Origin of the sequence: Aggregatibacter kilianii, from assembly GCF_003130255.1 — a bacterium.
In the GTDB taxonomy this organism is placed as follows: Bacteria; Pseudomonadota; Gammaproteobacteria; order Enterobacterales; family Pasteurellaceae; genus Aggregatibacter; species Aggregatibacter kilianii.
Genome location: NZ_NRCN01000001.1, coordinates 1 through 57,671, shown reverse-complemented (window position 1 = coordinate 57,671; position 57,671 = coordinate 1). Strand labels below are relative to the sequence as shown.

The following is a 57,671-nucleotide window of genomic DNA, read 5'->3' as shown; positions in this document are numbered from 1 at the left end:
TGATTTAATCATCGCTACTTTCGGACATTTTGAAATGTTGGAATTATTGGCAAATCCGGTGATTTGTAGTGTGCAGGATTACGACAAAGTATCCCTATCATTGTTGAATTTGGCTTTTGATGCCATATCGAAAAAACATAAAAACACGGTGAACACGACACCGTTAATGCGTAAGACGGTTAAGTATCACTGTTCACGTTAGGAATAGTAACCGGTGGGGGAAGCGGCTCCGGTTCCCCCAAAAAGTGCGGTTCTCTTTCCACCATTAAATCCCACACCGCCTGCAAACGGGCAAAAAACTCTCTCACCCGAACAAAAGAATATACTTGCGGATAATCCGCCACAAAACAAATGGCATCAATATTATGGAACTTAGCAATAAACAACGCGCGTTCGCAATGGAATTTTTGTGAAATAATCGTCAAGGAATGGGCTTTAAACACTTGGTCGGCGCGAATGACCGAATCCAATGTGCGGAATCCGGCAAAATCCAAATAAATAAATTCTTGCGGCACCCCCATTTTTTTCAGATCTTTCAGCATGGTGCGAGGCTCATTATATTGAAGGGTGCGGTTATCGCCACTTAATAATAGATAATCCACTTTTTTCGCTTCAAATAAGCGCTGTGCAGCAAGCAGACGATTGTAATAAAACAAATTCAGCGTGTTATTGGCAAAATATTTTGATGTGCCAAGCACTAAGCCATAAGGGCGATTCGGTATTTTTTCAATATCGTAATAAATATCCTTACGAACATAATAACCGATGGTTTGATCCACAATAATCAATAAAAAAGCAAAAAAAGCCACAAATATCGCCAAATAACGGATTGCCCGTTTAATTTGCAATAGGGTGAAGGCACTTTGTAACTTTTCTTTTAAATTCAATTTCATTGATCTTTCTTATGAGAAACGACTGCTGTCAAAATAATGAAAAAAGGATTGAAATTCAAGTGTAATTTATTGATTTATAGACTTCAAAACTTCCAGATGTTTAGACGTCTAAATTTTCTTGACAAGCTATAACTCAAGATGTAGTTTATGCGCTTATTATCTATAACAAAATTGCCGGCAATGACAATAAAAACCACCACTCTTTTTACCTATCAACCATTAGATCTCATCTTAGGCGGTCAGCTTGATCACATTGATGTGGCGTACCAAACCTATGGTGAGCTCAATGAGGATAAAAGCAATGTGGTATTAATTTGTCATGCGTTAACCGGCGACGCTGAGCCTTATTTTGATAAGGAAGAAAACCAAGTTGGTTGGTGGCAAAATTTTATGGGCGATGGCTTGGCGTTGGACACTTCCCGTTATTTTTTTATTTGCTCCAATGTTCTCGGCGGTTGCAAAGGCACAACAGGTCCGTCCTCTATTAACCCGAAAACCAACCGTCCTTATGGCAGTCAATTTCCGTCCGTGATCGTGCAAGATTTGGTGAAAGTACAAAAAGCACTGCTTGATACCTTGGGCATCACTCATTTACACGCCGTTATCGGCGGTTCTTTCGGTGGAATGCAAGCAACGCAGTGGGCAATCGATTATCCTGATTTTGTCTCTAACGTGGTCAATCTTTGCTCATCGCTTTCCTTCAGTGCGGAAGCTATCGGTTTTAACCATGTTATGCGTCAAGCCATTATTAACGATCCGAATTTCAACAACGGCGATTACTACAATGGCCCTCGGCCCGATAAAGGTCTGTCTATTGCTCGAATGCTCGGTATGCTCACCTATCGCACCGACATACAATTAACCAAAGCTTTTGGACGCGCTACCAAAGCAGAAGGTGATTTGCAGGCGGATTATTTCCAAGTGGAGTCTTATTTAAGTTATCAAGGCCAAAAATTCCTCGCCCGTTTTGATGCCAACAGCTATTTACACTTGTTACGCGCCTTGGATTTATACGATCCAAGCATCGGTTATGCCGATTTGAAAACCGCCCTTTCCCGCATTAAAGCCGGTTACACGTTAGTGGCGGTAGAAAATGATCAACTGTTTAAAGTGCCGGAATTGCGTAAAAGCAAGCAATTATTGGAACAAAGCGGCGTGCGATTGACTTATCATGAATTTGCCTCAGATTACGGGCACGATGCATTTTTAGTGGACTATGCTTTTTTTGAAAAGAAAATTCGAGATGGGTTGGCAGGCATACCGGCAGATTCGGAAGAAAATTAAACCGCACTTTGATGCCAAATTTATTCATTTCAACTCAAAGTGCGGTTTGTTTTTTTAGCGTTTTTAAACTTAAAAAATTGATGAAGCAAGGACAAGAATTAAGCCTAAAGAAAGCACAACCATCATCATTGCATAACCGAAAGTACCCATTTTTTTACCTCATCTGTTATTAATTTTGCGTTAATCGTGGCGCATTTTAACAAAAAATTTACGCAAAAAGCCAACCAAATCTAAAAAAGTGTGACAATCCCCAAAATTTCTGCTTTCCGCCCTTAACCAAAGCGGATTCCCTCTTTATAATAGCTAAAATTTTTTACGGAGAAAATCATGGCAACCATTAAAGACGTCGCTAAAATGGCCGGTGTATCGACCACCACAGTGTCACACGTCATCAACAAAACCCGCTTTGTGGCACAAGAAACCGAAAAGTTGGTATTGCAAGCAATTGAAGCACTCAACTATTCCCCGAGTGCGGTGGCGCGTAGCTTAAAAGTCAATACCACCAAATCTATCGGCATGATTGTCACCACCAGTGAAGCACCTTATTTTGCTGAAATTATTCATGCCGTGGAAGAACATTGCTACCGCCAAGGCTATTCACTCTTTCTCTGTAACACGCAAAACAATGCGGAAAAAATCAAAAACCATTTGGAAATGTTGGCCAAAAAACGGGTGGACGGTATTTTGGTGATGTGTTCCGAATACTTGCCGGACTCCTTAAACGTATTAACTAGCTTTGAAAGCATTCCAATGGTGGTAATGGATTGGGGCCCGAACGCCCATACGGACATTATTCAAGACAATGGTTTTAATGGCGGTTATTTAGCCACTAAACATCTTATTGAAAACGGTCATAAACACATCGGCATTATCTCCGGCGAGCTTACTAAAACCCCTGCAAAAACTCGCTATGAAGGCTTTCTACACGCCATTGAAGAAGCCGGCTTAACGGTTAATCCGGATTGGGTGATGGAAGGCTTTTTTGAACCGGAAGACGGCTATGAATGCATGAACAAAATTTTACGCCAAACAGAATTACCTACCGCCGTATTTTGTTGCAACGACGTTATGGCATTGGGGGCGATTTCCGCTATTGGCGAGAAAGGCTTGCGCGTGCCGGATGATATTTCCATCATCGGCTATGACAATATTCACGCCTCCCGCTTCTATTCACCACCGCTTACCACTATTCACCAGTCCAAATCCCGTTTGGGCGTGCAGGCGGTCAATTTGTTATTCGAACGTATTAACCACAAATCCGATCAACGGGAAACGATCGAAATTCATCCTGAATTAGTGATTCGTAAATCGGTAAAAAAATGCTAAATCCAAATAAAATCCATAGTCATGGGTAATTCCATCACCCATGGCTGTGGATAAACACTCTCCACCGAGAAATAAAGATTACCTAACCTATATTTTAATATTCTTTAAACATTCCTATAACATTCAAAAACTTTTTCAAAAATCACCGCACTTTATTAGAAATAATCTACTTAATCCTGTATTTATTTAAACTAATAAATTAATTACGATTGATCTTTAATCTATTTTTTGTTTATATCCTTTATGTTTTAAGTATTTTTGTTTTTAATTTAGTGAGGTAACTATGATTCAGCAATACGCACAAATGCGACAGAACATCAGTATGTTGGGGCATTTTCTAGGTGAGACCATTTGCGATGCGCAAGGCGATGCTATTTTGCAACTCATTGAAAATATTCGGGTGTTATCAAAAAATTCACGTAATGGTGATGACCAAGCGCGTCAACAGTTGCTACAAACGCTTTCGACTATCTCCGATGACAATATCATTCCCGTCGCTCGCGCTTTCAGCCAGTTCCTCAACTTAACCAATATTGCCGAGCAATATCAAACCATTTCCCGTCATCATCATGATGAAGTATCTTCCAATCGTTCTATTGAAGCCTTATTTAAACGTCTGCAAGGTCAAAACCTAGCACCAGAAGATATCATCAAAACCGTAGAAAAACTGTTGATTGAATTGGTGCTAACCGCCCATCCAACAGAAGTAACCCGCCGTTCGTTGGTACATAAAAATGTGGAAATCAACAAATGTTTGAGCCAGTTGGAGCATTCCGATTTAACCGAAAAAGAACGCAAAGCCATTGAACGTCGCTTGTTGCAACTCATCGCCGAGGCGTGGCACACCAATGAGATTCGCACCAAACGTCCGACGCCGTTTGAAGAAGCTAAATGGGGCTTTGCCGTGATCGAAAACAGCTTGTGGCAAGCGGTGCCGGAATTTTTACGTCAGTTCAATGAAAGTGCGGTTAAATATTTAGGCATTTCGTTACCGGTAGAACTGGCTCCGGTTCAGTTTTCCTCTTGGATGGGCGGCGATCGCGATGGTAATCCGTTTGTCACCGCCAACGTCACCCGCCAAGTGTTACAACTTGCCCGCTGGAAAGCCGCCGATTTATTCTTAAAAGATATTCAACTGTTGGTAGATGAGCTTTCCATGCAACAATGCACTGAAGCCTTCCGTGCCAAATACGGCGATCATCCGGAGCCTTACCGCGTGGTTGCCAAAACTTTACGCACCAAACTTTCCGCCACTCTCACCTACTACGATGATTTATTGGCAAACCGTCCCCCACGTGCCACCAAAGAGGACATTATCACCACGAACGAACAGCTGTGGGAACCGCTGTATGATTGCTATCAATCGCTTATGGCATGCGGTATGCGGATAATCGCCAACGGATTGCTATTGGATTATTTGCGTCGCATTCGTTGCTTTGGCGTTACCCTTTCGCGGCTTGATATTCGTCAGGAAAGCACCCGCCACACCGAAGCATTGGCGGAAATTACCCGTTGCATCGGCTTGGGCGATTATGCCCAATGGAGCGAAGCAGATAAACAAGCCTTTTTAATTCGAGAACTCAGTTCACGCCGACCGCTGATTCCGTTGGATTGGACGTCATCAGCAGAAACACAAGAAATTTTAGATACTTGCAAAGTGATCGCAGAGCAGCCTCAAGGCGTGATTTCCTGTTACATCATTTCTATGGCACGCACCACGTCCGATGTACTTGCAGTACATTTGTTATTAAAAGAATGCGGTGTGCCTTACCATTTACCGGTAGTACCGTTGTTTGAAACCTTGGATGACTTAGATGCCAGCGAACAGGTCATGACCGAATTATTTAATATCGGTTGGTATCGTGGTGTCATTAACAACAAACAAATGGTGATGATTGGTTATTCCGATTCTGCCAAAGACGCCGGCATGATGGCTGCCTCTTGGGCGCAATATCGGGCGCAAGAAGCCTTGGTGAAATTATGTGAACAACAACACATTGAACTCACTTTATTCCATGGACGCGGTGGCACAACCGGACGTGGCGGTGCGCCGGCACACGCGGCCTTGCTTTCCCAACCGCCACGCTCACTGAAAAACGGTTTGCGGGTAACGGAGCAAGGAGAAATGATTCGCTTCAAACTCGGCTTACCGGCTGTTGCCGTAGAAAGTTTGGATTTATACGCCAGCGCTGTATTGGAAGCCAACTTATTGCCTCCGCCGGAACCGAAAACGGAATGGCGGGAGATTATGGACGAGCTGTCTGATTCTTCTTGCGCTATTTATCGAAATATTGTCCGAGGTGATAAAGATTTTGTACCGTATTTTCGCTCTGCCACCCCGGAACAGGAACTGGCAAAATTGCCTCTCGGTTCCCGTCCGGCAAAACGCAATCCTCATGGCGGGGTTGAAAGCCTGCGTGCCATTCCATGGATTTTCGCGTGGATGCAAAATCGCCTTATGCTACCAAGTTGGCTCGGCGCCGGTGCCTCCGTGCAAGAAGCCATTAAACAAGGCAAACTGGCATTAATTGAAGAAATGTGCCAACACTGGCCGTTCTTCTCCACTCGGATTGGTATGCTGGAAATGGTGTTTAGTAAAACGGATATGTGGCTGTCGGAACATTACGATCAGCATTTGGTGAAACCGGAACTATGGTATTTGGGCGAATCCTTACGGAAACAGCTACAAGACGACATTAAAACCATTTTGTCGCTTTCCCATAAAGATCAGCTGATGTCTAATCTGCCTTGGATCGCCGAATCCATTGCTTTGCGTAATGTTTACACCGATCCGCTGAATTTATTGCAAGTGGAACTACTACGTCGCCTACGCGCCCAACCAAACAACCCGAATCCGGATGTGGAACAGGCGCTGATGATTACCATCACCGGTATCGCGGCAGGAATGCGCAATACCGGCTAGGCAGAAAAGAAAGTGCGGTCATAAAAAACGTTATTTTTTCCGACCGCACTTTTCTCCGATTATGCTATGATGTGCGCCAAATTTAACTTACGGAATAAACACATGAGCGAACTCACCAAACTGGATCCCGATACGGCGATTGACATTGCTTACGATATTTTTCTTGAAATGGCACCGGAAAATCTCGACCCGGCCGATATTTTGTTATTCAACCTGCAATTTGAAGAGCGCGGTGCCGTGGAATTTGTAGAAACCGCCAACAACTGGGAAGAAGAAATCGGCGTGTTAATCGATCCGGAAGAATATGCGGAAGTGTGGATTGGCTTGGTAAACGAACAAGATGAAATGGACGAGGTGTTCGCCAAATTCCTCATTTCCCACCGCGAAGAAGATCGCCAGTATCACATCATTTGGAAAAATAATTAATATAATCTAAAGGTACACCAATGAAATTTACTAAATTAATAATAAAAAATTATAAAGGAATCCAAAACATAACATTAAATATGCTTCCTTCTGGATGTGATATATTCACATTAATAGGTTTAAATGAGAGTGGAAAAACATCTATTTTGGAAGCAATTAGCCAATTTAACCCAGCATTAACAGAAGATAGTCAAGAACTAAAACAACTTTATTCAACATCTATTGAAAAAATAGATCCAGTAAAACTTATACCTAAACATTCTAAATCTAATTTTAACGATAATATTGTAATCAAGGCTACACTAAGTTTAACTAATACAGATAAAGAAGAAATAATAAAACATATTACAGAGGATAGTAATAACCCATATATTATAGAGCATCTAAATAATGAGATAACTATTTCTCAAACTTTTAAGTTTGAAAACTCAGATTATATAAAACGACATAATTATATAACCTTTGATTTTTATATAAAAAAGAAAAAAGGAAAATCTTCATTTAAGAAAATAAATCTATTTAGTGAAGATATACCTAGGGAATTTCATAATATAATATACAATAAGATTAAATCTCTCATACCAAGCATTTATTACTTTCCAACTTTTATATTTAATCAACCTGAAAAAATAAAAATTTCAGGAAACAATCAAAGTTCTATTGATAAAATATATACTCGAATCTTGGAAAATATTGCTCATTCAACAGAAAGTAAGCTTGATCTACATAAACATATAATAGAAAGAGCATTAACTGATAACGATAATGCTAGAGATGCATTACAATCATCGTTAGACCAAATGTCTGCGTTAATAACGGAAAAAGTATTTGGCTTATGGCATAATATATTACAAGGTGATTTTAATGGAAAGGAAATATCATTAATCTGTACAAAAGATGATTTCGATGATGTGTATATTCAATTTCAAATAAAGCAAGGAATATCTAGATATAATTTTATGGAGCGTTCTCTTGGATTTAGGTGGTTCTTTTCATTTCTATTATTTACTTTATTTAATCAAAAAGAAAAAGGGAAAAATATTCTATTCCTGCTTGATGAACCAGCATCTAATCTTCACGCAAAAGCACAAGAAGAATTATTAAAAAGCTTTGCACAAGTAACAAGCAATGGTAATCAAATAATTTACTCTACACATAGTCATTATTTAATTAATCCAATCTGGTTAGATCAAGCTTATATAGTTTCTAATAAAGCAACAGATTATGATCATGTAGATGATCGAAATTTACATGGTAACGAAAACACTTTAATTTCAATTGATACTTATCGAAATTATGTTACATCAAATCCAACAAAAACAACATACTTTCAACCAATATTAGATAAATTACATGTAACTCCAAGCATGCTAGATTGCATAAAACCATCCGTACTAGTTGAAGGAAAAAGCGATTATTTAATTCTAGAATATGCAAGATCAGTTTTATTAAATAAAACTGTTGATATTGGCATATTACCTCTTGGAGGAGCAACAAAATGCGAAGCTCTTATTAGTATTTTAAAAGGATGGGGAGTTCCATTTTGTATAATTTTTGACGATGATAAAGTTGGTAAGAGTATGTCTAGAAAAATTCAAGAAGATTACATTTTAGATAATAATATAGTTTTCACGTTAAAAAATTTTGATGAAACGTTATCAGGTAAAGAAATTTCAAGTATATTATCTGAAGAAGACAAAGTAATTATAAAAGACTATTTTCAGAAAACATCTCTTTCACCTAAAAATGAAAAATCTTCAATCCAATTATTTTTCAGTGAACATCTAGCAAAAAAAGAACACATTAAACTTTCTGATAACTTTATGAAAAAAATAAAACATATTAATGATAAAATTGAAGAATTCTTTAAAAAATAAAGCATTATAATTAAATAATGTGTAGCTTAACACTCTATATTTATAACTGGAACCTCCTTTTCAACTAAAATAAAATAAACTGAAAAATTACAACACCAACCGCTTATTATGAAATGGCTGCAATGTGCAACGATGGCCCACACTGAGAATAATCATGTTTGGGAAGCGGCTGCGGATGATTTTATACAGCAATTCTTCCGTCGGTTCGTCCAGTGCTGATGTGGTTTCGTCTAAAAAAATCACATCGGGTTGCATCAGAAGAATGCGAATAAACGCCACCCGTTGTAGCTCACCCGGTGAAAGAATAGCTTGCCAATCGTTGGATTCGTTAAGAGACGGAATGTATTTGCTCAAACGACACTGCTCCATTGCCAACTCCAATTCACCACGTTTAGGCTCAATATTCGGATAGCAAATCGCTTCGCGTAACGTGCCTTGCGGCATATACGGGCGTTGTGGCAGAAACAGACTATTGCTACATGGACGCTCTACCCGACCTTCCGTATCAAACGGATAAATCCCCGCAATGGCTTTGAGTAACGAGGTTTTTCCTGCGCCTGACGGGCCTTGAATTAACAAAGCATCGCCATTTTGCAAATCCACGTTCAAATCCTTCAATAAGACTTTTCCGTTGCCGTCTTTAATCCCGAAATGATGCAATGACACCCGATGGGAACATTCCACCGGTTGATGAATCTCTGTGCCGTCCAATTCGTCTAATTTGGTAAAAAAACCATACAAACGATTGAGACGCGCTTGATACAACGTGAATTCTTCATAGAACAAGCGGAAGAAAGACAACGCCCGCATAAGACGATTGAAGGCTTGCACCGTTTGGTGCATATCGCCTAATTTCACCTGTCCGGCAAAGAAACGCGGCGCTTGCAACATGAGTGGTAGAATCATGGCAATTTGCGTCACGCCGGTATTAAACCCGTCCAACCCCAACATACGGCGCACAATTACCCAACGGTTGTGAATGATAGCGTGAAATTTCGCTTGTAAATTTGACCGCTCTTTTGTTTCACCACCGTAAAACGCAATACTTTCTGCGTTATCACGCACGCGAATCAAGGAATAACGATAATCCCCGTTCAATCGTTCTTTATCAAAATTCAATTTAATCAGTGGGTGCCCAATCCAAACGGAAAGTGCGGTGGCGACGATGATAAAAATATAAATAAAGAACACCACGCCTTTCGGAATCGGCACGCCGAGCAACACCAATATCCCTGACAAGCCCCACAGAATAATCGTAAATTCAATGGTGGACATCACGGAATTAATCAAGCCTTGCAACATGGTAACCGTGCCGCTAATAAATTCGCGGGCATCTTGTTCGATACGTTGATCGATGTTATCCGGCAATTCTTTTTCGTATTTCAGACGATAATAATTTTTATGGCGCAACCAACGCACCAGCATTTCATTATTGAGTTTTTCTAACCAACGAATTTCAAAAAGCTGTCGTACGAAATAATTGATAATGGAATGGATAATTTTGAACATCACCAACAAGGCATTCAGCCCGGCAAAAAACCAAAAGGCATCGGCTTTTTGTTCTTGTAACGAGGTATAAAGTCCGTTATAGAAAAAAGAATTCAGCACGCTGATTCGCACTTCCAGCAAAATCAAGGTCAGTAACAATAAAAGCAAACCGATAATTTTGTATGCCGATGAGGTTTGCACACAAGGTTGTGTAATCAGCCAAAAGCGTTGCCCGAAGTCTGTTCGTTTAAGCGCCAATGCCAATACCGCCAACACCGTCGATACGCCCAAAAGTGCGGTCAAAATCCAAGATAAACTATTATTAACTTCTGTTTGCCAATCCATTTGAATATCCAAAAAGAAAGGGCGTTAAACGCCCTTTAGGGATGAATGTATTTAATTAGAATTCCACTTTGGTATTAAAGATAAACTCACGTCCATAACCTAACGCCACCGGAATCAGCGTGTTTGTTGCATTGCCTGAAGTGGATGGGAAGTAGGTTTTATCCGTTAAGTTTTTACCGTTAAGTTGGAATGACACTTTCTTGCCGGAGATTTTGGTATCGTAGGCAATGAAGGCGTCATACACCACGGCGTGTGGCAACTTATAAGAGAGGGTATAAGTATTGTTATACGCATACCAAGATCCTAAATAACGGGCGCCACCGCCAACACGGATATTGCCGAAATCAAATTCGCCCACATTATGAGCTAAGAATAAAGAGGCTTGATGCTTCGGTACGCCGGAAAGCTGTTGATTCACCGCATCAGGGTATCTTTCATTTTCTAAGGATTTTACTTTGGTGTAAGTATAGTTCGCCGCCACGCTCAACTGATCGGTAAGCTGACCGTTTAAGTCAAATTCCACACCGCGGGAACGTTGTTTGCCGACGATATTTAATTCGGCATTAGCGCCGCTACCCACCGCTTCTGCCACATTACGTTTATTGATGTTAAATAACGAAACCGTTGCATTAAAACCGGCATTTTCATACTTTGCACCAATTTCAACGGATTTGCCTTGTTCAGGTTTCAAATCGCCGTTCACAGGGGTTGCAACGCTCATTTGCGGACGGAATGATTCCGAGTAATTGGCAAAGGTGGCAATATTCGGCGTAAATTTATATACCGCGCCTAATTGATAAAGCAATTTGCCATCGTGCTGATCCGTATTACCGGTCTTCGTTACGTTTTGCCCTTTTGACACATCACAATTTGCTGCATTTAAGCAATGGCGGCCGGCAAATTGGTCAAAATACTCATAACGCAAACCGCCGGTGACAATGAAGCTGTCAGTGAAATAAGCGGTATCTTGAACATAAACACCGACAGTTTTTAAATAGTTATATTGGTAAGCATTGCCGTTGCCGTTTTTCTTCTGCGCAACAGGATTGGTGTAGTTTGGATGATCAATATTAATATCGGAATTCATGATGCCTTGGTTATAAATTGGGCCAAGATCACGAACATTACGCATCACATCCACACCAGCGACAAAACGGTTACCAATCTCACCAATACCGAATTCACCCACGATATTTAGTGTTCCGCTATGCACGCGTTGATCGCCTTGTTGTTGCTCAATGGCACGGCGGGCTTTGCGTGTATTGACATTAATATTCGAAATACGCGCTTGATTATAGAAATATTCATAACGGGCATAGTTATAACCGGCGTTTAATTTCCAGTTATCGTTAAGTTTATACTCAACTTTAAAATCAATGTTATCGGTTTTTGCCGTGGTTTCATTATTCGGTTCGTCTAAACGACGGGAGACCGGAATATTCGGCAGAGAATTTGTCGCCGTTAATAAATTCGTCCCACGATCAAACGGCTCAAGAATATCTTTATGTTCATACGCCACTAAGACTTTGGTGGTGTCATTTTCCCAAGAAAGAGAAGGCGCGTAAGTGGTGTTTTTAATTTTGCCGAAGTTACGCCAGTAATTCTTTTCTTGTTTGTCATAAATAAAACGATAAGCAAAACCATTGCCTAAGCCACCGGTGAAATCCACTTGTGTTCCCCACAAACTATGATTTCCCAATGTGCCACCCACTACATATTTCGGGGTTTGTTGCGGTTTTTTGGTAATGATATTGACGACACCACCCGGATCTTGAATGCCATAAAGCACAGAGGCAGGGCCTTTTAAGACTTCAACGGTTTCCGTGGTGGCGCTAAAGTTCTTGGCAGGTCCGGCTTGCAAGCCGTTACGCATAATTGAGTTATCACGATTGCCGCCGAAACCGCGTTTTTGAATAGAATCAAACATTCCGCCTAAGGTATTGGCTTGACTAACGCCACTCACATTGTAAAGCGCATCAATTAAGGATGCTGGTTTGCGATCTTTTAATAATTGGGTGGAAAGAATATTCACCGTGTTCGGTGTATCCAGCACAGGCACCTCGGCTTTTGATACCACAGACGTCCCGGCGGTTTGATAACCATTTTGCTTAATGCCGGTATCTTCAACAGTGATTTGTTCAAGATTTTCCGCTTTTTCTTCCGCATAAGCAGACATGGATACCGCCGTTAAAAGTGCGGTGGAAATCACGCTTAATTTAAATTTCATAAAGATTCCCTTTTCGAGTCAAAAAAACGGCGACAGTATAGCTGAAAAGTTTTAGCTGAAAAAGAGAATTATTCTTTTTTAAGAACAATAAAAAACATCTTGAAAAACGACCGCACTTTAGATGAAAAAAAGCCTGTTACAAAGGTAACAGGCTGATGTTTATTTTAATTTTTCCAACTGTGCCAACAGGACATCGCCTGTCTGCCCTTGGGTTTTGCGGAGACGATAAATTAATAAGGCGGCTGCTAAGGTTAAACTCACGACAAAGGCAGTCCAAAAACCTTTGGCAGCAATGCCACCCGGCACGATAAAATCGGTGCGGGCTAACGCGTAACCGAGTGGCATACCCACTACCCAATAGCAAAACAAGGTGATGTATAAAATGGCTTTGGTGTCTTTATAACCACGTAGCACGCCACCAATAATCACTTGAACCGTATCGGAAAATTGATATAAAGCTGCCAGTAATAACAGCGATCCCGCCATCGCAATCACTTCCGTATCTTTCACAAAGATCGCGGCAATCTGTTCCCGCAAAATTACCGTTAAAAATGCAGTAATTATGGTGATGGTTAAACCGACTGCCAGAGCGGAATAAGACACCAGTTTCGCTCCGCGCGGGGATTTTTCACCTAAACGTTGACCCACTAAAATGGTTGTCGCCATGCCCAATGACATCGGTAACATAAATACAAAGGCGCTGGTATTCAATGCAATTTGATGGCTGGCCACCACGTCCGCGCCCAAAGGCGATAAGAATAATGATGTCAATGCAAATAAGGCCACTTCACAACACAACGCCACCGCAATAGGAAAGCCGAGTTTCAGCAACTTAATCAACGTGTGCATATTCGGGCGTTCAATAATATTGGCAAAGACCTGTAAATCACGTTGATTTCTCGCCCGCATGCAATAGGTAATCATTAAAAAGCACATCACCCAATTCACAATTGCCGTGGCAATGCCACAACCTACCGCGCCGAATGCCGGTATGCCAAGTTTGCCGTAAATCAAAATATAGTTAAGGGGAATGTTGAGCATTAAACCGAGGAAAGTAATCACCATAGCCGGCTTGGTTTTGGCAATGCCATCGTTTAAACAGCGAAAGTTAATCATCAACAGATAGCCCGGCAAGCCCCAAATCATGGCATGTAAATAGCCGCTTGTGATCTCCGCCAAACGTGGCTCCATATCCATGCGTTGTAGTACAAAGTCGCTATGCTGAATCAGTAAACCTAATGGAATACAACTGAAAATAACAATCCAAATACCTTGTCGTACTTGATGAGCAATACGTTTGCGTTGTCCCGAACCGTTTAAATAAGAGATCGTCGGCGGCAACGCCAACAATAGACCATGACCAAATAAAACCAGCGGCAACCAAATAGATGCCCCCACAGAAATGGCGGCCATGTCAGCCGAGCTAACCCGCCCGGCCATGATGGTATCCACCAAGCCCATGGAATTTTGCGCAATTTGCGCAAGCAAAATCGGAATGGCGATAGCAATTAATTTTTTAGCTTCAATATGATATTCTTTGACGAAGTTTACATTCATAAATAAATAGATTTCGAGGTCATTATGTTTACAGGCATTGTGCAAGGCACCGCACAAATTAAGGTCATTACGGAAGGGGCTAATTTTAGAACACACGTTGTGGAAATGCCACAAGAAATGCTGAAAGGATTACAAATCGGTGCATCTGTTGCACACAACGGCGTGTGTTTAACCGTCACGGAAATCAAAGGCAATTTGGTGAGTTTCGACTTAATGCAAGAAACCTTGAAAATCACAAACTTGGGCGAATTGCAGGTCGGTGATTTCGTGAATATCGAGCGCGCCATGCAAATGGGCTCAGAAATCGGCGGGCATATTTTATCCGGCCATGTGTATTGCACCGCTGACATCGTTGAACGCATTCCTTCCGAAAACAACCTGCAAATTTGGTTCCAACTGCCGAATAAAGACATAATGAAATATGTATTAACCAAAGGCTTTATTGCCGTGGATGGCATTAGTTTAACTATAGGTGAAGTCCGCGAACAAAGCTTCTGCGTCAACCTGATTCCGGAAACCATTCATCGTACGCTAATTGGCAAGAAAGAGGTGGGCGAAAAAGTCAATATTGAAATCGATCCGCAAACGCAAGCCATTGTGGATACGGTGGAACGTTATTTGGCACAGAAAGAAGCCTAAAAGTGCGGTTGTTTTTAGCGGCGTTTTTTCATCAGAATTTATTGGCTAAAACGCCCGTTTTGCTTTAGAATCAGCCATCAATTTTTTCAACGAGATTATTATGTCTATTACATTATCAACCAAACAAAAACAATACTTAAAAGGCCTCGCTCATCATTTAAGCCCTGTAGTCATGTTAGGCGGCAATGGTTTAACGGAAGGCGTGTTGGCGGAAATTGATTTATCCCTGAGCCATCATGAACTGATTAAAGTGAAAATTTCCGGTTCCGATCGTGAAACCAAGCAATTAATTGTCAATGCTATCGTGCGTGAAACCGGTGCCGCGGAAGTACAAACCATCGGTCATGTGTTAGTGTTATATCGTCCAAGCGAAGAAAATAAAATCCAACTTCCGCGTAAATAACCTAAAAAGTAAACATGAAAAAAGGCAGTTTAAAACTGCCTTTTTATTATCCGTTTTAGCGAGTTTAAACATACTCTACTTCGATAATTTCAAATTCCACCACACCACCCGGTGTGGTGATATTCACGACATCATCCTGTTCTTTGCCGATTAAACCGCGCGCAATCGGCGAATTCACCGAAATCAAGCCGTTTTTAATATCCGCTTCATCATCCCCCACAATGCGGTAAGTGACTTCATCATCCGTATTGGTATTGACCAAAGCCACCGTCGCACCAAAAATCACTTTGCCGTTATTCGGGATTTTGGTGACATCAATAATTTGGCAGTTCGCGAGCTTGCCTTCAATTTCTTGAATACGACCTTCACAGAATCCTTGTTGTTCACGGGCGGCGTGATATTCTGCATTTTCTTTTAAGTCGCCGTGTTCACGTGCTTCCGCAATAGCTTTAATAATTTCCGGGCGGCGTTCGTTTTTTAAATATTCTAGCTCTTTGCGTAAAAGTTCCGCTCCACGAACCGTCATTGGAATTTGTTGCATATAGGATTTTCCTTAATTTAGATAAAGAAAAACTGTGGGATCGTCATGATCCCCCAGTATAAATTAACCATGTTGCGAGAAAACTTTACTCTCGTCTGTTCGCGTACTATTATTGTTCGTCTTACAAAAAATAGCAACCACAAGTCTGAATTATGTATAAGTTTTCACCACGTCGAATTCTCTCAAAATCCGTATTTTTCCTCGCGCTAACCGCCTCTGCAAATACCTTCGCCGATGTCAATTTGAATCAACACCTCAGCAATTTGCCCGATGGAGCGAGTCTCGCATTTATCGCTAAAAACCTAAGTCAGGATAAAATTGTCGCCGATTATCAAGGACAAACTTTCATGTTGCCGGCCAGTACACAAAAAGTCTTCACCGCGTTGGCCGCCAAATTGGCACTTGGCGATTCATTTCAATTTCAGACCGCACTTTTAACCAACGGTAAAGTTCAAAATGGACAATTAGACGGCGATTTAATCGTCCGTTTCACCGGCGACCCGGATTTAACTAGCGGTCAACTCTTCAATTTGTTGTCGGAACTGAAAAAGCAAAATATCAATAAAATCAACGGCAATCTAATTTTGGATACCTCCGTCTTCACCAGCCATGATCGCGGATTAGGCTGGATTTGGAACGATTTAACTATGTGTTTTAATTCACCACCGGCGGCAGTGAACATTGATAATAACTGCTTTTATGTGGATATTGACGCCAACCAACCACCCGGCGAGCAGGTGAAATTTAACGTGCCGTCGCAATATCCGATCCAAGTATTCGGACAGGTTTATGTAGCAGATAAAGAAGAAGCGCCTTATTGCCAGTTAGATGCTTTAGTACATGACAACAACCGTTATCAAGTAAAGGGTTGCTTGGCACGCCAAAGTAAACCGTTCGGATTAAGTTTTGCAGTGCAAGACCCCGATGCCTTTGCGGCGGCAATGATTCAACGCCAATTAAAACGCTTAAGTATTGAATTTAACGGAAAGGTTCAACAACCCTATCGTCAGCAGCAAGGCCAAGTATTGGCACAACATTTATCTAAGCCGTTGCCCGAACTCATCAAAAAAATGATGAAAAAATCCGACAACCAAATTGCCGATGCTCTATTTCGCACGATTGCTTATCAGCAATATAAACGCCCGGCTTCCTTCCAACTTGGTACGTTAGCCATGAAAAAAGTATTATCGCAAGTGGGTATTAAATTCGGCAATAGCATTATCGCCGACGGTTCGGGCTTATCCCGTCATAATCTCATCGCGCCACAAACCATGTTGCAGGTGTTGGATTACATCGCCAAAAATGAAGACAAATTGCATTTACTGGATACCTTCCCTATTGCCGGAGTAGACGGCACTTTGAGCGGACGCGGTTCCTTAATCAATCCGCCGTTAATAAAAAATGTGATTGCGAAAACAGGTGCGTTAAAAGGTGTATACAATTTGGCAGGCTACCTCACCAACGCGCGCGGTGAAAAAGTCGCATTCGTTCAATTTATCAATGGCTACTCCACCGGCGATCTTGAAAGCAAAACCAAGCGTGCGCCATTGGTACAATTTGAAAGCGGTGTGTATAACGCCTTATATCAGGATTAATTTCAGCGAATTGGAAAAACAAAAGTGCGGTGGATTTTCGTTGCGTTTTAAAAACGTTTGAAAAATCCACCGCACTTTTCTAATAAATGGTCTGATTATTTATTAATTAAGCTCAAAAATTCTTTGCGTGTTTCACGATCTTCTAAGAATACTCCACCAAAGGCGGATGTCACCGTATAACTGTTGGTGTCTTTAATGCCGCGACATTTCACACAGAAATGGGTGGCCTTCACATACACTGCCACATCTTCCGTTTCCAAAATCGTTTGAAAAGCCAATAAAATTTGCTCTGTTAAGCGTTCTTGCACTTGCGGACGTTGGGCGAAGAATGCCACCACGCGATTAATTTTCGATAACCCGATCACCCAGTTTTTAGGGTAATAAGCCACGGAAACCATGCCGTCGATCGTGACAAAATGGTGCTCGCAGGTGCTGGTTAAGGTAACATCATTGACTAACACCATTTCGCTCACCTTCATACGATTGGCGATATTGGTGATTTTCGGGAAGTTGGCATAATCCAAACCGCTAAAAATTTCATCAACAAACATTTTGGCAAGGCGGGAAGGCGTTTCTTCAATGCTGTCGTCACGTAAATCCAAACCGATTAAACGCAATACTTCGCGCATATGTTGTTCAATGTGTGTGCGACGTTCATCTTTACTTTCATCCAACACAATCATTGGCGTTTCGATTCCTTTCTGACGCAGAGCGTTACGCACTTTCTCCGCTTCAGGTGAAATGTGATTCATTTACTACTCTCAATTGGGGCATTTATCAAAATAATGCGGCATTTTAGCAAACTCCAAGGCAATAATAAAATGAAGATAATCGCTATGTAGCATGAAAACTTTTAGTATAATGACCGCACTTTTTTATTCTTAAAGGATCCAGTATGTTGCCCTTATCTCAAGCTCTTGAACAAATGCTAAATCAGCTCCCATCCCCAACTTCTACGGAAACACTCCCGATTAACGAAGCGGGCCAACGCATTTGCGCAGAAGATCTCGTTTCGCCGATTAACGTTCCTTCTTTCGACAATTCCGCTATGGACGGTTATGCCGTACGATTGGCGGATTTACAACAATCCATGACACTATCCGTTGCCGGCAAAGCCTTTGCCGGTGCGCCTTTTGAGGGAGAATGGACGGCACAAAGTGCGGTCAGAATCATGACCGGCGCAATGATCCCACAAGGGGCTGATGCGGTAGTGATGCAGGAAGAGGTTCAGGTAAACGATGACGGCACGGTGACATTTCACGCATTACCAAAATTAAACCAAAACATTCGTCGCATTGGTGAAGACGTGAAACTGGGCGATGTGGTATTAAAACAAGGTGCCTTACTCAATGCCGTTTCTTTGCCATTGCTTGCCTCTCTCGGCATCGAAAAAGTTAAGGTTTTCCCACGCTTAAAAGTGGCGGTGCTTTCTACCGGCGATGAACTGGTACCGGTAGGACAACCGCTACAAGCCGGTCAAATTTATGACACGAACCGTTTTACCGTAAAACTGTTGTTAGAAAAACTAAACTGCGATGTGTTGGATTTTGGTATTTTGCCGGACAACGAAGCGCAATTTGAAAAAGCCTTTGTAGAAGCACAACAACAAGCGGATTTGGTCATCACCAGTGGTGGCGTGTCTGTGGGGGAAGCGGATTTCACCAAACATATTTTAGAGAAAGTCGGCAAAATCAACTTCTGGAAAATCGCCATTAAACCGGGCAAACCTTTTGCTTTTGGAAAATTAGAAAATGCGTGGTTCTGCGGCTTACCGGGCAATCCGGTGTCGGCCTTGGTGACTTTCTATCAATTAGTGCAACCGGCTATCGCCAAGTTGAGCGGTTACAGCCAATGGAAAGCGCCGATGCGTTTATCTGCCATCGCCTCAACCAACTTGAAAAAAGCCCCGGGACGCTTGGATTTCCAACGGGGTTTCTATCAACTCAACGCGCAAGGGCAAATTGAAGTGCAACCGGTGGGCTTCCAAGGCTCACATTTGTTTAGTTCCTTTGTGAAAAGCAACTGCTTTATTGTGCTGGAACAAGAGCGTGGCAACGTCGCCGCGGGCGAAACCGTCACCATCGAGCCTTTCAACGATTTATTACGCTAATACATTGAGTTTGTTATGGAATTAACTCATCAAGAAGAATTGCGCTACAACCGCCAAATCGTGTTGAAAGACATTGATTTTGACGGACAAGAAACGTTAAAAAGTAGCAAAATGCTGATTGTCGGTCTCGGCGGATTAGGTTGTGCCGCCAGCCAATATTTAGCCGTTGCCGGTGTGGGATATTTAACCTTACTGGATTTCGACACCGTAGATTTATCCAATTTACAACGCCAAGTGTTGCACGACGACAGCCGCCTTGGTATGCCGAAAGTGGAATCGGCGAAGCTTTCCCTGCAACGTTTAAATCCACATATTGAGGTCAATCCAATCCATCAATTATTGGATGAGCAACAACTTCACGACTTGGTTGGTAAATTTGATGTAGTGTTGGATTGTACCGATAACGTCGGCACACGCAATCAATTAGACACGGCCTGCGCCGCCCATAAAATTCCGCTGGTTTCCGGCGCGGCTATTCGTATGGAAGGACAGGTTTCCGTTTTCACTTATGAAGACAACACACCGACCTATCATACCCTTAGCCGTTTATTCGGCGACAATGCTTTAAGCTGTGTAGAAGCCGGCGTGCTGGCGCCCATTGTCGGCTTAGTTGGATCTATTCAAGCTCTAGAAGCCATCAAAGTGCGGTTAAAAATCGGCAAGAATTTATGTGGCAGATTGTTGTTGATTGATGGAATGACCATGTCGGTGAGAGAAGTCAAATTGCCGAATATCAGCATGTAAAACAGTGGCAACACGCAATGGAAAATGCGTGCTGCCATTAACGTTTTTAAATTTTCAATTACACTTTTCTAAAAAACACCTTTAAAATCCACCGCACTTTCCCCTCGCCATCCCAATCAAAAACAATCGCTTAATAAAAACGGGCTGTGTTATCTCAAAAGATGGCTTCTAACCGTAAAAATGCACCGACGTGGTGGCTACGCCCTTGTTTTTTATCATTGTAGTAATTCAGTTCAGGCTGAATAAAAAACCACTGACGTAAAATCGGCTGACGCCAACTAATAAATGGGCCATATTGGTTAATATGAAATTTTTTATTTTCGATATCACCACCAATAAAAATGCCATAATTCAGACGTTTATAGTTGTTGAAGTCGTGCTGACGATAAAAACTGTTACCCCAAGAGTTTCTTTCATCTACATCATGTTCGGACTGCAAATACAGCTGATTAGCGATAAAGGTGTTATCTGAAGTCCGATACTTATTTTCAAAGTTCGTCCGCAAATAATGTTTACTATTGCTACCGTAGCGGTAAATTTGCTCCAATCTGGTAGAGAAACGCTCGGTAATAAACCATTCTTTTCCAACTCTAAAGCGTAAATAAATATCGCTACCGGAACGAATACCTAGATCGATATCAGTATCAATGCCTAACTTTTTAATGTAGTCAGACCAACGTAAGCCAACCGAAGCATTATCTTCCCGAGTTTGACGTCGATCATAATGTTTATTTTTATTCAATGGTTGGCTATAAACCTTACCGATGTGGTTTTTGTCTCGTGATTCATTATCTAAATCTTCATCACCGAAAACCAAGCTCAGCTGTTTTTTCAAGGTCGGTAGGCGAATTTTCCCACGGACACGTGGTTTAACGGAAAAGTGATCGTAATGATTCCACTGGCTATCCAACATGATACGCAAGCCGGCAGTCGCAGGCTGTTCGGGATCAGGCTCCCCCATCCATTCATCTAGCGTATGAGCCCAACTCCGCAGTTTGGTACGTATTTCTTGATGTTGTTCATCTACCCATGTTTTTTCCTGCTCTTCAGCCAAAACACCTAAGGACGGTAGCAAACCGATAAAAACAGATGCTGTCAACAAATGGGATTTTTTCATGTAGAGCTCCTTTACTTATGTTGATGCCGTATTAACCCTATCTTATTAGATTTAACCGCCCTATGATAGCGCTAATCGCAATGCTTTTGATGTCATCGTAGAAAAGTACTACCTTTAAAAGCCCCTTAAACCGATTTACGACAAACTTGCCACAAAAAATTCACAGGTAAATGACTGATAGCGTACAAATGAATGATAGCGCGCGTCTCCCGACGCGGGCTGTTTTAAACGCAACAATTTCTTCCGAAATGATGTGGCAGTTGCACAAAGCTAATGCTTCGACAAGCTCAGCAAGCGTTTTGTACATTTGCTACATAATACCGTTTTTTGTCACCGCACTTTTTCTGTAGCGCTATATTCCAACCACAAAAAAAGCCACCGAATATCGGTGGCAAATTATGAAAAGACCAGTATTTATTTAGATGAAACTTGTTTCAAGAAGGTTTGACGCGGGGACGTTAAGCCGAGTTTTTCCGCTTCATTGACTAAATTCATCGCCTTGTTTACATCATTGGCTTTTAGCGCTTTAGTCACGGCCTGATTGAAATAGGCTTCCGTGTCTTGATCCACAGGCGTATTCACTGCCTTAGGTGCCGCAGCTGCGGTGGATTTCACCGGAGCTGTAGCCTGTCCAACAGGTTGTGAGGCTTTTTCGGATGTAAAGACTTTCGTTGGTATGCCAATAAAACGCGTACCGTTTGAATTTGTCACGTTAATTTGAATTTCGCCGTTCAAGCTGTGTTTAATCTCAATATCATTTAACGCCGGCGGCTGATGGCCTGTGCCTTTAGCATAGCTTTTTGCCGGATGCGGCATCATGGTTGTTTTGGCTAAATCTTGTTGAGTCGTGTAAATCAACAAATAAATATAATCCTGACTGGCTGCCGGTGTGAGATTTAACTCTGCAGAGAAACGATTCGGTGCCATTCCACGTTCTTCATGGAATTTAAAGTCGGAAGAAGGATAAACCGCCGCCACATTAAAATTGCTGTCCAAAACCACCGCACTTGGTACAAATACGCTTTTATTTTCGATAGGACTAATAATTTCCACTTCTAACGTGCCTTGATTTGCAGGAATGCGATATGCAGCAACCGGGCTTTCTACACCGGCAAATGACGCGGTAAAGGCTTGTTTTTGCTGTTCGGATAATGTTGTTTTAACTTTTTCGGAAAATGGCACATCCTGCCATTGAACATGAGAGAGTTGGTTCGGGTTAATATGGATAGGCGTGTCAGCCCAACTTGAAGAACTTACAGCCATATTCGCCAATAAAAGTGCGGTCAAAAATTTCATTGTTTTTTTCATATTAACCTCAGAAAAAATGATTTTATAAAACGGATTAAAAACAGGAAGTTGTGCTATCCGCTATTGGCAGATAGCACATTACAGTGGTGATTACCACCAAGCCTCAAATTGAACACCTGCGATAAATTCGCCGTCTTTCGCTTTGTAACCTAAGTTTGTGCGATTTTCAGTGTTGAATTTATCGTTCCAGTGAGCGTAAGTACCGAATACACGGATTGCCGGACGCGCCCAAATGCTGTTACCGGCTTGCCATTGTTGCGCAAGAGTCACTTTAGTTAAGTCATTTTTCTTGCCTGTAGCTTGGTCTTTCACGCGGTCGTAGCCAAGCTCCATTAAGGTACTCATGGTATTTGTCCATTTATACATTGGACGCACGCCGGCAGAATACCAAGTATTACCTTCTTTGTTATCTAAGTCGGTTTTTTGATAAATCAAGGCATACATCATTTCAACTTTGTCGCTAAATTGAACAACACCTTGATCAATTAAACGAAGCATATGACCTCGGTTATTCACTAAAGAACCTTGTGCATGACCGGAATTCCAACCTTTAGATGCCATAGAGTCTTTAGCATATTGCACGGTAAATTTATTGAAACCGCCGAAGAATTCACCTTGAGTATGTTCAATGGTGAACATGTGACCGTTTTTGGTTGCATTCTCATTCGCAAAACGGGTACCGTCCTTTTTATGCGCATTGGCATAATCAAAGCCGAATTCCAATTTACCATTTTTACTGACTTGTACTTCAGCTAAACGAACATCAAATACATCGTTATAGACATCTTTCTTCTCGCTACGATCACTTACCCAAGTTTTTTTGGCGTGATCATAATAATAAGTAAACGCACCACCCGCTTCCGTATTTCGAGTTGCCGCGACAGAGAGTTTACCAAAACCTAAATCAATGTTTTCAACCCCTGCGCCCGGACCGGAAATATCCCAGTAGTAGAAATCGTTCATGTGGATGTCATGACGTTGATAGTAACGCTTACCTGCCCATAATGTAGCGCCCGGTAAACTGTCGGCAAAGTTTTCAAATTTCACGTTTAATTCACGCACTGCAGGGCTGGTTTCTGTCCAATCGCCTTTATGTAAATTACCACCATAGGCAATTAAGCTATCGAAATAGAAACGTTTGTCACCTTCTTTCCACAATTCTTGACCGAAACCTAATTCTGCATAGGTATCGGATTCGTTACCCAAACGATATTTGGCCGGTGCGCCGTTGGCGGAAAATGCGGTCAATTCCCCACCGCCGGATGTCCAACCAATACCGGAACGTGCATAACCGTGGAAATCCACCGCACTTGCACTTGTTGCAAACAATGCCCCACTAATGGCAACCGTTAAAAGTGTTTTTTGAATTTTCATAAGAGACCTCTCTTCTTAGGTTAAGAAAATTACGTTACTTTGTTTGGGAGCGTATTAAATAGTCCCAAGCGCCTAGTTTAATATTGGCAGAATTTGCTAGTGTGTAATCCTGCCGTTGAACCCCATACCGATACTGTCCTGCGATGTCACTCCATTAAGAAAAACACAGTCACAGCCTTATCACTGAAATGAATCCCTATTGCCATGCGATACCCTTCACTTGCGCGATAAAAAGGCAGCAATTTTTTGCCATTACGCAAACAAGGTGCTGATGTTTTAAGGTAAGCGGGCTTTAATTCCCTCAGGGGTAAATCGGCGTAAATTAACTGAATAAATGACCGCACTTTTTACTCGCACAGGACGTTACAGTTCCTGTTAGTATTGTGCGAGAACGGCCATGCGAGACTTCCTAAACGCCGGTTTCTCTGAATAAGCGTCTGCAAGCCGTGCCGTCTTCTTTAAATAAATGACAGCGTTCAGGCACAATACCGATGTCCATCACATCCCCTTCTTTCACCAACACCACATCATTTTGGCGATAAATTAAAGTTGGTTGTTTGATTTCCGGAATTTCCAAATGGATCTGAGTTTCATTACCCAACAATTCCACGACTTGTACCGTGCCTTTTAGGGTAACTTCCGCGTGGTGGGAAGGAATTAAATGTTCCGGACGAATGCCCAATGAAAGGTTGTCATTGACTTTTACACCTCGGCCATCCACAGGAATCCAGAATTTATGGTGATTCGCATCCGGCAATTCGATTTGTACCCGTTCTTTTTCCACCGCCGTCACTTTCACCGGCAAGAAATTCATTTTTGGTGAACCGATAAAACCGGCGACAAAACGGTTTTTCGGGTAATGATAAAGTTCTAACGGTTTTCCCACTTGGGCAATACCGCCTGCATTTAACACCACGATCTTGTCTGCCAATGTCATGGCTTCAATTTGATCATGGGTAACATAAATCATGGTACGTTTGAGACGCTTGTGTAACTTGGAAATCTCCACCCGCATTTGTACACGCAAGGCGGCATCAAGGTTGGAAAGCGGTTCGTCTAATAAAAATACTTCAGGTTGGGAAACTAAAGTTCGACCAATAGCCACACGTTGGCGTTGTCCGCCTGACAAGGCTTTTGGTTTACGTTCGAGTAAATGGGCGAGTTGTAAAATTTCCGCCACCTGATTTACCCGCTGATCACGTTCAGCTTTGCTTGCGCCGGCCAATTTCAAACCGAAAGACATATTCTCCGCCACATCCAAATGCGGATATAACGCATAAGATTGGAACACCATACCAATACCGCGCTTAGCCGGCGGTACGTCATTCACCAATTTATCACCAATATAAAGTTCGCCGGAAGTAATGTCTTCAAGACCGGCAATCATGCGCAATAAGGTAGATTTACCACAGCCGGAAGGGCCGACAAAAACCACAAACTCCCCTTCTTCAATTTCCAAATTAATGTCTTTAGAAATATGTACATTGCCGTAAGATTTACCGACATTACGTAGCGATACATTTACCATGATAAGAACCTCTTAAATTGTCATTACGTCTGCTCAACGGATGTTGCCGCCTATCATTGCCCAGCCCTTAATTGAAAAAATCCTCCTTTCATTATTTTTTTAGGGATTAGAACAAATAGCCTATTTTTTAATCAAGAATTTTATTCTTCCCGAAAAACCTATTTTTTTTGTGATCCAGATCTCATTTTCACACTTAATTTTTGTGATTCAGATCGCATTTTTACTAAAAATGTTACCTTGATCACAGTGTTGTTCCGAGGGCGTAGGCGGGGGGATGATAACAAAACGCGACTTTTATACATAATTCAGGTTATTAAATGAAAGTGGGTTGTTACCGCAATCACTCATACGGCAAACGGTGAAATCATGCCGAACGCTCCGCAAATGACGGCATTTTGGTATACAGAACATTCTGCTACTCAAATACAGTAACCGATCGCCAAACCGTAAAAACAGGCTCCGGACGAAGCAGTTCAACGTATTCGTTCCTGAATCAGTAAATCACCAACAAGGACTTACAACATGAAAAACAAACTCGTTAAATTTACCTTAACCGCCGTTGCAGGCTTAGTCATGTCTTCCGCTGTCATGGCCAAAATGACCGAAGGAAAACTCGTTATTTGGATCAATGGTGACAAAGGTTATAACGGCTTGGCCGAAGTAGGTAAAAAATTTGAAAAAGAAACCGGCGTGTCCGTGTTAGTCGAGCATCCGGACAGACTGGAAGAAAAATTCACTCAAGTAGCATCCACCGGTGACGGCCCGGACATTATTTTATGGGCGCACGACCGTTTCGGCGGTTATGCTCAAGCCGGTTTATTGGCGGAGCTTTCTCCAAGTAAAGAATTCAAAGATAAATTCGTTGATTTCGCATGGGATGCAGAAAACTACAACGGTAAAATCATCGGCTATCCGGTGGCTATTGAAGCCCTTTCTTTAATCTATAACAAAGACTTACTCCCTACTCCGCCAAAATCTTGGGAAGAAATCGTTGAATTAGATAAAAAATTCAAAGCCGAAAAGAAAAACGCCATCATGTGGAACCTCGCCGAACCTTACTTTACTTGGCCGGTGGTTGCCTCTAACGGCGGTTATGTATTTAAATTTGCTGACGGCAAATACAATACAAACGACATCGGCGTAAACAATGAAGGCTCACAAAAAGGCCTGCAATTTGTCGTTGATATGGTGAAAAATAAAGTGATTAACGCCGATATGGATTACGCCATTGCAGAAGCCTCCTTTAATAAAGGCGAAACTGCGTTAACCATTAATGGTCCGTGGTCTTGGGGCAATATTGAGAAAAGCAAAATCAACTATGGCGTTGCGGTGTTGCCAACCTTAAACGGTAAACCTTCCAAAGCATTCGTCGGGGTGTTAAGTGCGGGAATCAACTCTGCCAGCCCGAATAAAGATTTAGCGGTTGAGTTTATCGAAAATTACCTATTAACCGATGAGGGTTTAGACCAAGTCAATAAAGACAAACCATTGGGCGCGGTAGCATTAAAATCTTACCAAGACAAATTGGCAAAAGATCCACGCATTGCCGCTACGATGGAAAATGCGCAAAACGGTGAAATCATGCCGAATATTCCGCAAATCGTCTCGTTCTGGTATGCCGAAAAAAGTGCTATCAACAATGCGGTAAGCGGTCGTCAAACCGTGAAACAAGCCTTGGATGACGCTCGCGCTCGAATCCAGAAACAGCAATAATCCTATTTATGGGTGGCTCCGGCCACCCTTTATCCCTAAAAGTGCGGTGAAAAAATAAAACGTTTTTTCACGCCGACGGTTAGTTATTATTTTTCGAGGTGTTTTATGCAACCATCCCCGACTCAAGCGAAATCACCATCGCCGCAATGGATGAAATATCTATTGGCAGGTGCCGTGTTACTAATTGATTTATATTTAGTAATGTTAATGTATTCGCAAGGAGAGTATTTATTCGCCATTTTAACCTTAGTAATATTAACCTCCGGCGTGTATATCTTCAGCAATAAAAAAACCTACGCATGGCGCTATGTTTATCCCGGCATTACCGGCATGATCATTTTCATTCTGTTTCCATTGGTGGCGACCATTGCCATTGCGTTCACCAATTACAGTAGCACCAACCAACTTGCCTTTGAGCGGGCGGTTTCCGTATTAACGGAGCAACGTTACTTTTCCGGCGATAAATACGACTTCAAACTTTATCCGCAAGCCGATGGCAACTATAAATTGGCGTTACACAATAAAACGACCAATCAAGATTTCTTATCCGAAGACATTAAATTAAGCGATACACAAATTACCCTCACCGAGCAACCGGCGCCGCAAGGTGAGGCTGCACCGCTTAAAGTGATTACGCAAAATCGTAATACACTGCAAGCCATGCGTGTGACGCTTCCAAGCGGCAATGAATTGACCATGAGTTCACTGCGTCAATTTTCCGAGCAAAAACCACGTTACACGTTCAACAGTGAAACCAACCTCTTAACCAACAACGAAAACGGAAAAATCTACAAAGCCAACAACGATATCGGCTTTTTCCAAGCGGTGAATGAAACCGGTGAATGGTTGGGTGAAACATTGGAACCCGGTTTCACCGTGACTGTCGGTTGGCAAAACTTCATTAAAATCTTCACTGATGCGGGTATTCAAAAACCGTTTGTACAAATCTTCATTTGGACTGTGGTGTTCTCCCTCTTAACCGTTGCCTTCACCGTGATCCTCGGCATGGTGTTAGCCTGCGTAGTGCAATGGGAAGCATTAAGAGGTAAAGGCGTTTATCGTTTATTACTCATTTTACCTTATGCCGTACCGTCCTTTATTTCTATTTTGATTTTCAAAGGGTTGTTCAACCAAAGTTTTGGTGAAATTAATATGATTCTGAATCAATTATTCGGTATCAGCCCGGAATGGTTTAATGATCCGTTCTTAGCCAAAACCATGATTCTCATCGTGAATACTTGGTTGGGCTATCCGTATATGATGATTTTATGTATGGGCTTATTGAAAGCAATCCCGTCAGACTTATATGAAGCCTCTGCGATGGATGGAGCCTCCACATGGCAAAACTTCAGCAAAATCACCTTCCCATTGCTGTTAAAACCGTTAACCCCGTTAATGATTGCGTCCTTTGCCTTTAACTTTAACAACTTCGTATTGATTCAATTATTAACCAACGGCCGCCCGGACATGATCGGCACCACTACACCGGCGGGTTACACCGACTTGTTAGTAAGCTATACCTACCGCATCGCCTTTGAAGGCAGCGGCACACAAGACTTTGGTTTGGCCGCCGCCATTGCCACCATCATTTTCCTCTTGGTCGGCGGATTGGCACTACTCAACATCAAAGCAACCAAAATGAAACTGGATTAATCGGGAGAATAAATTATGGCTATCGTACAATCTAAATCCGTTCGCTACCGTTTATTGGTAACGCATATTCTTCTGATCGCATTCATTTGCTTGATTGTTTTTCCGTTGTTAATGGTTATCGGCATATCCCTGCGTCCGGGTAACTTGGCATTAGGTGATTTAATTCCAAAACAAATTTCATGGGAACACTGGCAAGCCGCTCTCGGTTTTGATGTAGTACATGCCGATGGCTCCGTCACACCGCCACCATTCCCGGTATTACTTTGGTTGTGGAACTCCATTAAAGTGGCAACCATCACTTCCATCGGCATTGTGACGCTTTCCACCACCTGTGCCTACGCCTTTGCGCGGATGAAATTCAAAGGCAAAAAAACATTGTTACAGGGCATGTTAATTTTCCAAATGTTCCCTGCCGTGCTTTCTTTAGTTGCCTTGTATGCCTTATTTGATCGTCTTGGACAATACATTCCATTCTTAGGGCTTAACACCCACGGCGGCGTCATTTTCGCTTATTTAGGTGGTATTGCATTACACGTTTGGACTATCAAAGGTTATTTTGAAACTATTGACGGTTCTTTGGAAGAAGCCGCCTCATTGGACGGTGCAACCCCATGGCAAGCCTTCCGCTTGATTTTATTACCGCTTTCCGTACCGATTTTGGCAGTGGTTTTCATTCTGTCCTTTATCGCCGCGATTACCGAAGTGCCTGTTGCCTCATTGTTATTACGCGATGTGAACAGCTACACCTTAGCGGTCGGCATGCAACAATATCTCTATCCACAAAACTACTTATGGGGCGACTTCGCTGCAGCTGCCGTGCTTTCCGCCATCCCAATTACCGTCGTATTCTTACTGGCACAACGTTGGTTAATCGGCGGCTTAACAGCCGGTGGTGTGAAGGGGTAAAAAATAACCTCTTGGAAATCCTCAGACCTAGGGTAACAAGTTACCCTAGGTTAAGCATAAGGTTGTTCCCCTTTGGAAAACTTAGCACAGCCCCAATAGGGTTAAACTCTGCGTAACATAGGGGAATAAATCACCCTCGGCAATGTGAGACATCACGACACCAGGAGACATCCCATGCAAAAATCCCTACTTTATCTTTCCCTATTCTGCGCCACTAACGCAATGGCAACATGGCAACACCCGCAATTTAATACGCTGTCCGATAGTGCTGAAAAACAACTCTTTCAAGGGCAGGCAACATTAGATAAAGGCACTTACCCTTTGCAATTTCAAACGGATAATCAATGTTTCCAACCGCAAAGTGCCGTCAAACTGAATCAAACGGTTTCTCTAGAATCTTGTCATGGTGACGCTCCTCAGTTACGCATTTTCCGCAACGGCAATTATCTCGCTCAAATCGACACGCGTAGCGGAACACCGACATTACGCATTAGCATAGAACAACAACCTGAATCGGAGACCGTGGCAAAAACCTGTCCGAAATGGGATAAAAAGCCATTGGAAATCGATGTCAGCCAGACTTTTTCTAACGGCGATACCGTGTGTGATGCTTACTCGGGCAAAAGTGCGGTGGTGAAAAATGGTAAAGTCACGTTCACACCGGATCCTCTTGCCGGTGGTTTGCTTTTATTGGAAAAAAGTGCGGTTAAAAAAACAAGCGTTTTTAACTGGAAAAATGCGACCGTCTATTTTGTATTAACCGACCGCTTTTATAACGGCAATCCGCAAAATGATAACAGCTACGGACGTCACAAAGACGGCATGCAAGAAATCGGTACATTCCACGGCGGAGATTTACAAGGCTTAACGAAAAAATTAGATTATCTGCAACAGCTAGGAATCAACGTGTTGTGGATAAGCTCTCCGTTAGAACAAATGCACGGCTGGGTCGGTGGCGGTGAAAAAGGTGATTTTCCGCATTACGGATACCACGGCTACTATCACCAAGATTGGACGAAAATCGATGAAAACATGGGCTCGGAATACGATCTCAAAACGCTAATCGATCAGGCGCATAAACGCGGCATAAAAGTGATTTTTGATGTCGTTATGAATCACACGGGCTATGCTACTCTCGCCGACATGCAAGAATTTGGGTTCGGCTCGCTTTATCTGAAACCGGAAGAAATTAACGCTGTTCTCAGTGAAAAATGGACAAATTGGATACCGAAACAAGGTCAAAACTGGCACAGTTTTAACGATTATATTAACTTCGGCGACAAAACCGGTTGGACAACATGGAGGGGAAAAGATTGGGTGCGTTCCGACATCGGCGATTACGACAGTCCAAAATTTGACGACCTGAAAATGACCCTCGCTTCCCTACCCGATTTAAAAACCGAAAGCGAAAGTGCGGTCGATTTACCGCCTATTTTTCAGCACAAACACACCAACGCCAAGCCATTACCAAATGCCAAGGTGCGTGATTATTTAATCGGCTGGCTATCCGATTGGGTGCGTAAATATGGCGTGGACGGTTTCCGCGTGGACACAGCCAAACATGTAGAAAAATCAACTTGGTTACAATTAAAACAATCTGCACAAGTTGCATTGCGCCAATGGCAAGAAGAACACCCGCACGAAACTCAGGGCGACGACTTTTGGATGACAGGTGAAGCGTGGGGACACGGCGTATTAAAAAGCGATTATTATCAAAATGGCTTTGACGCCATGATCAATTTCGATTTTCAAGATCAAGCGAAGAACGCTCTCGACTGTTTTGCCCAAATGGATGAGGTGTATCAAGACATGAATAGTAAGTTGAGCGATTTCAATGTACTCAGTTATCTTTCCTCTCATGACACACGTTTGTTTTTCCACTCTGACAGCGAGAACAATGTCGCCAAACAAAAAACTGCCGCCAGCTTACTGCTACTCGCTCCGGGCGCCGTGCAAATTTACTATGGCGATGAAAGCGGTCGAGCCTTCGGCCCAACAGGTTCCGACCCAATACAAGGCACCCGCTCCGACATGAATTGGCAAGAACTTACCAACAACGCCGAAAAACAAGCACTTCTCACCCACTGGCAAAAACTTGCCCACTTCCGCCAAGCACACCCTGCCATCGGCGCAGGTAAACAAACCACCGTGAAAACGGAGAAATACTACGCCTTTAGCCGTGAATTGGATAACGATAAGGTGGTAGTAATTTGGGCGGGAGAATAAGGTTGTTGGTATAAAGTGCGGTCATTTTTCCGTGCGTTTTTCATTATCATTTCTTTTTCTTTGGCTCAACCAATCAAACAACGCAAAAATCCAAAAAACTAACAAGCAAAGACAGCCCAACGGTAAGGTGGCTAAAGCAAACCACCCTAGGGTGCTCGCAGAACTATTTGCTTCGTTTAATGCGCTCAAAGGGATGCCATGTTGTAACGCTTCAAAATATGCCCAAATGAGCATTACAATAAAAGGAGAAAAGGCAAAAAGCACAATAGCAATGCTAATAAAAATAAATTGTTTAAGACGCATAAAAGAATTTCTCTACCAAATCATTTTTGCCGACCGATTATAGCTATAAAAAAGCCTTCCCGTTTGGGAAGGCTTTATTTTTAATCAAGCAAATTATTTTTTCTTCGCTTTTGGATTTGGTAAGTCGGTGACCGAACCTTCAAACACTTCGGCAGCTAAACCGACGGATTCGTGTAAGGTTGGGTGAGCGTGGATGGTTAATGCAATGTCTTCTGCATCACAACCCATTTCGATGGCTAAACCGATTTCGCCTAACAATTCACCTGCGTTGGTACCAACAATAGCGCCACCTAACACACGGTGAGAGTCTTTATCGAAAATCAATTTGGTCATACCGTCTGCACAGTCGGAAGCAATTGCACGACCGGATGCGGCCCATGGGAAAGTTGCCACTTCGTAGTTCAAACCTTCGGCTTTACATTCTTTTTCGGTTTTACCGACCCAAGCCACTTCAGGCTCCGTATAAGCGATGGATGGAATCACTTTCGGATCGAAATAGTGTTTTTTGCCTGCGATAACTTCAGCGGCAACATGGCCTTCATGTACCCCTTTATGCGCTAACATCGGTTGACCCACGATATCGCCGATAGCGAAAATATGGGAGACGTTGGTACGCATTTGTTTGTCGGTACGAATAAAACCGCGTTCATCAACGTTTACGCCGGCTTTTTCAGCATCGAGCAATTTACCGTTCGGCGTACGACCAATCGCAACCAATACGGCGTCATAACGTTTAGTGATATTGCCTGCTTTACCTTCCATAGAAACATGGATGCCGTCATCTTTGGCTTCAACTGCAGTCACTTTGGTTTCGAGCATTAAATTGAATTTTTGCTCAATACGTTTAGTGAAGATTTTAACGATATCTTTGTCTGCAGCCGGGATAACTTGATCGAACATTTCAACCACATCAACGTTTGAACCAAGGGCTTGATAAACCGTCCCCATTTCCAAACCGATAATACCGCCGCCCATGATCAACAATTCTTTCGGTACTTCACGTAACGCAAGCGCATCGGTAGAATCCCAAACGCGCGGATCGTGGTGTGGAATGAACGGCAATTCGATTGGACGGGAGCCCGCCGCAATAATCGCATTATCAAATTTCACGTTAGTGACATTACCGTCTTTGTCGGTCACTGCTAAAGTGTGGGAATCGGCAAATTTCGCTTCGCCTTGCACCACTTGAACTTTACGCATTTTTGCCATACCGGCTAACCCGCCGGTTAAACGGGAAACCACGCCTTCTTTACCGGCACGGATTTTATCTAAATCAATTTTTGGCTCAGAAAATACTACGCCATGATGTTCAACGTGTTTGGCTTCTTCAATGATTTTCGCAACGTGTAATAACGCTTTAGATGGAATACAACCAACGTTTAAGCACACACCGCCTAAGGTGGAATAACGTTCAACAATCACGGTTTCTAAACCTAAGTCGGCACAACGGAACGCTGCCGAATAACCTGCGGGGCCTGCACCAAGTACAACAACTTGGGTTTTAACTTCTTTACTCATTTTTACCTCGTAAAAACGTTTAAAAAACTAACCGCACTTTGCGATTAGGATAAATTAGAAAAACGCCCCTCAGTTGAGAGGCGTTGCAGATTACATAACTAAACGACGTAAATCAGCCAATACGGAACCGATGTAGCTAATGAAACGTGCGCCATCCGCACCGTCAATGACTCGGTGGTCGAATGACAAGGAAATCGGAAGGATTAAGCGCGGTGCAAAATCTTTACCGTTCCATACTGGTTCCATTGAAGATTTGGATACACCTAAAATCGCCACTTCAGGCGCATTCACGATTGGCGCAAAGTGCGTTGTGCCCAAACCACCGATACTGGAGATGGTGAAACAACCGCCTTGCATATCGGATGCCGTTAATTTACCGTCACGGGCTTTCTTAGAAACTTCTGCCAATTCACGGGAAAGCTCGATAATACCTTTTTTGTTGACATCTTTAAATACAGGAACAACCAAACCGTTTGGTGTATCCACCGCAACGCCGATGTTGATGTATTTTTTCAAGATTAAGCGTTGTGCATCTTCGGTAATTGAACTGTTGAAACGTGGGAACGCTTCTAACGCTTTGGCAACGGCTTTCATAATGAATACAACCGGCGTGATTTTCACACCAAGTTTTTGTTTTTCGGCCAAAGCATTTTGTTCTTTACGGAAGGCTTCTAAATCTGTGATATCCGCTTTGTCGAAGTGGGTAACATGAGGAATCATGACCCAGTTACGATGTAAGTTCGCACCGGAGATTTTGTTAATACGGCTTAATTCAACTTCTTCAATTTCACCAAACTTGCTGAAGTCCACTTTTGGCCATGGTAACAAGCCTAAGCCTGCGCCATTCGCAGCGCCTGTAGCAGAAGCCGCACCGCTTTCTAACGCTTTCACAGCAGCTTTCACATAAGCCTGAACGTCTTCTTTTAAGATACGACCTTTACGACCGGTACCTTTCACTTTATCAAGATTTACGCCAAACTCGCGGGCAAGACGACGAATAACCGGTGTTGCATGAGCGTAGCTTTTCGCACCGGTAACATCGGCATCGGAAGCGGTTGCTGCCGGTGCAGAAGGTGCTACAGCCGGCGTAGCTGTCGGTGCAGGTGCCGCGGCTTGTGGTGCCGGTGCCGCAACCGGTGCGCTACCGGCAACTTCAAAGCGCATAATTAATGTACCGGTTGAGACTTTATCACCGGATTTTACTAAAATTTCTTTCACCACACCGGCAAAAGGAGCAGGCACTTCCATAGAAGCTTTGTCGCCTTCTACGGTAATTAAGGATTGCTCTTCCGTAATGGTATCACCAACTTTCACCATGATTTCGGTGACATTCACCTCATCGCCGCCGATGTCCGGGATATTCACATCTTTCACGCCACCTGCGACCGGAGCGGCTGGCGCAGCTACCGGTGCTGACGCAGTAGGTGCGGCAGCCGGTGCGCTACCGGCAACTTCAAAGCGCATGATTAATGTACCAGTGGAAACTTTATCGCCGGCTTTGATGATAATTTCTTTTACGATACCTGCAACAGGAGCAGGTACTTCCATAGAGGCTTTGTCGCCTTCTACGTTAATGATGGATTGATCAACTTCAACGCGGTCACCAACTTTTACCATAACATCAGTAACATTAACTTCGTCACCACCGATATCCGGTACGTTGACATCAATAACTTGGGCGGTAGCAGGTGCTGCGGTTGGCGCAGGAGCGGCTGCAGATGCTTGAGCCGGTGCAGCATCAGCGCTGTCTAACACGAGCATCGGTGTACCGGTAGTGACTTTATCGCCTACTTTCACTAAAATTTCTTTTACCACGCCCGCTTCAGGTGCCGGAACTTCCATGGAAGCCTTGTCGCCTTCTACGTTAATGATGGATTGATCCGCAGTAATAGTTTCTCCAACTTTCACCATGACTTCGGTTACGGTAACTTCATCACTACCAATATCCGGAATTTGAATTTGTTTAGCCATTTGTTTTTTTACCTTTAAAAATACTTGTAAAACTAACCGCACTTTGAGGTTTTAGCACGTAAGTGCGGTCGTTTTTTTCGTTATTTCTTATGCGTATAACGGATTTAATCTTTCAGGATTGAAACCGTATTTCGCGATTGCTTCGGCAACAACTTTCTTATCAACAGTGCCTTCTTGCGCCAACACATGTAATGCAGCAACAACAACATGGTGTGCATCAACTTCGAAGTGATCGCGTAAGTTTGCACGACTGTCGGAACGTCCGAAACCGTCAGTACCTAACACATGATAGTGTTTAGACGGAACATAAGCGCGGATTTGCTCTGCGAAAAGTTTCATGTAGTCGGTTGCCGCAACAGTAGGCTTGTCTTTCATGACTTGAGCAACGTATGGTACACGTGGTGTTTCGGTTGGATGTAACATATTCCAACGAACAGCATCATCACCTTCACGCGCTGCTTCAGTTAAAGAAGGTGCGCTATACACATCGGAACTAATACCATAGTCGTTAGCCAAGATTTGAGCCGCTTCACGCACATGACGCAAGATCGCACCGGAACCGAGCAATTGTACTTCGCCTTTATCCTTTCCTTGTACGCTTTCAAATTTATAAAGACCTTTACGGATACCTTCTTCCGCACCTGCAGGCATTGCAGGTTGGTCATAAATTTCGTTTAAGGTGGTGATGTAATAGAACACATCTTCTTGTTTTTCACCATACATACGATTAATACCGTCTTGCATAATAACGGCAACTTCAAAAGCAAACGCTGGGTCGTAAGACACACAGTTCGGGATAGTTAAGGATTGAATATGGCTGTGACCATCTTCGTGTTGTAACCCTTCACCGTTCAATGTTGTACGACCTGATGTACCACCGATCATGAAGCCGCGCGCCAATTGGTCACCGGCCGCCCACATTAAGTCACCAACACGTTGGAAACCGAACATGGAGTAATAGATGAAGAATGGAATCATCGGTACATTGCTAATGGAATAAGACGTTGCCGCCGCTAACCAAGAAGAGGTTGCACCTAATTCGTTGATACCTTCTTGCAACACTTGACCGTCTTTCGCTTCACGATAGTAAGCTACTAAATCACGGTCGGATGGCACATAGTTTTGACCATGTGGGTTGTAAATACCGATTTGACGGAATAAACCCTCCATACCGAAAGTACGCGCTTCGTCCGCTACGATTGGAACAATGTGTTTGCCCACTTCTTTGTCTTTTAATAGGGTGTTTAAGAAACGAACGAACGCCATTGTGGTAGAAATCGGACGCGGTTGCGCCTCTAACAATGCAGAGAATTCGGAAAGTTCAGGTGCTTTGAAATCCACGCTGAATTTTGGTTGACGTGCCGGCACATAACCTTGTAATGCTTTACGGTGTTCGTGCAAGTATTTGTACTCTTCGGAACCTTCCGGGAACGTAACATAAGGTAATTTTTCCAAATCTTCGTCTTTCACCGGAATGTGGAAGTAGTCGCGGTAAGCTCTAATGCTGTCCACAGACATTTTTTTAGATTGGTGTGCGGTATTTTTACTTTCCGCTTCAGCAATTTTATAGCCTTTCACGGAGTGAACTAAAATTACAACCGGTTTACCTGCTGTTTGCGCTTTCTTGAATGCAGCGAAAACTTTTAATGGGTCATGACCACCACGTTGTAATGACCAAATCTCATCATCGGTCATGTCGGCAACTAATGCTGCAGTTTCAGGATAACGACCGAAGAAATGTTCACGTACGTAAGCGCCGTCTTTAGATTTGAATGTTAAGTAGTCACCATCAACCACTTCCATCATTAATTGAGTCAATTTACCTGTAGTATCTTTAGCGAATAATTTATCCCAACGACTACCCCACATCACTTTAATCACTTCCCAACCGGCACCAACGAACAAGCTTTCTAATTCTTGAACGATTTTGCCGTTACCGTTTACCGGGCCGTCTAAGCGTTGTAAGTTACAAGAAATAACAAAAATTAAGTTATCTAAATGTTCGCGGGCGGCAAAAGTCAACGCACCTTTAGACTCGATTTCATCCATTTCACCATCGCCCAAGAACGCATATACTTTTTGGTCTGAGGTGTCTTTTAAGCCACGATTTTCTAAGTATTTCAAGAAACGGGCTTGATAAATGGCGTTTACAGGGCCTAACCCCATAGAAACGGTAGAGAATTGCCAGAAATCAGGCATTAATTTCGGATGAGGATAAGAAGACAGGCCGTGGCCGTGGGCTTCTTGACGGAAATTGTTTAATTGATCTTCGGTTAAACGTCCTTCTACAAATGCACGCGCATAAATCCCCGGCGCCGCATGGCCTTGGAAATAAACTAAATCACCGCCGTTTTTCTCAGTTGCTGCCTTGAAGAAATGGTTGAAGCCAACTTCATACATCGTTGCTGCTGATTGGAAAGTAGATAAGTGACCACCTAAATCAAGGTCTTTTTTCTGGGCACGTAATACCATCATTACCGCATTCCAACGAACATAAGAACGGATACGTCGTTCAATTTCCAAATTTCCCGGATAAGCCGGTTGCTCGGAAACCGGAATAGTATTCACATAATCGGTTGTGATTCCACTTGGTAAAGAAACACCGCCAGCACGAGCTTGTTGCATAACTTGATCAATAATAAACTGAGCGCGCTCAATACCTTCCTCACGAATTAACGAATCAATTGATGCCAACCAATCGTTAGTTTCGATCGGATCTACGTCATTTTTTAACAATTCTGACATAGTTTTTTCCTTATTTTATTAAGTTAGAAGTACGTTTAACCCTACTTTTTGGTAGCAATTAAACAACGAATTAATAACTAAAAACGATTCAATTTGTAAAAATTTTGCCGCCTTACTGTATAAAAAATGCGCATTACAAATTTTTAACAAATAATGTAAATCTTATTAGATTTTTTGAAAAAATGGTAGTGATTTTTCGCTCTACGCCTGAAAATATCCCATTCGAGCTATATTTTACACATGACAAATTTACCTCTATTTTGAAAACGTACAAAAATCCACCGCACTTAATATGATCGCCCAATTTTGGCTTTTGATAATTCTCTTAATCGGAATAAAATATTGCATATTTAAAGGATTTAACCTACCATTGCACTCAACTATTTTACGTTGGAGAAAAAAATGCAAAACGAACTGATTTGTTACAAAAAAATGCCGATTTGGACCAAAGACAGCTTACCAAAAATGTTTCAAGAAAAGCACAACACTAAAGTTGGCACTTGGGGAAAAATTACCGTTTTAAAAGGTCAACTCAAATTTTATGTGTTAACAGAAGATGGCGATATTGTTAGCGAACATGTTTTCACTCCAAATGAAGACACTCCTTTTGTTGAACCTCAACTCTGGCATCGAGTGGAAGCCCTTTCCGATGATTTAGAATGTTTCCTCGAATTTTATTGTACGAAAGAAGATTATTTCAGCAAAAAATACAACATGACCGCTACCCATGGTGATGTAGTTAATGCGGCTAAAATCATTAAGCCTTGTAAAGTATTGGATTTAGGCTGCGGACAAGGCCGTAACTCACTCTATTTGAGTTTGTTAGGTTATGACGTTACCTCTTGGGATCACAATGAAAACAGCCTCATGTTTTTAAACGAAACCAAAGAGAAAGAAAATCTGAAAATTCAGACCGCACTTTACAATATCAACGATGCCAACATTCAAGAAAACTACGATTTTATTGTTTCTACCGTGGTCTTCATGTTCCTCGATCGTACCCGCGTACCGGCAATCCTTGAGAATATGCAAAGCCACACCAATTCGGGTGGTTATAATTTAATCGTAGCCGCTATGTCCACGCCGGAAGTACCTTGCCCATTGCCGTTCTCTTTTACCTTCGCTGAAAACGAATTAAAAGAATACTACAAAGACTGGGAATTCTTGGAATACAACGAAAATATGGGCGAATTACACAAAACTGATGAAAACGGTAATCGTATTAAAATGAAATTTGTGACAATGTTAGCAAGAAAGAAATAATTTGCTGATTTAGAAAAGAAAAAGACCGCACTTTGTGATATAAAGTGCGGTCTTTTTTATTGTGTTTTCTAACTATTCTTCAATAGAACGCAATAATTCGTTGATACCGACTTTTCCTAAAGTTTTAGCATCTACTTTTTTCACGATAACAGCACAGTAAAGGCTGTATTTACCGCATTTTGACGGAAGACTGCCGGAGACCACAACGGAACCCGCCGGTACGCGACCATAGAACACTTCACCGGTTTCACGATCGTAAATTTTGGTGGATTGACCAATAAATACGCCCATGGAGATTACACAACCATCTTCAACGATAACACCTTCCACCACTTCAGAACGGGCACCGATAAAGCAGTTGTCACCGATAATGGTTGGGTTGGCTTGTAATGGTTCTAACACGCCACCGATACCCACACCACCGGATAAATGTACGTTTTTACCGATTTGAGCGCAGGAACCTACGGTCGCCCAAGTATCCACCATAGTACCTTCGCCCACATATGCGCCGATGTTGACGTAAGACGGCATTAATACCGCATTTTTAGCAATGTATGCCCCTTTACGTACGGTAGCAGATGGCACCACACGGAAACCTTCTTGTTGGAAACGTTCTTCCGTGTAATCGGCAAATTTTAAGGCGACTTTGTCGTAGTATTTCGTTTCTGCGCCATCAATGATTTGATTCTCATTGATACGGAAAGATAACAAGACCGCTTTTTTTAACCATTGGTGAGTCACCCATTCGCCGTCAATTTTTTCGGCTACGCGGTATTTGCCGCTATCTAAGCCTTCAATGACTTCTTCAATAGCTGCACGGGTTTGCGCATCAACTGTTTTTGGTGTAATTTCTGCGCGTTTTTCAAACGCATTTGCAATGATTTGTTGTAAATTTGACATTTTTCTTCCTATATCAATGTGAGTTAAATGAGGGTTATAAGACGTCTAATTTGATGTTATCAAATAATTTTTTTACTGCATTATTGTCATGCATACGCTCTGCTCTTTCCACGTTTTCACGGGTTAAGTGCGGTGAAAAATAATTGATAAAATCATACATATAATTACGCAAAAATGCGCTGTGTTTAAACGCGATTTGCGTCATACTGGCGCGGAATAAATGATCCGCTTTCAGTGCTACCAAATCTGTGTCCGCCGGCGTGTGTGCCATAGAGGCCATAATACCCACACCTAAACCTAAACGAACGTAGGTTTTAATGACGTCCGCATCAGTGGCGGTAAAGACAATGTTCGGTAAAATACCCGCGCTGTTAAAGGCATAGTCCAAGTCGGATACGCCGGTGAAACCGAAAGTATAAGTCACCAACGGATATTTACCCAATTCTTCAATGGTTAAATTTTCACATTTAGCTAATGGGTGATCGGGTTTCACAATAACGGAACGATTCCATAAATAACAAGGCAACAATACCACGCCGTCAAATAAATACTGCGCTTCGGTCGTGATCGCCAAATCCACTTCACCGGATAATAGCGCATCATAAATTTGTGTAGGTGAACCTTGGTGAATATGCAGGCTTACATCCGGATAACGCTTGGAGAAACGTTCTACTACCGAGGGCAACATATAACGGGCTTGCGTATTTGTCGTAGCAATGCGTAATACGCCATGATCCGGTTTAGTATATTCATCGGCAACGGAACGAATCCCTTGCATTTTCACCATTAACTCACGGGAAATAGCGACAATTTTTTTACCGGCAGGCGTCAACCCTTTCATGTGTTTGCCGTTGCGATCAAAAATTTCCAAGCCCAGTTCATTTTCCAATAAACGAACCTGTTTACTAATGCCCGGTTGTGAAGTAAATAGCGCATTTGCCGCTTCCGTGACATTAAAATTTTGATTCACAATCTCAACCACATAGCGAAGTTGCTGAAATTTCATAAGTTCCTCTTGTAATAAATACGGCTATTTTTTATAACGTTTGCTTAATTCCGAATAGCGTTTGACCGCTTTACGAATCTGTCCGGCTTTTGGTTTACGACGTTGTTTATTCACGTCTAATTTTGTTTCTGTTTCCGGTGCCAAGCCCACTAAATCACGCAAATAATTCACTTCATCTAACGACATTTCCTGCCAACCGCCACGAGGCAATGTTTTCATTAGTTTAATATTGCCGTAACGAATACGAATTAAGCGACTTACTTGAATACCTTGTGATTCCCATAAACGACGCACTTCACGGTTGCGTCCTTCCATTAAGGTGACATCAAACCATTGATTCATGCCAACACCACCGCCGAATTTAATGTCTTTAAAATTCGCCGGCCCATCCTCTAACTGCACGCCTTTTTTTAAGCGATTTAACATCGCATCATCCACTTGTCCGAAGACGCGCACGGAATATTCACGTTCCACTTCACGGCTTGGGTGCATTAAGCGATTTGCCAGTTCACCGTCAGTCGTAAATAACAATAAACCCGAGGTGTTAATATCCAAACGCCCAACGGCAATCCAACGGGCGCCGGTTAAGCGAGGTAAACGATCAAACACCGTAGCGCGACCTTCAGGATCGTGGCGGGTACAAAGCTCCCCTTCCGGTTTGTAATACATCAATACCCGACACACTTCTTTTTGCGCTTGAGTGAGGTTAATAAGATTGCCGTCAATCCGCACTTTCACGCCTGAATGTACGTTAATGCGATCACCTAATGTAGCGATTTTACCATCCACGCTTACTCGATTCTCTGCAATGATCGCCTCAATTTCACGGCGGGAGCCTTGTCCGGCACGGGCTAAAACTTTTTGTAATTTTTCGCCCTCTACCGCAACGGATTTATTGTCAGGTTTATTGACGGATTGACGGGGTTTTACTCCCGTATTTTTTTCTTTATTGGCTGAAAAGTGCGGTCGATTTGGCGTGCGTTTTTGTGTTGTGGGTTTCATAAATCCTCATTGTCGCTTTCCCAAGCGTCTGTTGTCGATTAAATAAATGGTGTAGTTGGTCCGCTACCTTCACGTAAAATTACCGGCGTATCATCGGTTAAATCCACCACCGTAGTGGGTTCTTGCCCTAAATAACCGCCATGAATAATTAAGTCCACCTGACGTTCCAAACGATCGCGAATCTCTTCAGGATCCGATTGGGTAATATGTTCTTCATTCGGTAACATCAAGGAACAGGACAAAATCGGCTCGCCTAAGGCTTTCAGTAAATCTAGGGCGATCTGATTATCCGGCACACGAATGCCGATGGTTTTGCGTTTTGACGTCATTAAACGGCGCGGCAATTCTTTCGTTGCCGTTAAAATAAAGGTGTAACGGCCAGGTGTGTTATTTTTAATTAAACGATACGCGGAATTGGTCACCAAAGAATAATTGGACAATTCCGATAAATCGCTACACACCAACGTAAAATTATGACCTTCCGGAAGTTGGCGAATTTGCACGATACGATCCATGGCATGCTTATCGCCTATCATACATCCCAAGGCGTAACCCGAATCGGTTGGATACACAATGACCCCACCGTTACGCAGAATTTCGACTGCCTGATTAATTAATCGGGCTTGTGGATTTTCCGGATGGATATAAAAAAATTGACTCATATGCTTCACTCCCCGAGTAAATGAGGGGGCTATTATATCAGTTTAAAATAACGCGAGATAACGGTTTATTCGGATTACTTAAACATTTCGCGCATCATTGGCTTGTTGTAAGAGTTGACTGCTTTCCTGCAAAAATTGCTCGGAGTAGTCACCAAACCAATCACGAATTTGATTAAATTGTGCAATAAAACCTGCTTTATCTTTATTCTTGAAAAACGCAAAGCCGGTTTCATAACTATTTTTCAAATGCTCAATGACGGCCAAATTTTCCGGTTTATCGGCAATAATATCCGCATATAACGCCGCATCTTGAGCAAACAAACGCCCTACCATCGCCAATTCCAAACGATAAATAGGTGAAGATAGCGCCAGTAATTTCTCCAAATCCACAGATTGCTGAGATAAATACAAGCCATACACAAACGTGGAAAAGTGGCGCAGGGCTTGAATATAAGTCATGTGATGATCATGTTCTGTCGCATCCACATGATAAATTTTCACGCCCCACATTTGAATTTGCTGTAACAGCCATTGATAACGTTCACTAAAACGTCCATCGCAACAGGCAACGATTTGTTTCGCCATACTGGCCACATCCGGCCCGAACATCGGGTGCAAACCCACGACAGGGCCATGATGAACCTCCAGCATTTTCTCTAACGGCGCACGCTTCACAGAGGTTAAATCCGCCAGTAGCATATTTTCGGTTAAATACGGTTTTAATTGCGCAATCACTTCTAGAGTATTGGCAATCGGCACGGACACAATAACTACATCGGCATCCTGCAAAATTTGTGCGGCTTGTGGCCAATCGTTTTGTTCTAAGGAAACAACATTGTAACCGGAACCGGTCAAATAGCGACCGAACAAACTACCTAATTTACCGCGCCCGCCGACAATAACAATTTTGCGAATTTGCGGATTCATCGTTTTAAAACCGAACTGATTTTCGCTCACATAAGATTCCCGCATAATGCGACGCAAAATATCCTCGATTAAATTTGGGGAGAGTCCCAGTTTTGTAGCTGCTTCACGTTTTTTCTGCAACATTTCACTTTCCCGTTGCGGAACATAAATCGGCAAACCATGTTGCTGCTTCACTTCACCGATTTTATGCACGACGTTCAGCCGTTTTGCCAGAAGCTGTAGCAATTCTTCATCGAGCGAATCAATCTGTGCTCTCAATTCCGCCAAGCGTTCCATGTTGTCCTCACCTAAAAAATATTGAAAAAACCGACCGCACTTTTACTTCACGGAACCACAAGTCAAGCAATACAAATATTGCCCTTTCGGATCGTTAAAACTGTTCAATGCGCCTAACTGTTTGGTTAAATGAGTAAATTCTTTCGGCAACCCAACACTTTCAAACATCATACTTTTCGCCCAAGCTTTAGCATCACCTTTGAAGCCGTATAGCATTTTTTTCAAGAATGAACTGTCTTCATCTACAATCCATTCCACAGAAAAGGTGCCTTCGTCGAGTTTATCTTTTTCTGCACGTTTTTCATTCACCAGTTCGATAACTTTGCCTAAAGCGGTATCTAATGTACCTAGCTCGTCCACCAGTTTACGTTCAAGCGCTTCGGAGCCCAACCAAACTTGACCTTGCGCAAGGTTATCTACTTGCTCCTTGGTTAAATGACGACCTTCGCTTACCTTAGCTAAGAATTGATCGTAGCCATATTCAATTTCCAGTTGAATGACATCATTTAACGGAGTAGATAGTGGTGAGAATAATGAACCGAATGTTAAATCAGTAGTTTTCACCCCATCTGCGGTCACGCCGATTTTCTTGATGGTTTTCTCAAACGTTGGTAATACGGAAAAAATCCCGATTGAGCCAGTGATGGTGTTTTTATCGGCCACAATATAATCTGCCGTGGAGGAAATCCAATAGCCGCCCGAAGCCGCCATGCCTCCCATAGAAACCACGACCGGTTTGCCGGCTTGTTGTAAATGTACCAACTCCTGACGAATCACTTCTGACGCAAACGCACTACCGCCCGGACTATTCACACGCAACACAACCCCTTTGACTTTGCTGTCGTCATAGGCTTGGCGCAATAATCTCACAATAGTATCACCGCCCACATTTTCGTCATCACTTTCGCCGTCAATAATGGCACCTTCCACATTCACTACAGCAATTTTATTCTCGGTTTCACCTAACATACGATCAGGCAAGGAGGCTAAATAGGTGTCGTAGTCCACCATTTTTGGTAGATGATCTTCATCTTCTCCAAAAAGTTCGGTCAGTTTTTTATCAAAATCAAAACGATCCATCACGCCGGTAACTAACTTACGTTGCTTCACATACGCCGTTGTGTCGCCTTTTAACGCTTTCAGTTCGGTTAAATAAGTATGAGCATCCGGTGCAACAGCGCTTTGTTTAATGTCACGATTCTCAGCCACACTTTGTTTATAACTGTTCCACATCACATTCAACCAGCGTTGTAAATTGGCCTTGGCTTCATCGGACATATCATTACGCAAATAAGGCTCTACCGCCGATTTATATGTGCCGACACGAAAGACATGCGGATTTACTTCTAACTTATCCAACATATCTTTGTAATACAGATTTTCCTGTACAAACCCCTCAATAAACACGGCTCCAATCGGGTTCATATAAATTTCATCGGCATAGCTGGCAAGGAAATATTGAGCTTGACTATAGTTATCCGCATAAGCAATCACTTGTTTGCCGCTCTCTTTGAAATTTTCAATAGCTTCTCCCACATACTCCAATGCCGGTAAATCGCCACCTTGGAAAAGATTCAAATCCAACACCAAACCACGAATTCTGTCGTCTTGTGAAGCAGAATCAATCGCATAAACTACATCAAATGTAGAATATTGCTGCGGGATGTTTTGATCATCTAACTCTTTTAATAGATTTTTCAAACCGCTTTGCTCATCACGATTATCCGCCAAATAGCCGTCTAAATTTAAAAATAATGCGCCTTGATCGCCATTTAGTGCCACTTTATTCTGTTTATCGGCGCCGAGCATAATGCCTATCACCGACAACAACACCAAAACAAAAATGAGGAAAACAATGTTCATTACAAGATCGCGAATAAAATTCAATGTACGCCAAATATATTTGAATATAGAGAAGATAAATTTCATATAACCTCAAAAATCAACAAGAAAACTGACAAAACGGCGTTTAAAATACCACAAACAGCCGGCACAATAAACCTGCGAAAAAAATAAACTATGCTATAATCCACCGCACTTTTTAGCCTGATGAAGAAAGAAGGATACTCATGGATGCATTAAAATTGCTTACCGAGCGTTATTCGGAGAAAAAACTCAGCGCCCCTGCGCCAAATAAACAACAATTGACCCAAATTTTCCAAGCGGCATTACGCGCGCCGGATCATGGCAAACTGCAACCCTATCGTTTTATTGTGATTGAACAGGATCAAATGACCGAATTTAGCGGATTATTAAAAAGTGCGGTGCATGAACTCAATTTAGGCGAAGAACGCTTAAAGAAAGCCGATGATCTAGCCACCCGAGCGCCAATGATTATTGGGGTTGTCGCCAAAATCAACCCTTGCATTAAAAAAGTACCGGAATGGGAGCAGTTACTTTGTGCTGGTTGTGCTGCCTACGCCATTCAATTAGCCTCCAATGCGTTAGGTTTCAAAAACGTTTGGGTCAGCGGTCCTTGGTTGGAAGGTGCCGATTTGCGTGAGGCATTTCAATGCGAAACACAGGATAAAATCATTGGTTTCCTTATGATAGGCTCGGCAGCAGAGAAATTAGAACGGGAGAAAAAATCCCTGAGCTTGGAAGATATCGTGCATTATCTTTAATTATAAAAAAACAAAAAACGCAGCTCCAATGCTGCGTTTTTTATTAAATCCTGCGAAAAGTGCGGTCACAAAAAACAGAGTTTTTTAAATGTTGGCAAAGCCAACGGCTCCGCAGAAGCGAATAAATCAGATAAATGATTTAGGATATGTTGACCTGCCGTTTTACTTCGGCTTAACCAAGCCTTCCACCTTTATTTCGCTGTCCCGCGAGGCGATAAAATCTTTGGTTTCTTTCATTATGGCTTGAACCCGAGGGTCGTTCCACTTCACAATCTGGTTTTTGTCATCCCGTTTATCCGACCAAATAATCACGCCATCCATGTATTTATGGCTAATTTCCAACATAGCGCGCCACGTTTTGGCATCAATAAATTTTTTGAAATGCGGGCTTTGGGTAGCAGAATAATATTGCGGCCACAAATAGCCAATCACCTGTTTATCCGGAAAATGTTGGCGAATTTCTTTTACCGTGGTTTGCACATCCCGTTCCCAGTTTTCCAGATCGGGATCGGCAATATAAAACACCGGATTCAAATAATCGCAGAAGGACGTTGCCTGCTGACGACGTTTGCTAAATTCACGCCATTTATTCAACACCGCTTCATAGCTTTCTGTTGGGCGGAAGAAGCGAATAACACTTAAGTTTTCGGTGGGTAAACCATAGTTACAACTAAATGCACGCGGGTTTTCCTCTTTAAAAATTTGGTACATCTGTTCAAAATCCGATGCCAACTCTTCAGGCGTCAATAACTGCCCATCTTTATTACCAAACCAAGATTCAATATCGGTGGAAATCGTGCGATAGCCTTCTTTGTGAGATTGACGGGCCAGTTCGCGGATACGTTGTAGATCTAATACGCCGTGCTTGCGTTTCCCCTCAGGATCAGGTTTGACCAATTCGGATTCATAAACTAAAAAGACTTTGGATAATTTATCTTCGGTTAAGTCGGGCTTACCCACATAATCCATACGATCATAAATAATAAAATCTTTTGCTGTCACCATTCCTGATGTCAATGTAAGTGTTGCTAGCAACCCTCGCAATAAGGATTTCTGCATATTTTGCTCTCCGTTCATCGGTTAAATTAATCATCTTTGCCGTTAAAGTGCGGTCAAAAAAGTCAAAGATTTTTTTTGGCTTGAATAAATAGGGTTGAAAAAAATGAATACCTCAGCTTGTGATCGATCACTTAATTTTCAAACCGCTTACTTATGACCGCACTTTTAGGCGGGCAGTTCAGATTATTTAAATACCATTGCACGGTTTTCATCATAGCTGAAGGGAATTTTTCCAAAGGTTGCCAGCCTAATTCACGCTGAATTTTATCGGCATTGATTGCATAACGTATATCGTGTCCCGGCCGATCGGTCACATGTACGATTAAATCCCGGTAATATGCAACATCGATCGGTTTATTGGGCGCAAGTTGTTCCAATAAATCACAAATCGTATGCACGATATCTAAATTAGTTTTCTCACAGTGGGCGCTGATGTTATAACTTTCGCCTACACTACCCTGTGTCAGTACCAAATATAATGCCCGTACATGGTCATCCACATAAAGCCAATCACGAATTTGTTGTCCGTTACCGTAAATCGGCAAAGGTTTACCATCCAGAGCATTCGCAATCATCAACGGAATGAGTTTTTCTTTATATTGATAGGGGCCGTAATTATTGGCACAGTGGGTGATCATTGTTGGTAAACCGTAAGTACGATGCCATGCACGAACCAAATGATCCGCAGAGGCCTTGGATGCAGAATAAGGACTACTCGGCGCATAAGGTGACGTTTCTGTGGATAGCGTTGTCTCCCCTGCCGTATCTCCATAGACCTCATCGGTAGAAACGTGCAAAAAACGAAAGGCTGCCTGCTTCTCGGCAGAAAGGATATAGTAATAATGGCGGGCCGCTTCCAATAAAGAATAAGTGCCGACAATATTACTTTGAATAAAAGCTGACGGCCCATCAATAGAACGATCTACATGGCTTTCCGCCGCCAAATGAACCACACAATCAGGCTGATACTGCATAAACAAACGCGCTAAGGCGTTGCTGCCACAAATATCCAGCTGTTCAAAAATATAACGGGGATTATCGGAAATCGTTTCCAGTGACGCCAAATTGGCGGCATAGGTTAGTTTATCAACATTAACCACCCGCACATCAGTGGTTTGAATAAGATAACGAATTAAGGCCGAACCAATAAAACCGGCACCGCCGGTGATGAGAATTTGCATAAAATATTGTTATAAAAATACCTAATTTGACTTAACCCGATTGATCGTGTCACTTTCCCAACCGTTGTATTCACCGGAGAATTTCTCCGCTAAATTCTCAAAACGTTCAATGTAATTGAAAATGTCCTCTGTATCTAAGGTTAATTCTTGTTCAATTTTAACAATATAAAAACTTTCCTTACTGTTATCCTCATTCGTAATAGTTACCGGCATATTGCTATAACTCATGGTATTAAAGGATATGTCACCAAGATTAATATCTTCCATAAACTGGAACATCATATTTTCTTCAGGGAATTGGAATGTATGTTCAATCGTATAATTGTCTGCCAAATTACGTCTGTGTTGCACTAACATATCAATAATTTCTTCTGTGGCATTTAATTTCATTTCCAACGGTGAAGGCAGTAAGAAATCAAAATAAGTATCCCACTGGGGATCGTCTTGCACATCAACCTTATCCACACAATCCTTAAATTGAGACAACATATCAAAAAGCGGCTCCGAATCATCACAATAATAATACACCTGCAAATGACCATCGCCGGAAATATGTCCGGCATAAATCACTTCAGATAACGAGGAAGATTGCACTAAAAGCCGAAACAAATCCAACGTAATGCGCTCATGCTCTTCCAACGTTGGCATACCTTTTTCATCGCTTTCATAAGGCATAGAAACCTGTATGATTTTGTTGTAGGAATCCGGTGAAAATCGTTCAACAATATCCAAATTAACCGTGCAATAAGAAATATTGCCGTTAATTAATGTGCGGTAACTTTGCCAGTTTTGTTCGGAATCAATTATCGACATTACTTAAACTCCGCCCAAATCGGTGCATGATCCGATGGTTTTTCCATGGCTCGAATATCCAACGCAATGCCGGTATCCACACAATGCGCTACTAAGGCTTTATTCGCCAAAATATGATCGATACGCAAGCCACGATTATCATCAAATCCTTTAGAGCGATAATCAAACCACGAGAATTTGTCATTAACCGTTGGATTCATGTAGCGGAATGTATCCTCTAAACCATAGGCATATAAGCGTTGATACCATTCACGCTCTTCCGGTAGGAAAGAACATTTGCCGGTGCGTAACCAACGCTTGCGATTTTCATCACCAATACCGATGTCTAAATCACTCGGGCTAATATTCATATCTCCCATAATAATGACCGGATTTTCCGCATTATGATCTTGTTCTAGATAACGTTGTAAATCTGCATAAAATTTTTGTTTCGCGGGAAACTTCGTCGGATGTTCACGACTTTCCCCTTGCGGAAAATAACCGTTAATCACAGTGAGTTGACCAAATGGCGTTTCCAAATCAATCATGATGATACGCTTTTGTGCCTCCTCACCATCTGTCGGAAAGCCTTTTTTAACGGACAAAGGCGCTTGTTTGCTCAACAGCGCTACCCCATAATGCCCTTTCTGACCATAATGATTGACGTGATAGCCCAAATGATCTACCAGTTCATAAGGAAAAACCTCATCCGCGACTTTAATTTCCTGCAAACCAAGCACATCAGGTTGGTATTTATCAATAATCTCTTCTAACTGGTGCGGCCTGGCCCTTAACCCGTTAATATTAAATGACATGACTTTCATTGTTTACTTCTCTTGTTTTACTTTTAGGCAACATTATACTTGTAACAAAGAAAAAAGCAGAAGTTTATTCTGCTTTCTTATCTTTCTAGACACTGGAAATCGATGCCTTATGCCTTAATAAGCGCCATTTCGTTCCAATACGACTTTAGGCGTTCTACACAATATGGCAAAATCATTCCATAATGACCAGTTCTTAACATACCAGGCATCAAAATAAACACGGGTATCATAATCTACATTATTACGCCCACTCACCTGCCATAATCCCGTCATGCCGGGCTTTGCCATTAAATAGTAATCTACATCTTCCTTATAATATTTCAATTCCTGTGAGACAATTGGCCTTGGTCCAACCAAACTCATTTGTCCGATCAATACATTAAATAATTGCGGTAACTCATCAAGGCTGGTTTTACGCAGAAATTTACCAATATTGGTGATTCGGGGATCATTCTTCAATTTAAAATCCCTTTTCCACTCTTTTTTTGCTAATAGGCTTTTTTCTAGATATTCTCGCAATAACTCATCAGAGTTTATATGCATAGTTCTAAATTTCAAACATCCAAATTTCTTACCATTTCGCCCAACTCTCTTATGCTTATAAATAATATCACCACTATCTTCTAATTTTATTGAAATACATATAAATAAGAATAATGGGAAAAGTAAAATAATTAGAAGAAAAGACACAAAAATATCTACACATCTTTTCAAAACCCGAGAAGAACGTTTTGCTAAATTATTATTAATGCGGAGCAACATTAATTCATAGCTAAAAATAAAAGACATATTAGTACTATATAATGGCAATCCTCTTAATGAAGGAACGACTGAAACTGAACGATAATGATGGCAAGCTAAATGGCGCAACCAATTATCACGCTTAATATCTTCATCATCTTCCAATGCAATAATAAACTGTTCATTAATATTGATATTTTTTTCCCAAAGATCTTTTTCCTCTTCATCTATTACAGGGATAGAAAAAAGCACATTATTTTCAACAGGCTTACCAATAAAACATACAACTTTCAAACCCAAGTATTTTTCACTAGATAATGCTTGATAAGCATCAATAGCATTTTTTCCTGAACCGATAATAATTGTATTTTTTAAATACCAGCCTGTTTTTATTAGGAGTTTTTTTATTAAAATTCGTCCAAAAGGAACCAATACTAAAGTTGCTCCCCATATGCAGACCCATCTATAGCGTGAAAATGTTACATTAGAAAATACAATGATTGTTAATTCAATAATTGAAAATATAACTAATGTATTCAAAACTTCCCTTAACTCATACCAAAAAGGCTTTCTATAAGTATAATGACGTAATTTTACCCAGAACCATGCAATACAAATAACAGATATACAAAAATGAATTAAGGAACTATAAAAAATCTCATATTGAGAGGACGGAATCTCTGATTGTATAAGATAACAAATCCACAAGCCCACACCAAATGACAAAATCAAAAAAATAAAATCAGAAATAGCCAAAATATATTTACATTGAATCTGTCTTTCCATTTTATTCCCGCCCTACAAACTTTCTTTTTATAAAACTTAATATTTTCAAAATTAAATTTTGTCTTTCTAAAGAAATAACTTTTACTTCTTTTTTTATTATATTGTTTTTCAATAACCAAACATTAAATAAACGCTCAGCAAGAAACCCAAACACTCTCTTTTGATACGAGTTATAATTTGAGATATCAATTCTTTCTTCTAATTCAAATAAAATTGTAAACAACCAGTCAGAATACTTTTCAAATAGCTCTCTCTTCATTACAAACATATTGTACAAATATAGTGTTTTGCTCTGCATTACTGTATCAAACGCCTTAATATAATCACCATATTTATTAACTATAATTTCCCTTACTGTATCTAAGTCCTTAATATAGTGCGCATGCTGGTAATGTGAATAAACAGTTTCAATATAATAATTTCTCTTATATGGAACCAAGCAATCAGCCTCTTTAAGCAATCCGATTAATTCTTTGGCTGATGCAATCTTTCTCCCTTTAACACTTAAATCTTTACCGGAGAAATAACGACGATAATGTACTATACCTACATAATCTGTATCTTGAAAAAAGTTATTTTCCCAAGACCAATACAATGCGGTTAATTCACAATAAGATTGATTTTTATCAGAAATATTAATTTCTGTATCATCGGATAAAATACCTAGCTCCAACCCTGTTAGTTTCTTTCCAACTTGTATTGGAACGTAGCATGAACCATTAGGGAATTCATACTTTTTGTGAGTAGCAACAAGAATCTTAATTAACTTATTCATATTAAGAAAGATAAAATCTATGTTTAGTAAAGTTATTAGTAATGCCTGCTATAATGCCTTTTATCGAGATTTTTAATTTTGACAAGTTAAACTTCGTAAATAAATAAAACCAAAACACCTTAAAACAAAAAAGAAATGCTATTAGACCTCCTTTATAATCAATAAGATTTCTAGTGTTATTACGACACATACAATATAGTTTGATTTTAGAATCTGTATCATTAAACTTAAGTAAATTAAAAAACATGGGCGAACCTAAAGTTTTCTCTCTAGGATGGAAAAACCTTGCTGATATAACAGTACAAATATTTATATCAGATTTAGAAGCTCTCCAAGTATATTCCATATCATCTCCCCAAATAAAATAGTCCTTTTTAGGAAATCCTATTTTATCAACAATATTACGTGAAAATAAAATACCATTAAAAGGCATTACAATATCAGGAATTATTTTATCGAATCGTTTTATATCATCTAAATTAGATAACACTTTATTTGTATTTGGCAAACGTAGTGTAAAAGTTAAATTTAAAGGGTTATCAATATCTAAAACCAGAGGACCAATATAATTATCATCTTTAATAAACTTTACCAACTCCCCAAGGCAATCATTATCAGGAACACCATCATCATCCATTAACCAAATATAGTCATAGCCTTGCTCATAAGCATATTTGATACCGGCATGAAAACCGCCAGCTCCGCCTTGATTTTCCGGTAAGCTAAGGAACGTAACACTAGAATTTTCTAAATATCCCTGTTGTCGTAAAAAATCTACTGTGCCGTCTGTACTTGCATTATCCACAATCACTATATGCTCTAAAGCATAACGCTGCATCTCTAAAGCTTGTAAACAACGAAGCAACAGTGCTTTTCGATTATACGTAACAACAACAGCACAAATAGATTTTTTATCCATTACACATCCATATTTACATAAAAAGATTTAAGTGCGGTCTGATTTTGCAATGATTTTTTAATCTCATCTGCAGTTTCTAAGGCTTCTTTGATCGTAACATCCATATCAAGATAGCGATAAGTTCCTAAACGACCAACAAAGGTTACATTAGATTCTTGATTTGCTTTTTCAACATACTGTTGTAATAAAGTCTTATCTTTCACCAAACGAATTGGATAATAAGGAATATCATCTTTTTCACACAAACGACTAAATTCACGATAGCAAATAGTCTTATCATGTTGTTCCCATGGCGCAAAGTGTTTATGTTCTGAAATACGAGTATATGGTATTTCTTCATCACCATAGTTAATTACCGCATTACCTTGGAAATCGCCTTCATCACGGAATGCTTCAAAATCTAAGGTACGATAACCTAAGCGACCTAATTCAAATCCAAAGTACGCATCTAACGGACCTGACCAGAAAATGTGATCAAATTCTGCTTTCATTGATTCAGCAAATGGCGTATTTAAACGTACTTCAATATTTTCATGATTTAAAATGGCTTCTACAATCTGCGTATAACCTTCTTTCGGCATACCTTGAAATTTATGCGCAAAGTAGTTATCGTCATAATTAAAACGCACAGGTAAACGTTTTAAAATGCTTGCAGGTAACTCTTTTGGCTCAACACCCCATTGTTTTTTAGTGTAACCATAAAAGAAAGCTTTATACAAATCCTTACCTACAAAACGCATTGCTTGCTCTTCAAAGGTTTGCGGATCCGTGATAGACATATCAGCTTGGCTTTCAATTAAAGCTTTAGCTTCTGCTGGGGAACAGGTTTTACTAAAAAACTGGTTGATCGTATGCAAGTTAATTGGGAGAGAATAAACCGCACCTTGACTAATTGTTTTTACACGATTAACAAACGGCATAAACTCACCAAATTTGTTCACATAACTCCATACTCGCTCATTATCAGTATGGAAAATATGTGGACCATAAACATGAACCATAACATTCGTTTCAGCATCACGTTCAGAGTGACAGTTACCTGCCACATGACTACGAGAATCGATAACAACAGTCTTATAACCTTTCTCTGCTAATTCGCGAGCGATAACAGCATTGGAGAAGCCTGCCCCTACTAATAAAAATTTTTTCATAAATACTTACCTTTTATTTATCTTGCTTGAATTGTTTTTTCCAAAACTCTGCACTGGTTAAGTCATCATAAGATGATTGATACTCTTTTTTAAGAGAATCATAATTCTTATATAAATTAAACGCAGCTTTGGTATATCTAATTAAATAACTAAAGAATTTTTTCTTATCATGCTCAAGAATAAAACCCTTTTGAGTTGGCCAATGGATATAAAGCACTTTATTATAACGATAAACTTCTCTTAAATTACCGCCAAATCCTTTAGGTTGCCACACCATACCTTTTTTAAAAAATACTTTTGGTAAAATATGTCCATTTAATGTTGCCCAACGGAATAATCGAGCAAAAAGCTTTTCTTCTGGTTTACCCCAAATAACATTCGACGAAATCTCATAAGGAATATCGATAACTTTTTCAGCAGAAATTATTTTTTGAATTTCAGGTCGTCTTTCAGACATACTAACGTTCTGTTCCCAGAAAGCCTTTCCTTTCATCACATCTTCCATCGCTAGAATAGAAGCCAATGCTGTTTCATATTGATACGCCAATAGATTTTTTAGGCACATTCTAGCGGTTGTTTTTATCACATCTTTTGCATTTCCTTGAACCAAATTATGTAAATAATGCATAATGTGATAACGAGTATCTAAATAATGAGGTAATGGTCCATTTTTTAACGAGAAATCTTCTTGCCATGAAGAAATACCATTTAATGTTAAAATTTTAAAATCGTGAACTAAACTAAATCCAGAATCATCCCCTCGTACAAAATAAGGGAAAGCATAATGCTTCACCTCTGATAATGGAAACGCAAAGAACCACCAACCACCATAATCAATATGCTCTTCTTGCTCATTGATTAATAAAGAATAAACCTCTCTTAGATCTAGATTCGGTTTAACCGCTTTACATACACCATCAAATTTTGCCCCATTTTCAAATTGACGGAACATTTCTGCTTCTCTAAGCATAGCTCCAGCTAATGCAGTCTTATGGTCTAATGCATGCTCTAAGAAAGATATTGTACGTTTAATGCCTTCAACCTCACATGAAGCGTCATCATCCATAAACAAACAGTGAGTATAACTACCGTTTTCTTTAAGATGCATTAAACCTCGAGTAAATCCACCTGAACCACCTAGGTTTTCATTAGGAATGATATTTACACCATCAATTTCTGGTAAATTTTGACTATTGTCTACTACATTGAGAGAAACTTTATTCTTAAAATAAGAATCCAACAACTCACTTTTTAATCTATCTAACGCAGGTAAAACATATTGTTGTCGATTAAAATGAGTAATAACAACTCCCATTGATACCGGATTTAGAATTTCAGAGCTTGTGGAATAGTAAAAATTATATAACTCTGAGTAATCTAAAGCCTCAATATCGAATGATAACATTCCATCCTCTAAATCTTTCCAAAACGTTAATGAAAATGAAATTTCAGATATATTATCATTTTCAAAATACATTTCTTCAATCAATCTATGGCTAAAATGTAATCTATGCAGATGCCAAATAATTTTAATTTTCCCTTTAAACTTAATTGAAAAAATAAGATCATTTACATTTGTATAACGTTTCCATTTTCCTACACTTAAACTATTAAAATATGTATCCGTACTTACTTTTCCAAATTTATCTAAGAAAAAAAACGAATCATTTATATGCAAATTCGCAAATTGATTATTTCTAAAATAGAGATCAATTTGAGAGCATAATGAAAGTTTAGGGAAAATACCACTCTGAACTATATGAGACATACTTATAATATTCCTATTAGGGCTGTACTAGATAACGACTAAATCTTTCATTTAGATTAGAATGTTCAAATGAGAAAAAGTCGCTTAAGTCAGCATAAACAAAATAAACTAATTGAACTGTTTGTCGCAGGTGTTACGGCTAGAACAGCAAGTGAGTTGGTAAATGTAAACAAAAATACAGCTGCTTATTACTTTCATCGATTACGTTTACTCATTTATCAAACAAGCCTGCATTTGGAAATGTTTGAAGGAGAAATTGAAGCTGATGAAAGCTA

At 41.2% G+C, this 57,671-nt stretch carries 46 protein-coding genes and 1 pseudogene (1 of these 47 running past the window's edge); 18 read left to right on the top strand and 29 right to left on the bottom strand.

The window, feature by feature from the left end:
* Positions 1-202 carry the final stretch of a catabolite repressor/activator gene (gene cra / locus DK428_RS00240; protein WP_109063965.1) on the top strand. Its footprint begins 791 nt before the window's first position, so 202 of the gene's 993 nt are visible here — the last part of the coding sequence; its start codon lies off the left edge, out of view; it ends in the stop codon at positions 200-202.
* On the opposite strand, the gene DK428_RS00235 is transcribed toward cra, so the two are convergent.
* A complete protein-coding gene (locus DK428_RS00235; protein ID WP_065295092.1) occupies positions 180-893 on the bottom strand; it encodes a SanA/YdcF family protein in 714 nt (237 codons plus the stop codon). The genes cra and DK428_RS00235 overlap by 23 nt on opposite strands.
* Before the next feature lie 180 nt (positions 894-1,073).
* Here DK428_RS00235 and metX point away from each other — a divergent pair, with 180 nt between their 5' ends.
* From metX to DK428_RS00210, 5 genes are all read left to right on the top strand, one after another.
* Entirely contained in the window at positions 1,074-2,177 is a 1,104-nt protein-coding gene (gene metX / locus DK428_RS00230; protein ID WP_109064130.1) for a homoserine O-acetyltransferase MetX, read from the top strand.
* A 327-nt stretch (positions 2,178-2,504) separates the two neighbouring features.
* Entirely contained in the window at positions 2,505-3,503 is a 999-nt protein-coding gene (gene purR, locus DK428_RS00225; protein WP_109063964.1) for an HTH-type transcriptional repressor PurR, read from the top strand.
* Positions 3,504-3,786: 283 nt separating this feature from the next.
* Positions 3,787-6,426, top strand: coding sequence for a phosphoenolpyruvate carboxylase (gene ppc / locus DK428_RS00220; RefSeq protein WP_109063963.1), 2,640 nt, complete (start codon positions 3,787-3,789; stop codon positions 6,424-6,426).
* Between the two features lie 102 nt (positions 6,427-6,528).
* The gene (locus DK428_RS00215; RefSeq protein WP_109063962.1) at positions 6,529-6,852 is read left to right on the top strand and encodes an HI1450 family dsDNA-mimic protein; all 324 of its coding nucleotides are present in this window, start codon (positions 6,529-6,531) and stop codon (positions 6,850-6,852) included.
* 20 nt (positions 6,853-6,872) lie between these two features.
* Positions 6,873-8,729, top strand: coding sequence for an ATP-dependent nuclease (locus DK428_RS00210; RefSeq protein ID WP_109089992.1), 1,857 nt, complete (start codon positions 6,873-6,875; stop codon positions 8,727-8,729).
* 87 nt (positions 8,730-8,816) lie between these two features.
* Here DK428_RS00210 and DK428_RS00205 read toward each other — a convergent pair whose 3' ends face one another.
* The 3 genes from DK428_RS00205 to DK428_RS00195 all read right to left on the bottom strand — a co-directional run bounded on the left by DK428_RS00205 (position 8,817) and on the right by DK428_RS00195 (position 14,346).
* On the bottom strand, positions 8,817-10,562 hold the full coding sequence (locus tag DK428_RS00205) for an ABC transporter ATP-binding protein/permease (RefSeq protein WP_109063960.1): 1,746 nt from the start codon (positions 10,560-10,562) through the stop codon (positions 8,817-8,819).
* A gap of 55 nt (positions 10,563-10,617) precedes the next feature.
* Complete coding sequence (locus tag DK428_RS00200; protein WP_109063959.1) at positions 10,618-12,789, bottom strand: TonB-dependent siderophore receptor; 2,172 nt, start codon at positions 12,787-12,789, stop codon at positions 10,618-10,620.
* A 159-nt stretch (positions 12,790-12,948) separates the two neighbouring features.
* Positions 12,949-14,346, bottom strand: coding sequence for an MATE family efflux transporter (locus DK428_RS00195; RefSeq protein ID WP_109063958.1), 1,398 nt, complete (start codon positions 14,344-14,346; stop codon positions 12,949-12,951).
* Between the two features lie 24 nt (positions 14,347-14,370).
* Here DK428_RS00195 and DK428_RS00190 point away from each other — a divergent pair, with 24 nt between their 5' ends.
* Together DK428_RS00190 and yhbY are read left to right on the top strand one after the other, a co-directional pair.
* A complete protein-coding gene (locus tag DK428_RS00190) occupies positions 14,371-14,985 on the top strand; it encodes a riboflavin synthase subunit alpha (RefSeq protein WP_109063957.1) in 615 nt (204 codons plus the stop codon).
* Positions 14,986-15,085: 100 nt separating this feature from the next.
* A complete protein-coding gene (gene yhbY, locus DK428_RS00185; RefSeq protein WP_109063956.1) occupies positions 15,086-15,388 on the top strand; it encodes a ribosome assembly RNA-binding protein YhbY in 303 nt (100 codons plus the stop codon).
* Between the two features lie 64 nt (positions 15,389-15,452).
* On the opposite strand, the gene greA is transcribed toward yhbY, so the two are convergent.
* The gene (gene greA, locus DK428_RS00180) at positions 15,453-15,929 is read right to left on the bottom strand and encodes a transcription elongation factor GreA (protein WP_083015351.1); all 477 of its coding nucleotides are present in this window, start codon (positions 15,927-15,929) and stop codon (positions 15,453-15,455) included.
* A 152-nt stretch (positions 15,930-16,081) separates the two neighbouring features.
* Between greA and dacB the strand changes: the two genes are divergently transcribed.
* On the top strand, positions 16,082-17,524 hold the full coding sequence (gene dacB / locus DK428_RS00175; protein ID WP_109063955.1) for a serine-type D-Ala-D-Ala carboxypeptidase: 1,443 nt from the start codon (positions 16,082-16,084) through the stop codon (positions 17,522-17,524).
* A 95-nt stretch (positions 17,525-17,619) separates the two neighbouring features.
* On the opposite strand, the gene folE is transcribed toward dacB, so the two are convergent.
* Positions 17,620-18,276, bottom strand: a complete 657-nt coding sequence (gene folE / locus DK428_RS00170; protein ID WP_005703299.1) for a GTP cyclohydrolase I FolE — start codon at positions 18,274-18,276, stop codon at positions 17,620-17,622.
* Between the two features lie 143 nt (positions 18,277-18,419).
* Here folE and moeA point away from each other — a divergent pair, with 143 nt between their 5' ends.
* Both moeA and moeB read left to right on the top strand, forming a co-directional pair.
* Complete coding sequence (gene moeA, locus DK428_RS00165; protein WP_109063954.1) at positions 18,420-19,634, top strand: molybdopterin molybdotransferase MoeA; 1,215 nt, start codon at positions 18,420-18,422, stop codon at positions 19,632-19,634.
* 15 nt (positions 19,635-19,649) lie between these two features.
* Positions 19,650-20,378, top strand: coding sequence for a molybdopterin-synthase adenylyltransferase MoeB (moeB, locus tag DK428_RS00160; RefSeq protein ID WP_109063953.1), 729 nt, complete (start codon positions 19,650-19,652; stop codon positions 20,376-20,378).
* A 154-nt stretch (positions 20,379-20,532) separates the two neighbouring features.
* Here moeB and DK428_RS00155 read toward each other — a convergent pair whose 3' ends face one another.
* The 4 genes from DK428_RS00155 to malK all read right to left on the bottom strand — a co-directional run bounded on the left by DK428_RS00155 (position 20,533) and on the right by malK (position 25,705).
* A complete protein-coding gene (locus DK428_RS00155) occupies positions 20,533-21,495 on the bottom strand; it encodes a hypothetical protein (RefSeq protein ID WP_109063952.1) in 963 nt (320 codons plus the stop codon).
* A 414-nt stretch (positions 21,496-21,909) separates the two neighbouring features.
* A complete protein-coding gene (malM, locus tag DK428_RS00150) occupies positions 21,910-22,803 on the bottom strand; it encodes a maltose operon protein MalM (RefSeq protein ID WP_109063951.1) in 894 nt (297 codons plus the stop codon).
* A gap of 90 nt (positions 22,804-22,893) precedes the next feature.
* The gene (locus DK428_RS00145; protein ID WP_109063950.1) at positions 22,894-24,177 is read right to left on the bottom strand and encodes a maltoporin; all 1,284 of its coding nucleotides are present in this window, start codon (positions 24,175-24,177) and stop codon (positions 22,894-22,896) included.
* A 409-nt stretch (positions 24,178-24,586) separates the two neighbouring features.
* Positions 24,587-25,705, bottom strand: coding sequence for a maltose/maltodextrin ABC transporter ATP-binding protein MalK (gene malK, locus DK428_RS00135; protein WP_109063949.1), 1,119 nt, complete (start codon positions 25,703-25,705; stop codon positions 24,587-24,589).
* Positions 25,706-26,227: 522 nt separating this feature from the next.
* Here malK and malE point away from each other — a divergent pair.
* From malE to DK428_RS00115, 4 genes are all read left to right on the top strand, one after another.
* Positions 26,228-27,418, top strand: a complete 1,191-nt coding sequence (gene malE, locus DK428_RS00130) for a maltose/maltodextrin ABC transporter substrate-binding protein MalE (protein WP_109063948.1) — start codon at positions 26,228-26,230, stop codon at positions 27,416-27,418.
* Between the two features lie 105 nt (positions 27,419-27,523).
* Entirely contained in the window at positions 27,524-29,071 is a 1,548-nt protein-coding gene (gene malF, locus DK428_RS00125; protein ID WP_109063947.1) for a maltose ABC transporter permease MalF, read from the top strand.
* Between the two features lie 15 nt (positions 29,072-29,086).
* Entirely contained in the window at positions 29,087-29,977 is an 891-nt protein-coding gene (gene malG, locus DK428_RS00120; RefSeq protein WP_005703312.1) for a maltose ABC transporter permease MalG, read from the top strand.
* 174 nt (positions 29,978-30,151) lie between these two features.
* Complete coding sequence (locus DK428_RS00115; protein ID WP_109089991.1) at positions 30,152-32,203, top strand: alpha-amylase; 2,052 nt, start codon at positions 30,152-30,154, stop codon at positions 32,201-32,203.
* 21 nt (positions 32,204-32,224) lie between these two features.
* Here the strand turns inward: DK428_RS00115 and DK428_RS00110 are convergent, their stop codons facing one another.
* From DK428_RS00110 to aceE, 4 genes are all read right to left on the bottom strand, one after another.
* Complete coding sequence (locus DK428_RS00110; protein WP_109063945.1) at positions 32,225-32,506, bottom strand: hypothetical protein; 282 nt, start codon at positions 32,504-32,506, stop codon at positions 32,225-32,227.
* A 93-nt stretch (positions 32,507-32,599) separates the two neighbouring features.
* Positions 32,600-34,024 (bottom strand): dihydrolipoyl dehydrogenase, encoded by a 1,425-nt coding sequence (gene lpdA / locus DK428_RS00105; protein ID WP_103005329.1) that lies wholly within the window; start codon positions 34,022-34,024, stop codon positions 32,600-32,602.
* 90 nt (positions 34,025-34,114) lie between these two features.
* Complete coding sequence (gene aceF, locus DK428_RS00100) at positions 34,115-35,995, bottom strand: pyruvate dehydrogenase complex dihydrolipoyllysine-residue acetyltransferase (RefSeq protein ID WP_109063944.1); 1,881 nt, start codon at positions 35,993-35,995, stop codon at positions 34,115-34,117.
* Between the two features lie 87 nt (positions 35,996-36,082).
* Complete coding sequence (aceE, locus tag DK428_RS00095; protein WP_109063943.1) at positions 36,083-38,740, bottom strand: pyruvate dehydrogenase (acetyl-transferring), homodimeric type; 2,658 nt, start codon at positions 38,738-38,740, stop codon at positions 36,083-36,085.
* A 402-nt stretch (positions 38,741-39,142) separates the two neighbouring features.
* Between aceE and tehB the strand changes: the two genes are divergently transcribed.
* A complete protein-coding gene (tehB, locus tag DK428_RS00090; protein ID WP_050693580.1) occupies positions 39,143-40,003 on the top strand; it encodes an SAM-dependent methyltransferase TehB in 861 nt (286 codons plus the stop codon).
* Between the two features lie 72 nt (positions 40,004-40,075).
* On the opposite strand, the gene dapD is transcribed toward tehB, so the two are convergent.
* From dapD to sppA, 6 genes are all read right to left on the bottom strand, one after another.
* Positions 40,076-40,903: a 2,3,4,5-tetrahydropyridine-2,6-dicarboxylate N-succinyltransferase gene (gene dapD / locus DK428_RS00085; protein ID WP_109063942.1), complete on the bottom strand. Its 828-nt coding sequence runs from the start codon at positions 40,901-40,903 to the stop codon at positions 40,076-40,078.
* 34 nt (positions 40,904-40,937) lie between these two features.
* Positions 40,938-41,909, bottom strand: coding sequence for an HTH-type transcriptional regulator CysB (gene cysB / locus DK428_RS00080; protein ID WP_050693578.1), 972 nt, complete (start codon positions 41,907-41,909; stop codon positions 40,938-40,940).
* Between the two features lie 24 nt (positions 41,910-41,933).
* Positions 41,934-42,911 (bottom strand): 23S rRNA pseudouridine(2605) synthase RluB, encoded by a 978-nt coding sequence (gene rluB, locus DK428_RS00075; RefSeq protein WP_109063940.1) that lies wholly within the window; start codon positions 42,909-42,911, stop codon positions 41,934-41,936.
* 38 nt (positions 42,912-42,949) lie between these two features.
* Positions 42,950-43,573: an L-threonylcarbamoyladenylate synthase gene (locus tag DK428_RS00070; RefSeq protein ID WP_109063939.1), complete on the bottom strand. Its 624-nt coding sequence runs from the start codon at positions 43,571-43,573 to the stop codon at positions 42,950-42,952.
* A gap of 78 nt (positions 43,574-43,651) precedes the next feature.
* On the bottom strand, positions 43,652-44,776 hold the full coding sequence (gene tyrA / locus DK428_RS00065; protein WP_109063938.1) for a bifunctional chorismate mutase/prephenate dehydrogenase: 1,125 nt from the start codon (positions 44,774-44,776) through the stop codon (positions 43,652-43,654).
* A gap of 42 nt (positions 44,777-44,818) precedes the next feature.
* Positions 44,819-46,705 carry a signal peptide peptidase SppA gene (gene sppA / locus DK428_RS00060; protein WP_109063937.1) on the bottom strand — a complete coding sequence of 629 codons (1,887 nt, stop codon included), beginning with the start codon at positions 46,703-46,705 and terminating at the stop codon, positions 44,819-44,821.
* Between the two features lie 140 nt (positions 46,706-46,845).
* Between sppA and DK428_RS00055 the strand changes: the two genes are divergently transcribed.
* On the top strand, positions 46,846-47,400 hold the full coding sequence (locus DK428_RS00055) for an NAD(P)H nitroreductase (RefSeq protein WP_109063936.1): 555 nt from the start codon (positions 46,846-46,848) through the stop codon (positions 47,398-47,400).
* Positions 47,401-47,562: 162 nt separating this feature from the next.
* On the opposite strand, the gene DK428_RS00050 is transcribed toward DK428_RS00055, so the two are convergent.
* The 9 genes from DK428_RS00050 to DK428_RS00010 all read right to left on the bottom strand — a co-directional run bounded on the left by DK428_RS00050 (position 47,563) and on the right by DK428_RS00010 (position 57,396).
* Positions 47,563-48,459, bottom strand: a complete 897-nt coding sequence (locus DK428_RS00050) for a hypothetical protein (protein ID WP_109063935.1) — start codon at positions 48,457-48,459, stop codon at positions 47,563-47,565.
* Positions 48,460-48,590: 131 nt separating this feature from the next.
* Entirely contained in the window at positions 48,591-49,640 is a 1,050-nt protein-coding gene (gene rfbB / locus DK428_RS00045; RefSeq protein ID WP_109063934.1) for a dTDP-glucose 4,6-dehydratase, read from the bottom strand.
* A 21-nt stretch (positions 49,641-49,661) separates the two neighbouring features.
* Positions 49,662-50,453: a TIGR01619 family protein gene (locus DK428_RS00040; protein WP_109063933.1), complete on the bottom strand. Its 792-nt coding sequence runs from the start codon at positions 50,451-50,453 to the stop codon at positions 49,662-49,664.
* Positions 50,453-51,256: an exodeoxyribonuclease III gene (xthA, locus tag DK428_RS00035; RefSeq protein WP_005703016.1), complete on the bottom strand. Its 804-nt coding sequence runs from the start codon at positions 51,254-51,256 to the stop codon at positions 50,453-50,455. The genes DK428_RS00040 and xthA overlap by 1 nt, the downstream gene beginning before the upstream one ends.
* 114 nt (positions 51,257-51,370) lie before the next feature.
* Complete coding sequence (wbaP, locus tag DK428_RS00030; RefSeq protein ID WP_109063932.1) at positions 51,371-52,783, bottom strand: undecaprenyl-phosphate galactose phosphotransferase WbaP; 1,413 nt, start codon at positions 52,781-52,783, stop codon at positions 51,371-51,373.
* 1 nt (position 52,784) lies between these two features.
* Complete coding sequence (locus DK428_RS00025; protein WP_109063931.1) at positions 52,785-53,558, bottom strand: DUF4422 domain-containing protein; 774 nt, start codon at positions 53,556-53,558, stop codon at positions 52,785-52,787.
* 1 nt (position 53,559) lies between these two features.
* Positions 53,560-54,477 (bottom strand): glycosyltransferase family 2 protein, encoded by a 918-nt coding sequence (locus tag DK428_RS00020; RefSeq protein WP_109063930.1) that lies wholly within the window; start codon positions 54,475-54,477, stop codon positions 53,560-53,562.
* Positions 54,477-55,628 (bottom strand): UDP-galactopyranose mutase, encoded by a 1,152-nt coding sequence (gene glf / locus DK428_RS00015; protein ID WP_109063929.1) that lies wholly within the window; start codon positions 55,626-55,628, stop codon positions 54,477-54,479. Before glf ends, DK428_RS00020 begins: the two co-directional genes overlap by 1 nt.
* A 13-nt stretch (positions 55,629-55,641) precedes the next feature.
* Positions 55,642-57,396 (bottom strand): glycosyltransferase, encoded by a 1,755-nt coding sequence (locus tag DK428_RS00010; protein WP_109063928.1) that lies wholly within the window; start codon positions 57,394-57,396, stop codon positions 55,642-55,644.
* 69 nt (positions 57,397-57,465) lie between these two features.
* On the opposite strand from DK428_RS00010, the pseudogene DK428_RS00005 reads away from it, so the two are divergent.
* Positions 57,466-57,671 (top strand): annotated as a pseudogene (locus DK428_RS00005) (IS1595 family transposase); the annotation flags it as partial.

Excerpts from the sequence above, each read along its gene's own strand:
- DK428_RS00155 (WP_109063952.1), bottom strand. The coding sequence starts at position 21,495 with ATGAAAAAATCCCATTTGTTGACAGCATCTGTTTTTATCGGTTTGCTA.
- DK428_RS00210 (WP_109089992.1), top strand. The coding sequence starts at position 6,873 with ATGAAATTTACTAAATTAATAATAAAAAATTATAAAGGAATCCAAAAC.
- lpdA (WP_103005329.1), bottom strand. The coding sequence starts at position 34,024 with ATGAGTAAAGAAGTTAAAACCCAAGTTGTTGTACTTGGTGCAGGCCCC.
- DK428_RS00040 (WP_109063933.1), bottom strand. The coding sequence starts at position 50,453 with ATGTCGATAATTGATTCCGAACAAAACTGGCAAAGTTACCGCACATTA.
- malM (WP_109063951.1), bottom strand. The coding sequence starts at position 22,803 with ATGAAAAAAACAATGAAATTTTTGACCGCACTTTTATTGGCGAATATG.
- DK428_RS00110 (WP_109063945.1), bottom strand. The coding sequence starts at position 32,506 with ATGCGTCTTAAACAATTTATTTTTATTAGCATTGCTATTGTGCTTTTT.
- tehB (WP_050693580.1), top strand. The coding sequence starts at position 39,143 with ATGCAAAACGAACTGATTTGTTACAAAAAAATGCCGATTTGGACCAAA.
- DK428_RS00215 (WP_109063962.1), top strand. The coding sequence starts at position 6,529 with ATGAGCGAACTCACCAAACTGGATCCCGATACGGCGATTGACATTGCT.
- DK428_RS00025 (WP_109063931.1), bottom strand. The coding sequence starts at position 53,558 with ATGAATAAGTTAATTAAGATTCTTGTTGCTACTCACAAAAAGTATGAA.
- DK428_RS00235 (WP_065295092.1), bottom strand. The coding sequence starts at position 893 with ATGAAATTGAATTTAAAAGAAAAGTTACAAAGTGCCTTCACCCTATTG.
- DK428_RS00115 (WP_109089991.1), top strand. The coding sequence starts at position 30,152 with ATGCAAAAATCCCTACTTTATCTTTCCCTATTCTGCGCCACTAACGCA.
- malF (WP_109063947.1), top strand. The coding sequence starts at position 27,524 with ATGCAACCATCCCCGACTCAAGCGAAATCACCATCGCCGCAATGGATG.
- ppc (WP_109063963.1), top strand. The coding sequence starts at position 3,787 with ATGATTCAGCAATACGCACAAATGCGACAGAACATCAGTATGTTGGGG.
- aceF (WP_109063944.1), bottom strand. The coding sequence starts at position 35,995 with ATGGCTAAACAAATTCAAATTCCGGATATTGGTAGTGATGAAGTTACC.
- DK428_RS00055 (WP_109063936.1), top strand. The coding sequence starts at position 46,846 with ATGGATGCATTAAAATTGCTTACCGAGCGTTATTCGGAGAAAAAACTC.
- DK428_RS00145 (WP_109063950.1), bottom strand. The coding sequence starts at position 24,177 with ATGAAAATTCAAAAAACACTTTTAACGGTTGCCATTAGTGGGGCATTG.
- moeB (WP_109063953.1), top strand. The coding sequence starts at position 19,650 with ATGGAATTAACTCATCAAGAAGAATTGCGCTACAACCGCCAAATCGTG.
- yhbY (WP_109063956.1), top strand. The coding sequence starts at position 15,086 with ATGTCTATTACATTATCAACCAAACAAAAACAATACTTAAAAGGCCTC.
- malK (WP_109063949.1), bottom strand. The coding sequence starts at position 25,705 with ATGGTAAATGTATCGCTACGTAATGTCGGTAAATCTTACGGCAATGTA.
- DK428_RS00190 (WP_109063957.1), top strand. The coding sequence starts at position 14,371 with ATGTTTACAGGCATTGTGCAAGGCACCGCACAAATTAAGGTCATTACG.
- sppA (WP_109063937.1), bottom strand. The coding sequence starts at position 46,705 with ATGAAATTTATCTTCTCTATATTCAAATATATTTGGCGTACATTGAAT.
- DK428_RS00195 (WP_109063958.1), bottom strand. The coding sequence starts at position 14,346 with ATGAATGTAAACTTCGTCAAAGAATATCATATTGAAGCTAAAAAATTA.
- DK428_RS00020 (WP_109063930.1), bottom strand. The coding sequence starts at position 54,477 with ATGGATAAAAAATCTATTTGTGCTGTTGTTGTTACGTATAATCGAAAA.
- xthA (WP_005703016.1), bottom strand. The coding sequence starts at position 51,256 with ATGAAAGTCATGTCATTTAATATTAACGGGTTAAGGGCCAGGCCGCAC.
- dacB (WP_109063955.1), top strand. The coding sequence starts at position 16,082 with ATGTATAAGTTTTCACCACGTCGAATTCTCTCAAAATCCGTATTTTTC.
- DK428_RS00205 (WP_109063960.1), bottom strand. The coding sequence starts at position 10,562 with ATGGATTGGCAAACAGAAGTTAATAATAGTTTATCTTGGATTTTGACC.
- DK428_RS00010 (WP_109063928.1), bottom strand. The coding sequence starts at position 57,396 with ATGTCTCATATAGTTCAGAGTGGTATTTTCCCTAAACTTTCATTATGC.
- folE (WP_005703299.1), bottom strand. The coding sequence starts at position 18,276 with ATGAATCACATTTCACCTGAAGCGGAGAAAGTGCGTAACGCTCTGCGT.
- greA (WP_083015351.1), bottom strand. The coding sequence starts at position 15,929 with ATGCAACAAATTCCAATGACGGTTCGTGGAGCGGAACTTTTACGCAAA.
- moeA (WP_109063954.1), top strand. The coding sequence starts at position 18,420 with ATGTTGCCCTTATCTCAAGCTCTTGAACAAATGCTAAATCAGCTCCCA.
- metX (WP_109064130.1), top strand. The coding sequence starts at position 1,074 with ATGACAATAAAAACCACCACTCTTTTTACCTATCAACCATTAGATCTC.
- purR (WP_109063964.1), top strand. The coding sequence starts at position 2,505 with ATGGCAACCATTAAAGACGTCGCTAAAATGGCCGGTGTATCGACCACC.
- glf (WP_109063929.1), bottom strand. The coding sequence starts at position 55,628 with ATGAAAAAATTTTTATTAGTAGGGGCAGGCTTCTCCAATGCTGTTATC.
- aceE (WP_109063943.1), bottom strand. The coding sequence starts at position 38,740 with ATGTCAGAATTGTTAAAAAATGACGTAGATCCGATCGAAACTAACGAT.
- DK428_RS00200 (WP_109063959.1), bottom strand. The coding sequence starts at position 12,789 with ATGAAATTTAAATTAAGCGTGATTTCCACCGCACTTTTAACGGCGGTA.
- rluB (WP_109063940.1), bottom strand. The coding sequence starts at position 42,911 with ATGAAACCCACAACACAAAAACGCACGCCAAATCGACCGCACTTTTCA.
- wbaP (WP_109063932.1), bottom strand. The coding sequence starts at position 52,783 with ATGGAAAGACAGATTCAATGTAAATATATTTTGGCTATTTCTGATTTT.
- DK428_RS00050 (WP_109063935.1), bottom strand. The coding sequence starts at position 48,459 with ATGCAGAAATCCTTATTGCGAGGGTTGCTAGCAACACTTACATTGACA.
- rfbB (WP_109063934.1), bottom strand. The coding sequence starts at position 49,640 with ATGCAAATTCTCATCACCGGCGGTGCCGGTTTTATTGGTTCGGCCTTA.
- cysB (WP_050693578.1), bottom strand. The coding sequence starts at position 41,909 with ATGAAATTTCAGCAACTTCGCTATGTGGTTGAGATTGTGAATCAAAAT.
- dapD (WP_109063942.1), bottom strand. The coding sequence starts at position 40,903 with ATGTCAAATTTACAACAAATCATTGCAAATGCGTTTGAAAAACGCGCA.
- tyrA (WP_109063938.1), bottom strand. The coding sequence starts at position 44,776 with ATGGAACGCTTGGCGGAATTGAGAGCACAGATTGATTCGCTCGATGAA.
- malG (WP_005703312.1), top strand. The coding sequence starts at position 29,087 with ATGGCTATCGTACAATCTAAATCCGTTCGCTACCGTTTATTGGTAACG.
- DK428_RS00070 (WP_109063939.1), bottom strand. The coding sequence starts at position 43,573 with ATGAGTCAATTTTTTTATATCCATCCGGAAAATCCACAAGCCCGATTA.
- malE (WP_109063948.1), top strand. The coding sequence starts at position 26,228 with ATGAAAAACAAACTCGTTAAATTTACCTTAACCGCCGTTGCAGGCTTA.